Origin of the sequence: Paenibacillus sp. E222 (assembly GCF_013401555.1) — a bacterium.
Taxonomy (GTDB): Bacteria; Bacillota; Bacilli; order Paenibacillales; family Paenibacillaceae; genus Paenibacillus.
Window position 1 is genome coordinate 5,016,897 of the sequence record NZ_CP058552.1, and the last position, 57,671, is coordinate 5,074,567.

A 57,671-nucleotide genomic window follows, 5' to 3' on the forward strand; every position below is an offset into this window, starting at 1 on the left:
TGCACAGGGCCTTAGCCAGACTAGGTTCTTCTGTAAACGAAACCTCAATTTCTTGTTTCACCAGACGCACCGTTAGAAGAGAATCCTCCAATACTTCAATCTGCTCTGGATATCTTAATCGGAACAGAACCTCCTCAATCAACGAAGAACGATATGATTTGATCAAAGGAGCAAGATCCGATTCAACCATCCAGCGGAAGCGGGACTTCATCCCATGGGAATGTGTATTTTGAATTTGACCTGCCTGATGAACATGCATTTTATCCAGACCAGACTCAGGTGCCAACTCTGCTGTTGACGCTTCTTCACCCTGATTTAATGTATCCTCAGTCTGATGTTCCCGTTGATAATACAAAATCGAAATCAGTACATGTTTGCAAATATTGTCTGCCGGACAGGAGCATTCCCAATGATCCAGCGTATTTTCAAGCATACAATGTGTACCATCAGTCAACTGACAATTCACAGAGGCTTCATTCCAAGTGTATTGCACAGTCACGCCATGATCCAACTCTTTCAGAGACCTTTTGTACAATCCCTTGTTAGCATATCGAATCAAATAATCCTCCGTACACAGCGTCGAAAATATCCGGAATTTCTGTTCAAATCCACTCACGTGATCAACGTCCTGACGCTCTTAAAATATCATAGATCGTCTCACTGAACACACGACCTGCAATTTCACCCAAAGCAATGGACTTGTGATCGCTATAATAATAGTATTTCTGACTGCCAGGTTTGAAGAAGTGCAGAGATTCCAGCGTGATATCTTCCAATCCTTCATAATATGAAATGCTGGTACCACTGAAGCGCAGTTCTGCGACAAGATCTCCATACTCTTTGTAAAATTCATGATACCAGCCGCCATCCTGTGCTGGACCTTTGATCCATCCGTATTTCTCCAGTGCTTTGGGGAATGCAGTGGGAGAGAAATCAGACTCCGGCAAGCGATCATATTCAACCTTGTTTTTGTCTTCATCCTCAGGCACATGAATTTGACGATTCAGCTGCTCAAACGGCTGCTTGATCTCATAATCCTCCAGCTGCGTTTTCCATCCTTCGAGCGTAGATTGGTCCAGTTCGAGTGGATGAATCAATCCCACTAGAGATTCCGAAGGCAGCTCGTATTCATCCTCATCGACGGTATTAAACGTTCCATCCTCCATATAACGGAACGTGGTGACCAACTGACCATCTTCATATATGCCCCATATCAGACCTACAGCAAATTTCTGCATGATTACATTCTGTACAAACAATGCTGTCCACTCATCAGCAGACCACAGCCGTTGTTTGGACAAGGACTCTTCCAGACGTTGCGCCTGGATGTTAACCATCGTTTTGAGATCCTTCTTCAATTGTGTGAAACGCGCCTTAGATTGTGCTGCAAGTTCAGCATCATCTTTCTGCGTTGGAGCAGGCAGACTCTTCACAGATTTACCCGTTTCTTCATTTACAACAACGACTTGCAGATCTCCATTCACTTTAATCAGGAATGAACGCTCCCCGTAGCTCAGCTGCATCGTCCCATTTTTATCAAAACCAAGTGTGGTGACGAGTCGATCTTCCAGTTGTTCCGAGGTAAGTCCCCTATTATCCGCTGCCAGCTGCAACGCTTCTTCAGCCGCACCCTTAACCTGGCGGTTCTTCACACTGCGTTTAATCTTGTCAATCGCCATGAGAGCAGAAGGTTCCTTAAGATAGGCCAATACTTTTACAGCATCTGCGGCAATGGCGCCTCGGCTGTTTTCTGTCCATTCCTTAATTTGGGGAGCCAAGATATTCACAATTTGAGTATCCCCAAAGAGTGCCGAGAGGTACATCACCCACTTTTCTTTCGCAGAAGCACCCACCTGAATCCACAACTGCAGCAGCTCGCTAGCAAACCGTGCGAGCGATTCCTCGCTTACATACTCACGGAGTTCATTCAGTCTTTCGTTCGGCGCAGATGTATGATCTATTGATTGGACCAAGATATATTGCTTGATTCGATCATCTAATGGTTGATTGTCCTCTGAACGTATCAGAGAAGGAAGATCGTTCAAGGAAAACCAACTTAGTCTGGTCAGCTTTTTGGCATCTGCCTGATCTGCAAGTGCCGCATGAGCATACTCTGGACTTTGATCCGCGGTATCCAGCAGAATTTGAATCAGGTTCTTCCATTCGGCAGACTTCTCACCCTTCAGAAGCTCAAGGTATATCTCCTTGCTATGATCCAAACTGCGGATGGCGCTCAGAGCCATTTCTTTCACACCCGTTTTTTTCTCCGAACGATATATTGTCGTGTATAAGTCCGGGTCAGGAATCCGATTGAATTCAGATAATGCTACGCCATTTGCCTTTTTGGATGAATCCTGCAACCCGGCACGAATCGCTTCAGCTACCTGTTTAGTCGATAGCTCTTGACGTTGTTCAAAGGTGATTTCCAGGATTAAGATACGTGTGTCCGTGGGCAGTTTCTTGTACTGTCCCAGAGCAAAGTCCAGATTTTGCTGAATGATCCGGCGATATTCATCCTGAGGCATCGATTTGTACTTATAATCGGTCATACCGTTGAGAGAGATCAGGCTGGACAGCAATTTTTCTTGTTTCACCTCTGGATCTTGGCCGTAAAGTGCAAGCAGCTTCTCACCGCTAAACGCGTAAGATTGATACATATCAGAAACGATATCCAGAGTCCACTCGGGATGCGTGGTCAGAATCACGAACCGACGCATCGCCTCCGAATCCAAAGGCAGGAAACTAATGCTGATCAAGTTATGAACGCGCCTTTTGTCACGATTCAGATTATTAAACAGTCCACGACTATGCGGATCTTCCCAGTAGTCCTCAAGGGAACTCTCCCCGTTTAAATATCGTGCAATCGCAATTCCCTGTCTGCCTCCATCTAATGGATGTCGAAGAGAGCTGAATACGGCTTGCTCAACCGTTTCATCCACATCTGGAACTGCGATTCCATGGTCCTCCAGCACTTTTTGAATACACAATTTGAGGAATGGTGGTTTTAATATGTGGTATGCACGAATTGCTTGTTGCGGATCATTCACAATCGTTGATTGCAGAAATTGCCATGGTATGGTGTACGATTCGAGTTCATTACGCAACATTTCAATGAGCTGATATGGCTCGTCCAGGGGCACCAGCCCTGACAGCAACTCATTGGCATTTTTCGTTCTTGTATCCATACTTAACAAATAGCGCCGAACTTCAAGTGGATAGATCTCATGTAATTGGTTTATGGCTTCGAGCAAAATAAGACCGGTCTCACTTTGGTCTTCAAGGAGACGGTGTTTGCCACCACTGATGTTAACCAAATACAACAAAGCATTGCTCAAAAGGATCATCGTTTTGTCGAACTCACTGTATGACAGCTGCTCCTTTTTGGAGAGAGAAGAATTCGAATAGTTCTCAGCTATAACCTGATTATGCTTCTCTCGCAGGAATTCATCATTTAATTCATATGCAGATCTGTTATGTTTCGTTTGGAAATTGCAAACTACCAGTGGCTCAATCAATGTATGCAATTCGTGCCGCAGCTTACTGGTATCATGGGTCATCACGTGTTGAAACAATGCAGGCAGAGATTGAGTGAACTGTTGCACCTGGGCAAGATGAGAAGGGCTATCATTGAGATCTGAATAGAGTCGAAGGAGTATCATTCCATTGATTACATCCCGGGAATTCCCCTTCAGTCTGCTCTTTAATTCATCCAGAATTTCCTTCTCTCCAGCATAACGATTGATTTTCTCCAAACGGGACAGCAACCCGCCCATCCGATCATTGGTTTTGCTCTTTCCACTCAGTCCATAAGCTTCCGAGTCGTTTCCAAGGCAGAGCGTAAAACCATCGGTTCTCCACGAATTCCTTCTGGAATAATTGGATTCCATATGAATTACAATGGCTCCCGCTCGAAAAAAGATATCTCCGTCATCCTTTTTGGCAATTTTCATGAGTACTTCTATCGTCTGGTACGCATAATGGCTGGAACCACCCAACATATCCGGAAACTTATCCGTCGTTCCCATCACATAATCAATGATTTCCGAACTTCGGTCCGTTTTCAACGAATATTCATTGGAACACACCTCTGCAAACTTCTCCACCAAAGCTTCTACTGCGCGGTCTGCGGTTAACATTACACATTCCTCCTCGAATATCAGTGTATAAATGATCTTGTATATAACCAATTACGTAATAATTTCGCCAATCCAGTCTGCCAACTCATTGGGGGTAATCGCAGCTACATGTGCACCCATATTGGATAACGTCTGCGCAGCATGTTTGTTGTACACGGTATCTCCGTTAAAATCGAGTGCCGTCAGCACAAGCAATTTGCAGCCCGTATCCAGAATATCCTTACATGCCTTATACATGTGCTGGATCGGGTAACCCTCCTCCAAATCGCTAACGAGAATGTATATCGTTTTCCCAGGATTTTCGATTAACGTCTCACCATAACGGAGTGCCTTGGTAATATGCGTTCCCCCGCCAAGCTGCACGTTCATAAGCACATCTACCGGATCTTCCAGCCTGTCACTCAAATCGACAACCTGTGTGTCAAAAATGAACAATTTCGTTCGCAGTGCATTCAGGCGATAGAAAATGCTGGCCATCACCGAACTGTATATCACTGAATCCATCATGCTTCCGCTCTCATCCACACCAATGATGATGTCCCACTTGTTATGAGACTGGATATTCCCGTCAAAATATAGACGATCAATTACAAATCTTCGATTGTTTTTGTCATAATTCTTCAAGTTCTTGGTAATCGTCTGCTTGAAATTCAGATTGCGCAAGGAACGCACCGAACTGGATGCATAACGGCTGCGTTTCCCCATAATGCTCGCTTTGGTCTGAGATTCCAGTTTGCGTCGCAGATCTTCAACCACGACTCGCACGATTTCCTTGGCACTCTTTAACACGTCGCCTTTCATTCGTCCTTTAAATTGCATAATGTTCTTGAGCAGGTTCATATTGGGTTCGAGGGATTCCAGCAGCTTTTTGTCCGTTAACAATTCCGTTAGGCCATACCGGTCAAGCGCCTGTTTCTCCAGAATTTCTACCGTTGATTTCGGGAATAATTCCCTGACCTTATGCAACCATTTGGGAACGGATAGATCCGAAGGGCCCCTTCCTCCCCCTTTTCTGTAACCCTGCTCTTCACCGTATTCGCGATTATACAGATATCCGAGAATCTCATCGACTTCGGTATATTTAAAATCATCAGGGGAATAGTCTTCAGCATTGGACAGTCCTTCTTCGGCGGATTCACCCAGAATAAGGCGCCAACGGTTTAAGGTTTCTGCCCGATTCAGCTCAGCATTGTCTTTCACCATTTCCTTGGTTGTATTGAGCTCATTCAGATTAGCTTCCATGCGTCAAACTCCTTCCGAAGGGCTTCATCCCATGTTTTCGTCTGGATCAGCAATCGTTCGTCAACGGAAGGCCATGACATCTCTTCGTTCTCTACCTGATGCAAGCTCGCAACCCGATCCGCAATCAGGCCTGTCTCCATGGGGGTAAAGTAGGTAAACGCCAAACGAAGCTCAGGAATCATGCGAATAAACTCTTCATAATCAAGCTGCTCGATCATATAGTTCAATTCTGATAAAAGCTGATCTTCATACAAAAAAGCGTCCCGTGCTACAGAGAACACGCCCTGTAGATAAAGTGCAGTCTGCCGGGATTGTTCCTGCGATCCCCGAATATATGCACGTGCCCGATCCACGATCTCTTCTCTATGTCTGTCGCCAAGTCCTGAAGAGATGGCAATACACACTCCCTCCAGCTGTGCCGGAAGCTGGCTGTCTGACAGAAGTTCATTCAGGTGTGCCCGAAAGGTATCATCCCGAAAATGATCTTCGGACGATTCTGCCAGCATGGCAAGCAGCTTCAGTCCCTGGACAATCGCTTCATGTTCATCCGGATTCGTTCTTGAGAGCTGCATCAGTTTGTCAACGGCATTGTTATAAGCTTCGGACACGAGATGAAGGAGCTGCGGTTCCTCAGACAACCCAAGAAGTCTGCGATGCTGCTGAATTCGATTCAAAATATGCAGACTTCCACACAACGACAGGAAATTCCCATCCTTCCGGAGCGCCGACTTCACTTGTTCATACAGCTTCATTGCGGTATCCTGTAGACCCATAAGCAAAGCCTGAAGCATGGATTTGGCAAGGTCACCGCTGTGATGATCCGGTATTCCCTGCATCTCTTCTTCCATCTTGCGCGTAGCGGCTTCCCGAATTGTGCCTCCATAGAGTGAATTCTCAATCAATCGAGCCTCAATTCTGGAGGAATAGGTATATACCCACGTCTCCCGAACAAGGTTCATATCACGCTGTGCAATCCAATCCGGGCCCGATTGTCGCTTCGCGAACTCCGGAACGAGATAGACCATACATTGAAATAATTGACTTTGCCGACGATGATCAGGTTTGGCGTATAAATCAAGTACCTTCTTATGTTGGCCTGTAGTACGGATTTGAAGTTTGGACTCTGTACAACGTTCTTTGAAATCCTCTACGATCGGAATACTGAATGGATTGGGAGCCACTTTTCCGATGACATCCCCGGTTAGCAATCTGTGCAGTTCTTGTATTGGTTTGTCTGAAGCTAACGAAAGTTCACCCTTAACGAAGGAAGAAAGTGTTGCATCCATTAGCTCATAGACACCGCCTTCTCTCTTCCCCCTCAGTCCTGCGAGGCCCTGAACCATACTGTACGCCTCAATAGCGTCGCTGGTTGATACATGTTCATGCCCTTCCCTCAGCTTGCGGGTTAGTCGGGATAACAAGTCCAAAGCGGTCAAATTATACACGGGATTCTTTTGCCGGAGCAGCTGGGTCCAGATCTGATCGTAATAATTCACGTAAGGCATGCCGCTTGCATACCCATTCAGCCGATCCGCTTCGGCAAACGTGTAGACCATGGGATACATCTGCTGATACACCGAATTCTGAGCCTTCACATGATTTTGCATCGTCATCTCTTCTGAGTCCGTCCCATGATCCTCGGGCATCAGCAGTCCATACGTATGAAATCCGCCAGTGATAACAAGCACACGTTCATGCTCCTTCCCAGCCTGTTTGATACGACTTCTCATATGAGCTTCTCTTGCCAAATCACCTGTACTGTGCAAGCGCTCCGCTGAATAACACATCCGGGATAAGGTACAGTACGTGAATACATCCTGTACAAATGCCTGTGTTGATTTCTCCAGACCACCAATCTCAAATACGTTCTCCCACAACTCATCGAAACTTCGACAGTTTGTTTTCTGACATAAACGGTTAATAAACTCAGACCCTGCGAGCAAAGTTTCATCTTGAATGGATATCTCCCGCTGTTCTGCCTTGTTGGGCTTGGAGAAATGATGATAATCCAGGTCGATAAAAGTTGCAGAGATGCTCAGCCGAGCTGCTTCTTTCAGCGCTACATATTCAGGAGAGTAACGAAGCATCGGATAATAACAGGCCGCTCTCTCCTCTTCACTCTCATAGGTGTAGTAAAGACTAACAGGAGGTAGGGTCGCCTCGTCAGCCAGAACTTGTAGTAAGGGATTGCCGCTCTCGGGGCCCTCGATTAGAATAATGTCCGGCTTGTATTCTTCAATCAATCGCAGCAAATGATAGGAACAGGCTGGACTATGATGGCGTATGGGGAAATAAACCGTTCCGTTGTTCAGGTTATACACCCGGGACTCAAATAGCGTCTGTAACTGGGCAACATCCAAATCCGCTTTTCCTGTTAACCGATCCATTTCTTTTCCTCGTAATAATCCTTCCAAATCCCTTCTTCTCTCGAACGCTCCTTCACGACCTTGGAGAAGTAAGTTTTGAGAATGGACAGATCCTTGTCGCTTTCTTTCGCTATCGTCCCTAGCATGTTTTGCACCAGCCGATCCAATGCGATTCCCTTGTCTTCGTAATAATAGGAAGTCATTGCACTCTGTACATATACAGATACAGCTTCAGCCGTACTCATGGACGCTTGGGGCGTATCCAGCTTGTAACCTTCCCGCGTCATTCCCGTGCGAAGCTCCATAAATGTCGTGGCCAGCAATTCAACCACATCCGAATTGATCTCGGTGTCTATCCCGCTATGTAATAACAGGCTGCGAGCCTGGGATTCAATAATTTTGGCTTCCATTTTCACACTGCTGATCGGTTTGATCGTCTCAAAATTGAAACGGCGCTTCAGCGCACCACTCATTTCATTGACTCCCTTATCACGAATGTTCGCCGTAGCAATAACGTTAAACCCCGGTTTGGCAAACAGCACACCGCCATCCAGTTCAGGAATACTCATCACCTTGTCACTGAGAATACTGATCAGGCTATCCTGTGCTTCAGCAGGACAACGTGTAATTTCCTCAAAACGGGTAAGAATTCCCTTTTTCATTCCGTTATACAACGGTGAGGGTACAAGTGCGGCTTCGGACGGGCCTTTATCCAGCAGCATGGCATAATTCCAGGAATATTTAATCATGTCCTCGGTTGTACCTGCCGTACCCTGAATTGTGTTCAGGCTGGTACCAGAAATGGCAGCGGTCAGCAGTTCACTGAGCATGGTCTTGGCTGTCCCGGGTTCACCCACAAGCATTAAACCCCGATTGCCTGCCAGTGTCACGACTGCACGTTCAATGAGAACATCGTTGCCATAAAATTTCCGTGTAATGGGAACCTCACCTCCATTCAACATCGCAGGCTTTTCTCTGCCAATAATAAAATCTCTGACATAGGCCGGGGACAGCAGCCAGTTTGGAGGACGTTTTCCCGTATCTTCCTCTCGTAACGCCCTTAATTCTGTCTCATATAGTGTCTCGGCGGGTGGCTTAAGCATCTCCATCGTCAAGGTTTCTCCTCTCGCAAACAGATCGTATGTTCTTATTACGTTTTATCTTATCACAGCAGCCTTTGAACGAACGCAGAAATCGTCAAAAATGGTTGAAACGTCCTTCTTATCAGCATTCTTCATAAGTCCGTGGACATGGTTCATAGCACAATTGTGAATTACTCATATCGTTACATCATGGCGGTTGTATACAAAACGAATTTGAATCCACGTTGTTGTTGTAGATAACTTAAATTTATAGGCCATACGTCCCTAAAGTTCATTAAACACCACGTAATATGGTTCAAGCAGATTAAGTCCAATCTCACAAAAAAACACAGCCCAGTAGTCTGTGTCTTTACTTCATTTCTATTGATTTTATTCCTTATTCCATGTGTTATTCTATCAGAAATATGTAGGCTTTCCATACCATATTGGCTAGTCAAAAACAAGGTTTCAATCGCTCCAATATTGAATATATAGATGGTGCAGGCTTTTCGTATGAAGCCACCGAAATTAACATATGATCCCTTAGATAAGATGCGTAACATTACGAGCTTTTGATGAGAGGAGATTAACCAATTGAATACAAATGAAACTTCACAGCCGGAGTTCTTCACCCGAGAATTTACACAGAACCCTTACCCTGTATACGAAAAGCTGAGACAGAATGATCCCATTTACAGAGTGATGTTCCCTCAAGGTGAGTTTGGTTGGATTATTAGTCGATATGAGGATGCAGTCGAAGTATTAAAAGACAATCGTTTCAGTAAAGATGTAATCAAACGTTACGGACCCGATCAACAAAATATATTCGTGCATAACATGCTTTTTTCCGATCCACCCGATCATCGCCGGTTGCGTGGACTCGTACAGAAGGCTTTTACTCCCAGATTGATTGAGGGCATGAGAAGTCATATTCAAGATATTGCCGACGATCTTCTGGATAATCTCAATTCCCAAGACAAGATGAATCTGATTGATGAGTTTGCTTTTCCATTACCGATCATTGTCATCAGCGAGATCCTGGGTGTACCTCTTGAAGATCAGGACAAATTCCGTCTTTGGTCCAATTCAATCATTGATGCAACAAGTTCGGAGCATGCCGAAGTGTTCGAGAAGCATGCCAAGGAATTCATTGATTACCTGAATAATTGGTTTGCCAAAGTACGTGAGCAGCCGGGTGACGATCTGATCAGCCAGCTCGTTGTGGCAGAAGAATCAGGAGAACAACTCACTGAAAAGGAACTGCTTGGTGTTGTCGCTTTGCTGATCATCGCCGGACACGAAACAACCGTTAATCTGATCGGTAATGGTGTTCTTGCGCTTTTGGAGCATCCGGAACAACGCGACCTGTTGATCAAGCAACCTGAGTTAATCCATAATGCTGTTGAAGAAATGCTGCGTTATAACGGACCGGTTGAATTCAGCACGTCCCGCTGGGCATCCGAGGACATTGAATTTCATGGACATCACATCGCTGAAGGTGAAATCGTTATTGTAGCGCTGGATTCAGCCAATCGGGATGAAGAGAAATTTAAGGATGCGGATGTTTTTGACATTACTCGCGAGAAGAGCGCACATTTGGCTTTTGGCAAAGGCATTCACCTCTGTCTGGGAGCCCCTCTTGCGCGACTGGAAGGCGAAATTGCTATTAATACGCTGCTTCGCCGCTTTCCCAATATGCAGCTTCAGACAGACGTTAATGAACTTGAATGGAGACCTGGCATGATTGTTCGTGGGGTTAAGGAAATTCCGGTACAGCTTAAATAAATATGTATTTGAAGAAAGGAAAGTGAGGCACCTGACTGTATGGAAATAAACACCATTGTTTTAGTCGTTTTTTTGTTTCTTATTCTTATCTTATTGGTTCGCGTCATCAGCTTGCAGACCCAGTTGAATGAATTGAAAAGGGATGTTGAACGTCTGGAGAATGGTTCAGGCCTTAACGCACACTCCCCTCTCAGTTATAACGCTTCTTCAGTGAATGTGTCTCCACTTACACCTACACCGACACACGCTGATCTGACTGAACTTGATAAAGAGTTGCAGGCACTTGCACAACAGGGCAAAAAAATAATCGCAATCAAAAAGGCTCGTGAAGCCAGAAACCTGTCATTGAAAGATGCCAAAGAATACGTTGAATATCTTGAACGCTTATAATTAGTATGTAGATAGACGACTTCCCAACTCCTTGCAAAGGTTTTTTGCTTTCAGTTGATTCATGTTCGACTGAAAACAACGATCTTCGCAGGGAGTTTACTTTTTTCAAAAGACATGATAAAGTTATTTCAATATTTGTAGAAATAAGAAATAAAGACGAAAGGACCGATTTTGATGCAAACCAATCCGATTGATAATGAACAGGCCGTCAAAATTCATAAAGCGCTGGGCGAACAAACGCGATATAAAATCATTCAGATTCTTTCGGGTGAAAGCAACCTATGTCCGGCTGATTTGGAGAATCGGCTTGTAACCGTGGCGCTTTCCACTTTATCTCATCACCTGAAGCAGCTTTCCGATTGTGGTTTGTTAACCTCACAAAAGAAAGGTACGTATATTTACTACAGCCTCAATACAGATACTGTACAGAGATTTGCTCCTTATCTGTTGGATAAATAAAATTTTTGTTTATTATTTCTATAATACTAGAAATATAAAATCATTATATTGGTATTTCTACTTGGTCTGCTGTGCCTCACCGTAGTCGTATAAATCTCCTTTTGCCATAAAACCCGGGTGCATGGATAGATTAAGTGCTCAGCCTTGCCTCAGTGGTGCATTAGTTATCTCATAATCCTGTTCTCTCGTCCTTATTTCTATATTTCTAAAAATATAATAATTATAAACAGAAAGAGGTTATATACTCATGTCTAACACATGGAAAATCTATGTCCTGGCCTTGGTCAGCTTTCTTGTAGGGACCTCCGAATATATCATTGCAGGCATTCTGGATCGGATCTCGGACACCATGAATATATCGTTGATTGCTGCGGGACAGCTGATCACAATCTTTTCACTCGTTTATGCACTTGGTACGCCCATCATTATCGCCTTAACATCCCGTATGGATCGACGAAAGCTGCTGCTCTACTTTCTGGGACTTTTTGTCGCAGGTAACGTCTTGGCCTACCTTTTACCTGGCTATGGGCTCTTTATCGCTGCACGTATCCTTATGGCGCTGGGAGCCGGAGTCGTCGTTGTAACAGCCTTGACAGTCGCTGCCAAAATAGCGCCTGCAGGCAAACAGGCCAGCTCTATCGCAACGGTCATTACAGGGTTTACCGCATCCCTAATCGTGGGGGTTCCACTGGGAAGAATGGTTGCTGCAGCTTGGGATTGGAAACTGATTTTTGCAGGTATCGCGATTTTGGGTGTGCTTGCCATGATTGTTATTGCCTCTACGATTCCGCCATCTGAAGGCGAAGCACCCGTTCCTTTGAAAAAACAATTATCGCTCCTCAAACAACCTCGTATTGGATTCGCGCTGCTTGTCAGCTTTTTCTGGTTAGGAGGCTATTCCATTGCGTATACTTACATTTCACCTTACCTGGTAACTGTTGCAGGCATGAACGAAACGGTGTTAAGTTCCGCTTTGCTGGCTTTTGGTATCGCAAGTCTGATTGGTTCCAAATCAGGAGGATTCAGCGCAGACCGTATGGGAGTAAAGCGAACACTCATCCTGGGAATGGCCTTGCATGTCGTAAGTCTGTTGATGCTGAACATCACGGCTCATTCGGGTGTGATCGTCTTTATTGTGTTGATTCTATGGTCCTTCTCCGCCTGGTCTTCCGGCCCGACACAGCAATATAATCTGGTTACAATGGCTCCGGAATCGTCCGGAATTATGTTGAGTCTGAACAGTTCGGTTATGCAACTGGCTATGGCTGCCGGTGCAGGCATTGGGGGAATTGCTGTCAGCGCAGTTTCATTGTCATCCATCACCTGGATTGGAGCTGCAGGGGTGGTTATTGCAATGATCATCATTATTCTTGCTTACCGTCCGGGAATTGCCACTACAGCTCAGGCTGAATCTTCCAATGTGGCATGATGGAATTTAAGCTTAAGCTCAAGAATAAAAATGATAACCGCAAAAAGAGAGGCACTGTAACATTAACAGTCGCCTCTCTTTCTTATGATGTCTGATAAATGCCTTATTGTGCGGTTACAGCACCATCAATAGGATAAACAGCGCCATTAATATAAGGTGCTTCGTCTCCCAGCAGGAAGGATACCAGATTGGCAATCTCTTCAGGCTTACCGAGACGTCCGGACGGAATGCTGTCAAGGGTTGCTTTGAATACTTCAGGATTATCCTTACCAAACTGAACCACCATTGGAGTTTCAATCGTACCTGGGGCAATGGCATTTACACGAATGTTTTCTTTGCCATACTCAATGGCCGCTGTTCGTGTTAATCCAACTACGCCATGCTTCGTCGCTGCATAGGGTGCAACCGCTTGAACACCCACAATACCTGCGGTAGATGCCGTATTGACGATGGAACCACCGCCTGTTTTGAGCATTTCGGTAATCACATACTTCAATCCGTAAAATACACTTCTCAGGTTAATATCAATGATTTGGTCAAACTGCTCGATAGTATGCTCAATTAATTTGATACCCGGACCAGCGATCCCGGCATTATTGAAAAACATGTCGATTCGACCGAATTCCTCGATCGTTTTGTTAACATAATTCTCTACCTCGTTCGCCTTGCTTACATCTGTTTGTACAAAAATGGCTTTACCGCCCAGCTTCTCAATCTGTTTTACAGTTTCCTGACCCGTCTCTGCCACGAGATCAACGACCACAACAGATGCACCCTTCTCAGCCAGCTTCAGTGCGGTTGCTCGGCCCAATCCACTTCCTGCTCCAGTGATAATAGCTATTTTTCCTTCGTGACTCATTTTGATCTCCTCCATGTGTGTTCGTCATCTGTCATCGGATCGATTAATTCAATATGAAGCGGTCTTGCATCGGAATGCAACATATGTAGGGTAGAAAGCTTTGAATCCTGCCTGACTTTACCTATTTTAATGGAGTTACGGCTTAAAAACAAATCATATAATATGACTACATACTATAATATTCATCACATACTACACATCTCAAGAAGGGGAATTTCTTAATAAAAGCGTGTAACATTCCCCTTCTTTTTGGTGAGACGTACAGTTTAATTTCATACATTACATAGTCAGATCGACATTTCAACATAGCACGATAATGCTAAGGCGAACGTCATCCTTATCTCAGCAAATTGGTTTTAGCCAGTTCAATCAGCTCATCGCCACGCCCATTCAGCACCGCCTTCATCATCCATAAGGTGAAGCCTTCGGCCTGTTTTATATTAATCTTCGGAGGCAGGGACAGCTCCTGACGGTTCACCACAACATCAATCAGAACAGGGCCATCATGCTGCAATGCTCGCTCTACAGCCCCTTCCAGATCAGCCGGATCTTCAACCCGTATCCCCTCCAGGCCCATCGCTTGAGCTACCATCGCAAAGTTGGGATTTACAAGCTCGGTACCGGATTCAAGCAATCCGGCAGCTTTCATCTCCAGTTCAACAAAACTGAGTGCACCATTGTTAAAGACGACAACTTTAATCGGCAGATTATGCTGTTTAAGCGTCAGAAGATCACCCATCAGCATGGCAATGCCGCCATCACCGGACAAAGAAATCACCTGTCTTCCCGGATCAGACACCTGCGCTCCAATTGCCTGTGGAAGAGCATTCGCCATGGTGCCATGACTGAATGAACCTAACAATCGGCGATTGCGGCTCATTTCAATATAGCGGGCCGCCCATACTGTAGGTGTACCAACATCGCAGGTGAAGATTGCATTTTCCGCCGCAGCATCGCTGATGACCTTGGTTAAATACTGCGGATGAATTGGCGTCTTCCCGGGTTTTCCTACGGCAAGCTCATCCAATTCTTTGCGAACTTTCTCGTAACGTTCCACACTTTTATGCAAATGTTTGTCACTATGCTCTTCCGTCAAATAAGGTAACAATGTTTCAATCGTAGCCTTCACATCTCCGCACACGCCATAATCGAGCTTTGTGCGGCGACCAAGATGTGAAGACTGAATATCCACTTGGAGTACAACCGCATCTTCCGGGAAGAATTGACGATACGGAAAATCGGTTCCCAGCATCAGGAGCACATCACAGTCCATCATGGCATGATATCCGGAGGAATACCCGATCAATCCGGTGAGGCCTACCGAATACGGGTTATCGTATTCCAGATATTCCTTGCCTCGCAAAGCAATAACCATTGGGGATTTCAAGCGATCACAGAGCTGCATCAGCGGTTCACGAGCACCGGCGCAGCCTGCGCCACACAGCAACGTAATTTTTTTGCCTTGATTCAGGAATTCCGCCAGTTTCCGCAGTTCAGGTTCGGAAGGATGGACAACAGGGTGTGTGGGATGATATACATGCTCTGGCACAGGCAGGTCAGCCGCTTCCAGAGCCGCTACATCACCTGGTAATATAATAACGGAAACTCCTGAACGAGCCACTGCGGTCTGCATAGCCATCGTAAAGGAACGCGGCATCTGTTTGGCTGTTGTAATCACCTCACAATAATGACTGCATTCCTGAAACAAATACTCTGGGTGAGTCGCTTGGAAATACTCGCTCCCGATCTCATCACTCGGAATATGAGCAGCGATGGCTAGTACCGGTACACGGTTCCGATGACAGTCGTACAGACCGTTAATCAAGTGCATGTTTCCCGGTCCGCTGCTGCCTGCACATACAGCGATACTTCCGCTCACTTGGGCATCTGCCCCGGCCGCAAAAGCAGCCACTTCCTCATGGCGGACATGAATCCATTCAATTTTCCCCGAACGACGGATGGAATCGAGTACCGCATTTAAGGAGTCTCCAACGATACCATAGATACGTTTGATGCCTGCGTTCAATAGTGCTTCGACCAGAACGTCTGCAATTGTTTTTTTCATGACAGGTCGGTCTCCTTTATTCGCTTATTTTGAGTTATGTTTCCACCGCGTTAAACTACCTATTCTTTTACCCCAATCTTTTGAAATTAGAAACAAAATCATATGTATTTATGGATATATAAAAAATCCGCTTGTCATGGACTGACAAACGGATCATGGGCTGTTATGGTTTTAAAAGTGGTTCATTGCATGTTTAGTAATTCATTCACATCCATAAATCAATATTAAATGGCAGGCATCACATTGCCACCACTGACCGGGATATAAGCCCCTGTAATAAAAGAGGACAGGTCGGATGCCAAAAATGCTACCGCATTGGCAATTTCCTGATCTTCTCCCCTGCGTTTCAACGGCACAGTTTGAATATAACCCTCATCATGTCCCGGCTCACTGCTCCGGTCGCGTTCACTGATTGTCCATCCAGGAGCAACCTGGTTGACGGTAATCTGATATTCGCCTACCTCTTTCGCCAGCACACGGTACAAACCGTCCATGCCGCGTTTTCCAGCTGTATATGCAGATTGGGTGGCAAAATTTTGCATCGCACATTCCGTATTGATACCAATGAATCGACCCGCTCTGGCTTCTTTCATATAAGGGATGAATGCTTTGGCGAGATACACACTCTGCATCACACATGATTCGAACTGGCTTATATAATCATCTGGTGATTGTTCCAGCACCGTTGTCCAGGCATATTGGATGACCGCATTGGCAACCACGATATTCACATCGCCGAGGCTGGACTGAATTTCATCCCGCATCCGAAATGCCGTATCCTGCTTCGTGATGTCGCCCTGAACAATGACCGTTTTCCGACCGATGGCTTCAATCTCAGCCTGAAGCTCTCTCGCCTTCGTTTCATTATTTATGTAATGCAGCGCGAGGTCAGCACCACAGTCTGCCAACGTACAAGCGATGACCCTTCCCAATTGACCGGTTGCACCAGTTACCAGCGCCGTTTTACCTGAAAGATCCAATTTCATGTGATAAATCGCTCCTTTGAGTCACACATGTGTAATCACGAAATTTTAGCGATGAAGAAAGAAGGATTTCAAAAATAGTTTAACTCATATTAAACAAACTGGAATCTAACTGGAAAACGCTTTCGAAGTTCATGTTATCTTCTGTTTGGTTTCAATGAGATTCATCATTTTATTACTTCCCGTGCGGAATGAGATCGATTTCCTGGAAGCGACTAACTTCTTTTTCCCACCGTTCTTCCACATATTTGCGGTGAACCGGGTGATCATTATAGGCATCATAGGCAGCCTGATTGGCAAATACCATCGAAAAACTGTAATCAAACTCGTTCTTTTCGCTCACCTGACGCAGGACCTGGAATTGCTCTACACCCGGAATATTCGCCAGTGCATCCGCGCTTTCTTTCAAAAATGCCTCTGCTTCAGGTGTATCTTTACCTGCGTAAAGTGTAAACGTTACCATATGGTTGATGCTGCTCATCTCTATTTCCTCCTCCAATATGACTGACTCTGTTTCCTAGTGTACATCCGAAAGTATTGTAAGCGCAATAATTGGTTGAATTAATTTTAGAGCAGTTGAATATGTAGGGGGATTAGAATTACTTTTAACTTTGGATTGCATGGGTCTACCTAACGGCATACAAACAAAAAAACCTCAGGACTAATCCCGAGGTTTTCTTGTAATGGTTGGACAACCTATTTGATGTTGTATTTACGGTTAAATTTATCAACACGACCACCGATGTCCACGTTTCTTTGTTTACCAGTGAAGAATGGGTGGGATGCGGAGCTAGTGTCCACACGGATTACTGGGTAAGAGTTACCATCTTCCCATTCCATTGTTTCGTTCGAAAATTTAGTCGAAGAACTCAGGAATTTGTAATCAGCACTTGCATCGAAGAAAATTACTGTTTGTGTCTTTGGATGGATATCAGCTTTTGGCATAATCTATTTACACTCCTTTAATATGGGTACTTCTTAGAATAGAACTAAATTTTATTATACTCTTTTTTTGGACGAAGTACCAGTCGGAATTGAAGAAACGATAAATATTTTACAATTCACTGTGATTTGCACAGGTTTCAGAGTTCAAGTTAAGCCCTTCTCCAGCACATTTAGCATGTATTCCAACGCTTCAAGTTCATCTCTTCCCCGTGTCTGCAATCTCACCACACTGCCATGTCGAATAGGAAGTAAAGCCATACCGAGCAGGCTTTTGACATCTACACGATGCTCATGATTCGCATCCATAAATGACAATGAAATATCCGAGGCAAAACGCGACGCTTGCGAAGATACAGACATCAGATCATCCCGGTGGAAATCAGAGTGAATCATAAATTCATGTGTTCTCACAACCTTCAGTTCCTTTCGCTAGATGCTATTTAACCAATGTGGTGTGTATCATTTTATATATTAAAATCTTCAAGCATTATACCACGTTATGGAAGCTTGTTTAATCCTTTTATGGCGAAAAATACAAAAAAAGAAACCCTCAATCTCAGGGCTCCTTTAAAGTAGATTCATTTGCCGTTCGGATACACCATTACCTTCAGACTGCCGCTCTTGTTGTGCAATGCCCGTTCCATGGCCTGCTGCGTCTCCTCAAGCGAATAACGGTCAGTAATCAGGGACATTACATCATGCTGGCCTGAACTCAGAAATTCAATTCCCGCAGGATACGTATTGGCGTAACGGAAGATTCCGTATATATCCACCTCGTTGTCCGCAATAAAAGGAACATTCAGTGCAATTTCGTCCTGTGCGGGCAGTCCTACAATAGCAAGCTTGCCTCCTCGCCGGAGCGAATATAATGCAGACTGAAGCGCCTTCGGATTCCCCGCAGTTTCCCATGCTGTATCTACACCAACGCCGTTCGTTAACTCACGGATCACCGCCTGTGCATCCTCGTTCCGTACATTAATGGTATGGGTGGCGCCCATACGACGAGCAGCTTCCAACCGTACTTCCTCCAGATCGGTGACGATGATGCGTTCTACGCCAAACGATTTGGCAGCTGCAACGGCCATCAGTCCAACAGGTCCCATGCCCATAATGGCAAGTGTGGTGCCCGGAGCCAGTTTACTGCGTCTTGCAGCATGAATGCCAACCGAGAAAGGTTCGTTCATGGCTGCTTCTTCAAAAGACAGATGATCCGGGATCGGGAAAACCATATCCTCCCGAATGGTCATGTATTGTACAAATGCTCCATCCACCGGAGGCGTGGCCAGAAATTGCACATCGGGACACAGATTATAACGACCTTCTTTGCATGCCGTGCATCGTCCGCAGGTTACCCCGGGCTCAATGGCGACCCGATCTCCTTCTTTCAGCCGTGATACTTTTGAGCCTACAGCTGCTACGATACCTGCACATTCATGTCCAAGTATAATCGGTTTCTCAACGACAAATCGGCCAATTCTGCCATGTTCAAAATAATGCACATCCGATCCGCAGACGCCAACGGCCATTACCTGAATGAGCACTTCGTCTTCAGCCGGCTGTGGTACAGCCTGTTCTTCAATGATGATGTGCCCCGGCTCTGTCATGACAGCAGCCTTCATGGTCTTGGGTACTTGATGATGTCCCATATGTTCCCTCCTTCTCGTGTATGCCAACGTTGTTCTTTCCTACGAAGAAGATCCGACTCTTGTATCCAGATTAATATATCGTTCTTCCTTGTTCATCGGCAATACCGCTTTTGCGATAGAAGTACGTGTTGATCATGTCTCGCCATTCCTTGGCATGCTCCGCCTGCCCTGCCTGTAACGCAGACACTTTATCAAATACAGTCGCATCAATTTTGCCTTCCAGCTGTCTCCAGGTCTGTGCTAATGCTTCCGCCTGCTCTGCTCCATCAAAATGTGTATCATAAATGTGCTGAATGACCGTTTTGCCAGAATGCAGAACATGTGTATACGGGACATGGTGGAAAAATAACAGCAGCTCGTCCGGACAGGAGTCTACGGATTCATATCTCTCGGCGTTTTCCCGATGGTATTGGGATGTATATCCCGTTCCACTGCTCACGGTCCGGTCCACCCCAATGCCATCACAATCGGCAAAATGGTACGTCCCCCACTTGGAATATTCATAGCCATCCACATTAGGACCATAATGGTGCTCCGGATTAACCATCCAGCCTACGCCGAGCGGTGCCGTATAACTTTCATAGATATCGAGCGAATTCAAAAGCATGCCAGAGATTAGACGAACGATCTCTTCGTCATGTCCGAATGTAAGTCTGACCCACTCCTCCGCGATCTCTTCCGATGACAGCTCCGGATTCCAGGCAAGTCTGCCATATCCGTATAGATTCGCCTGAGCGAGCGGATGTCCTGTCCAGCAAGCATCCGCACCGATATTGGATACTGCGGCAAAGCCGCTATAGGGCCTGTTGTACAGAGAACCGTCAGCAATGCGTTTTATTTCAGAACCCGGCCCCTTGGCAAACGTATCAAAATCCAATACTTCTTTCCACTGTGGGATCAGATAGCACAGATGCCGCTGCTGGCCCGTATACTCCTGCGTAATCTGGAACTCCAATACCTGATTTGTGTTCTCCATTGCACCAAACAGCGGGGATACGGCCTCGCGAACCTGAAAGTCCATCGGCCCATTCTTGATCTGTAAAATGACGTTATCCGCAAATCGGCCATCCAGCGGCTTGAAGTGGTCATAGGCCGCCCGTGCGCGATCCGTGGAGCGGTCACGCCAGTCTTGTTTGCAGTTATAGACGAAGCAGCGCCAAATCACCAGGCCACCAAATGGGCGAAGTGCCTCGGCCAGCATGTTCGCTCCATCAGCATGATCACGGTTATATGTGAAGGGTCCAGGCCGATTTTCGGAATCAGCTTTGATCAGATAGCCGCCAAAATCCGGGATTGCCGCATATACCTTGGCTGTCTGAATGTTCCACCATTCACGGACCTGTTCATCCAGCGGATCTGCCGTAAGCAATCCACCAATCTCTATCGGGCTTGCGTAGTTGGCGCTCAGGAACAACCGGATGCCGTACGCTCTGAATTGGGCAGCAACCTTCGCGACATCACCCAAGAAACGTTCCGTCAGGAACAGGCTCTCACGCTGATGCACGTTTACGTTATTGATTGAAATAGCGTTAATACCTGTAGAAGCAAGCAATCTGGCATAATCTCGAATACGCCCAAGATCACGTGTAAATTCCCCATTGGCATAGAAAATGGATTTTCCAGCATAACCACGCTCGATGCTGCCGTCTACATTATCCCACTGATTGATCATGCGTAATGCATTAACAGGCTGCTCTGAAATGTAACTTAATCTTCCCGCAGCAGGATCTACATCGTTAGAGTTTTCTTGCTCCAGAACAAGCTCCCTTAACAGATGAAAAGTACCATATAGAACACCTTGAGGGGTTTCAGAACCAATAAACAGCTTCCCCTGCGCCTTGTCTTCGCGGATAATAAAACCTTCTCCTTGCACGGTAGAGCGCTCCGTGTCGCTGAAGGCCTGAGCCACGGCTTCTGAGCCCGTCCATGTGCCAAGCCAGATCCCTTGTGCCTCCCGGTGGGCTGATTCCGACTCACTCACTTGATTGGCAGTTTCCTGACTAACTTTCGGTTTGATGCCAAACAGCTTATCGAGTCCCTGAGTCAGTTCGGCTATTGCTGTTGATATGATTTCCTCATGTTCCACCACAGTCACGGTATGGCTCCATGCAGGGACTGCCTTTTGGGCGGCCCCTTTCACTGCGGATTGACTTTGAAGATATCCAAGCCACGCATCATATTGCGGGCCTGAGATATTGGATTGAACGGTTGTGTTGCTCATTGTACAGCCTCCTTGCTGGCATAGATCTGCTCCAGGCGCTTACCTTTGCCTTCGAGCAGCCATAGAATCGATGTTACTCCGCGCGGGTAATACTTGCTTCCGACCGCCACACCTGCCAGGATCTGGTCACTCCAGCACCAGTAGGATTCCTCTGGATGCAGCAGCCAGTTTACATGAGCAGCGTCAGATGCCTTGCCTGTTTCATCCCATTCCATGCCCAGCAGTTCTCGTGCGATGAACTGGGAAAGATATATTTTGCTGAGCCATGAGTTATTGCTCGTAGAGGACAGCTTCCAGCCTCCATCTTCGAACAGGCATGTACCAGGGACAAGAACCGTTTTAAAGTGGGTTCGAAGCGCTTGCAGGTAAGGACCGAAACGACCATTAACATCCAGCACGCCTTCACAGCCGGTGAAGTATGGGAACACCAAGCCTTCAATAGCCGGAATGATACGGGAATCATTATTTTCGGCGATCACTGCCGGAATGTAGCCACCATTGGTTAACTGGGCTGCGATACTGGCTGCACAGCGATCTGCCTGACGTCCTGCGTGATGAGACAAATCAGCCAGCTTCTCTGCAGCGAACAGCTTCTCCAGTGCTACATAGACGGCCCAGCATTTGCCTGCCAGATAGATGTTGTTGCGGGATTGTCCAAGTGACACATCCAGGCTGTCGTAAGTGGTAATCTCGGCTCCGCCTTTGGTACGACTGCTATCCAGCCCCATCAGGCCGTTGCGTTGGTTTTCATCCGGATGATCCCGGTTCAACATGCTTTCGAAGCAATCCCGAATGACGGGCAGCATCTCTTTAACAAATTCCCGGTCCTGCGTCTGTTCAATATATACCGTTGCACAGCAGAGCCAGTTAACCAGTTCCTCGTGACTCATTTGCGAGAAGCAGTCATCAATACCCACCAGTTCATATGCCGAGTGTCCCGGACGTGAGAATACATTGGCTACGCCGATATCATGGGTGAACGTAATGCCGCCCGGATATTCCTTCTCTTCGCCAGGGAACCGCACTTGATCCGTATAACTGTAGCGTTTCACAAACCACTCCAACTCGTTACGCACGGTCCAGGGATTTAAGGCAAGTTCAAAATACAACTGATCTGCGGTCAGATCGAGTGTATTCATCATCCGGTATTCACCTTCATTGACGATCCAGAACGGCTCGCCGTCCGCATCCAGCAGTTGTGTACTTGCATAATAGCTATGAATGGAATGGGCAAGCATAAACGATTGATCTTCACTCAAAGCAGCTGTACCGAGACGTTGCTCAACTTCCTTACAGGAAGCAGTCAGCTCGTTGAAACGGTCAAGCGCATATTTCCCCGCTTCCAGGATATCTGCAAAATAACGTGTATACCAATAGGTTGTGTCTATACCCGAAGTAACGATCCCACCGCGATAAAAACAGACGGCAAATCGGTATGTACGCTTCTCTCCGGCGGGAACGTCCATCAACAGGGTAGCTGTTTCGCCCAGGCCGAACGCGAGATTCTCACGATGCTTCTCCTGCAATATCTTCTCCAGTGTAAATCCTCGAGCAGGCCATAGACCCTCATCCGCAGATAAAATGGCGGTTAGGCGACCTTGTCCAACTCCGGTTAATGACCCACCCTCAGGTCCTCCGATGATACGCATGGCTGAGTAAGGATCATTACCCTGGTATCCAAAATATGCTTTACGCTGCTGCTGTCCTTGCGTGTTATCAATCGTCATCTCCACCAGCACCGCAGGCACAAGCGCATCCATTAGTGCTTCACGATCGCCACTCAGCGGTTCGGGTACAGGACGCACAGGTGAGTAAATACGGAAAGTCAGATCACCCGCCGTCCATGTATCTGTTCCTGAAGTAAACTCGCGCGTAATCTCTTCATCGCGGAACGCTGAAATTAACGGGCGTGTTCCCTGTGCTGCAACTGCCGTTGGCGTGCTCAATTCACTTTCCGTCGAGGCCGAAGACACCTGATCTGAATCCGAATTGTCCCCTTTCTCCACATCATATCGAACGCTGGCATCTTCAACGGCTTCAAAAAATGGTAAAGCTTCGTAGTAGTCACTGTCGCGAGATTGTAAACCGATATATATATTCTGATCTGCTGGCTTGCCAAGCTCCAGGCCTAGTCCGCCTTTGGCTCCTTTGTAACCAAGCGTAAAGCTGGCAAAAGCCCCGATCGGTGAGTGATGGGCATTATAAAAGATGGATTTGGAAGTGCTCATGAACGATGACCCCTCTCAAAATGGTTTGCATGCGTTTTCATTAGCCCCATCCTACCATGGGCATTCCACCATAGACCATGGTCAAATCAATCGGATATTTACCCAAATCAAGCTAGTAGACTATAATATAAATAAAGCGGTTACATCTGTTTCTATACTTTTTATCAAGGGGGTCTTCCATGTCTTCCACCTATTTGCCTCCCGCTTTGGGAGAGAGTGTACATGAGGTGTTTTACCCGGATGTACAAACAACGGTGAATTTGTTCGCTATACATTTACGAAGTGTGGGGTCGGATTGGGATTATCCAGCCCACGAACATCCACAATATGAGCTGAATTATGTAACGGAAGGCGAGCAATACATGACCGTGGACGGCAAGCTGTATATTCAAAAGGCTGGCGAATTACTCCTGATTCCTCCAGGGAGCATTCATTCCAGCCTGAGCCATAACGGCAAGGGGTTTACGTATTTTTGCATGCATTTTGATATCGATGATCAGTTATTTCTCTCGTTGCTTGCACGAATCAAGCAGGTTTTGTTCGATGCAGATAGTCCGGTTACGCGCCAGATCGAGCCTGTACTTCGTAAATTAATGTCTTCAGCGGATAACCGGGCGGCGAGTACGATGGTACAGCGCATGCAGCTGCAATCGGCGGTATTTGAGTTGTTCGGCCATTTATGGGAGGCTGTCTCTCAGGAAGCCGCACAATTGTTCACGGATGGATATGAGAAGATCGAACTGGCCCATCAAATTCGTAATCGGCTGCAAGGACTGGTGAGTCAGCAATTTAAGCAGGGACGTGAGTCTACCAGCCATTATGGCATTGATGATATTGCAGCAGAGCTGGGCATCAGTTCCTCACATTGTAACCGTGTATTTCGGCAGGTATATGGTCAGTCTCCGCGTGTATATTTATCTGAAATGGTTCTGCATGAAGCCAAAGTTCTGCTGGGCAACCCTAAGTTGTCGGTTCAGAACATCGCTGCCATGCTAGGTTACAAGGATATTGCCCATTTCAGTCGTCAATTCAAGCGCTGGTCAGGGACATCACCCACACGCTATAGACTGGAACAGCCTGCTCCCGAATGAACTTCCTCCTTTGAACATCATTCCAGTATGATATTTAACTTGCTTACGATTAAACGTCAGTTATTTTATTTTAATAGACGTTTAATCGTCTTCAGCTTGTTATCGTATGGCGGATATAAAATAGATAAGTTCAATCTGGTGCTCTTTTTGAGCACACTTTTCATATGAGAGAAGGTCTCCAGGCTATACCGCCCGTGATACGAGCCAAGGCCGGAATGTCCTACCCCTCCAAACGGCAGACGTGGGTTGGCTACATGGGTAATCGTATCGTTAATGCATCCTCCCCCAAAAGAAACCTCTCGCATCACTTTATCTTGTAATTGTGTATCCGATGTAAAGAGATAGAGCGCCAGCGGTTTCGGCCGTTTCACAATACCTGCAATCGCCTCATCTATATGGGAATAACTGATAATCGGCAGGATCGGACCAAAAATTTCGTCTTCCATTGTTGCTGCTTCCCACGACTCAGCATCAATAAACGTCGGTTCAATAAAGCGGTCTTTCTCATCGGATTGACCACCAAAGATGACATGATCCTGATCGCGCTCAATAAGCGTCGTGAGACGCTTGAAATGGGCCTTGTTGACGATTCGCCCATAGTCTCGATTGTGCTGGATATCTGTGCCAAAGAACGACTCCACTGCTGCTTTCATTTCGGTGATCAACGATTCTTTCACCTGTTCATGCACAAGCAAATAATCCGGAGCGATGCAGGTCTGGCCCGTATTGAGCAGCTTTCCCCATATAATACGCTGTGCAGCCACTTTAAGATCTGCATGCTTATCCACGATGACCGGACTTTTACCACCAAGCTCCAGCGTCACCGGAACGAGATTTTTGGCAGCGGCCTCCATGACGATTTTGCCAACCGGTACACTTCCTGTAAAAAAGATATAGTCAAAAGGCGCATGAATAAGCGCCGTGGTTGTATCTTTGGCTCCTTCGACCACTCGAACGTATGCTGGTTCGAATACCGAGCTAATCATCTCGCGTATAACAGCCGAGACGGCTGGTGTGTTCTCTGACGCTTTGAGGACTGCCGTATTGCCTGCTGCCAACGCGCCAACCAGGGGTTCAATTAACAGCTGGAATGGATAGTTAAAAGGTCCAATAATCAATACCGCACCATAGGGTTCAGGAATGATATAACTTTTGGACCCGATCAGCGCGAATTGGGTTTTGACTTTGACCGGCTTGACCCATTTCTTCACTTGCCGAATGGTGTGCGTGATACTATCCAGCATGAATCCAATCTCTGTAGTATACGATTCGAACTCACTTTTGCCCAAATCCTGATAGAGCGCCTCGGTGAGACTGGACTCATACTTCTGAATCGCCTGTTTCAACCGGGTTAGTTGTGTAATGCGATACTCTGCCGAACGAGTAGCCCCTGAGCGAAAAAACTGCCGTTGCTGCTGTAAAATTTCTTCGACTGCATGTTCGCTTAATTCCTGCATAACATTCATATACGACAACTCCTCTTCGAGTTAATGATGATTGGTTTAAACATACGAACATATAGACCACATGCCTAGGCATGTTTAACAACTCTTGCTTATAAACACTCTTCTTCCAATGCCCCAACCAATTCCTTCAATAGTTCCACCGAGGACCTTAATGAAGCGGAATAATATCGCTGTGTGCCCTTCTGCTCTACAGAGATGAGCCCTTTTTCAAGCAATAACTTGAGATGATGAGATATAGCAGGCCGTGACAGGTTGAACTGCTCTGTAATTTCATTCACTGTCATGCTGCCCTTCTCGCTAAGAGCAAGCAAAATCGCCTGACGATGATTGTCGCTAAGTACCTGGAATAAGGGGATGCAGGTTTGAAAAATAGAAATCGCTTTTTGTCCCATGGTTTCACCTCTATATGTTCTACAGATATCACAATTGTCATGTCTGTTGGTTTAAACATTTGAACCTAATGACTATAGTTTACTCCACCACCCTGCTAACAGCAAGCCGTATTCAATAAAATGTAGATTAACTTATGTAAAGCGCTTCCACACTACCATACAAGTATGGTAGTATATCCTTGAAGGAGTTGAGATTATGGAATTTCCCCCTAGGTCTTCGTCCAAAGCCGAATTATTATCATCCTTAATAAACCCGTCTTCTCGGAACAAACAGGCATTCTCTTCACGTGAGGCGGTCTATACGACGTTGAAGCAGTTGATTCTGAGTTTGAAGCTGCCTCCCGGTACCGCCATCTCGGAGAAAGAAATCTCGCTTGAGTTCAATGTAAGTCGGACCCCTGTTCGAGAAAGCTTTGTCCGTCTCGCTCAGGAAGGTCTGCTGGAAGTCTATCCGCAGCGAGGTACCTATGTATCTCTGATTCAGGTTGATCTCGTGGAGGAAGCACGTTTCATGCGTGAGCACCTTGAGCGTGCTGTCATACGGCTTGCGTGTGTGCAATTTCCAGATGAACACATGAAGATATTGGAGCAGAACCTTGCACAGCAGCAGGAATGCATACTCGAACCGGACGATGAGCGAATGTTCAGATTGGATGAGGAATTCCATAGTACTCTCTTTGCAGGCTGTAACAAAAAAAACACCTGGTCCGTGATCCAGCATATGAACGTGCATCTGAACCGGAGTCGAATGCTCCGTCTGTCTTCGGATCATCATTGGGATCACTTGCTCGAACAGCATCGTTCCATGGTTCAGGCGATACAACAGCACGATGCCCAAACGGCGGAGCACATGATGCAGGAACATCTGCATCAGACCGTTACGGATCTGGCTGTCCTGCGGGATACATACCCTTCCTATTTTCAATGATGATGGATCTACCTGTTCTTTAAACTAATCTTGATGAGGTGAATGTGATGAGAATGGTTTTTCGCTGGTTTGGAGAAGGCAATGATACCGTAACACTTGACCATATCCGGCAGATTCCCGGTGTCGAAGGCATTGTATGGGCGCTGCATGATGTACCAGCAGGTGAGGAATGGCCCATGGACAAAATTCTGGCAGTCAAAGCTGCTGCAGATCAGGCCGGGTTACATCTGGATGTCGTTGAGAGTGTTAACATTCATGAAGACATCAAGCTCGGTCTGCCTACACGTGATCAATATATTGAGAATTACAAAAAAACGATGGAAAAACTCGCCCAGGTAGGGGTTAAAGTGATTTGTTACAACTTCATGCCGATCTTTGATTGGCTGCGTACGGATTTGCATAAGGAGATGGAAGATGGCTCTACCGCCCTCTTCTATGAGAGTAGTAAAATTGCCGACATTGAACCGCTGGAATTGGTTCGACGCATTACCGAAAATTCTGCATTGACGATGCCTGGCTGGGAACCGGAGCGATTGCAGTATTTAACAGGTCTGTTCGAAGCCTATAAGGATGTAACAGAGGAAGATATGTGGGAGCACGCCCGTTATTTCCTGCAGGAGATCATTCCTACTGCTGAACGATTAGGTATTCGAATGGCCATTCATCCGGATGATCCGCCTTGGCCGATCTTTGGTCTGCCGAAGATTATTACGAGTCAAGACAATGTTCGCAGATATCTGAACTTGTATGATAGCCCTTACAATAGTGTAACGCTGTGCAGCGGTTCTCTTGGAGCCAATCCGAACAATGATATTATCGGTATGATCCACGAGTTCAAGGACCGTATTCCTTTTGCCCATATCCGTAATGTCAAAATCTACGATAACGGAGACTTTATCGAGACATCCCACCGTAGTCAGGATGGAAATGTCGATATTGCCGGTGTTGTGGAAGCCTATCACGATATTGGATTTGAAGGTTATGCACGACCGGACCATGGACGTCATCTCTGGGGAGAACAATGCAGACCCGGATATGGACTGTATGATCGTGCTCTGGGAATTATGTATCTGTGGGGCGTCTGGGACTCCCTGCAAAGGAGGTCAAAAGCATGAGTGACTTTGCCAAAGAAAGATCAACTCGTCTGGAAGGCAGAACAGCTGTAATTACTGGCGGGGCAGGTGTTCTATGTCGTTCCATGGCTGAAGAGCTCGCGCGCCATGGTGCAAGTGTAGCCATTCTGAACCGTACCGTATCCAAAGGTGAAGAAGTCGTTGCGGCAATCGAGGCTGCGGGTGGAAAAGCGATCGCTGTAGCTTGTGATGTGACCCAGGCCGATAGTGTAATAGCGGCAGCAGCTGTTGTTCAGGAGAAGCTAGGACCTTGCGACATCCTTATTAATGGAGCGGGTGGCAACCATGCCAGCGCCAATACCACGAATGAAATTTTCAGACAGGAAGATTTGGAGCAGCCGGATATCACTACTTTTTTTGATGTAAGTGTCGAGGGATTCCGTCAGGTGATGGATCTGAATTTTGTCGGGTCCCTCATCCCTACCCAAATCTTCGCAAGACAAATGATTGAACGTGATGTTCCAGCTACCGTTATTAATATTTCATCCATGAGTGCCCCTTCGCCCATGACCAAAGTTCCTGCGTACAGTGCAGCCAAAGCGGCGATTAACAATTTCACGCAATGGCTTGCTGTACATCTGGCTGAATCGGGAATTCGGGTAAACGCCATTGCACCAGGGTTCTTCCTGACTGAACAAAATCGTAATCTGCTGCTTAAGCCGGATGGCTCGCCGACCGAACGTTCAAGCAAAATCATTGCGCACACGCCAATGCGCCGCTTCGGCAAACCGGAAGATCTGCTGGGCACGCTGATGTGGCTGGCAGATGAACGACAGTCCGGTTTTGTTACAGGTACTGTCATTCCTGTGGATGGCGGGTTTATGGCTTACTCGGGCGTATAACCGCAATATTATTTACTTTTACTAGGACTGACCGAATTAAATACACGTTCAAATGATCTTCCGAAGCCTGGAGCTCTTAACCAGGTTTCGGTTTTTTTGCGTTCAAGAATAAGATTATCCAGCCTAGGAAAAGCTTGATATAGCCCACAATTATGCTGTGTGGAAATGAAGCTTGGCTCTCCAAGCATTCACATTTTCAATTTGTAAGACGAAACGAAGGAAGGTGATACATACATGATGGAAGAAACATGGGTTGTTGCTGTGCGAGCGATTATCGCCTTTCTGACCCTGATCATCTATACTCGGGTGCTGGGCAAACAACAAATGGGCAACTTGACGTATTTTGATTACATTAACGGTATTACGATTGGTTCCATTGCAGGTACATTTGCGACCGATCTATCTTCCAAGGCGTGGATTCATTTTGTGGCCTTGACCATTTTTACCACTATCACGATTATCTTTCAGTATATTACGCTGAAAAATCGTACCATCTCCAAATTGATGGACTCCGACCCTACACTGGTCATCCAGAACGGTAAAATCCTTGAACAGAACCTGCATAAAATGCGGGTGAAATTCGACGAATTGACCATGATGCTGCGGCAAAAGGATGTATTTGACATCACTACGCTGGATTATGCCATTCTTGAACCGGACGGCAGTCTCTCTGTTGTGTTGAAACCCGAGAATCAACCGGTAACCGCGAAGGACATGCATATGCATCCTGCCAAGAGCAAGCTGATGACCGAGATTATCATTGATGGCGTGCTGATTAAGCAAAATCTGGAGGAACGAAATAAAGATACGAATTGGCTCAGCGAGCAGCTCAAGAAGCAAAAAGTGACGATACAGGATATTGCTTTTGCTGCTATTTTGCCTAACGATAAATTGTATATTGATCTATTTAAGGATAAGATCACCGAAAAAATCGATATGGGCGATTATGAGGGGCCTTTCTAAATTTACATGAAGGAGGCGATTGAATGAAAACGCGTTTCTGGTTGCTGTATGTGCTTCCGATCTGCCTCATTCTTGTGTTCGTTGCGATTATGGCAAGCGGAGCCCTTCTCAAAAAGCCCTTTGGTGCTGATGATCGATTGCTTGAATCTGTACAAACATTGCAGAAACAGGTTGAGGGCAAAAAATGGACTGAAGCCAAATCCCAAATCGATTATGCGATGAAAGCCTGGGACAAGATCGTCAATCGCATACAATTCAGTGTGGAGCGTGAGACGATTTACGATATTCTGGGTACCCTTGCCCGGATGAAGGGCGGTATTGCCGCGGAGGATGATAAGGCGATCATGGAAGAAATTTATTACTTTTATGTGTTATGGGAAAATCTTGGAGATTGACCCGAGACACGCAAAAAGGCACTCTCCTTTAAAAAAAAGGAAGTGCCTTTTCTGTTTTCTAAACATTCCGCCCGCGTAATCCACGAGATTTTGACGTGCGGGCCGTGCTTTCTTTTCGAAAAAAGAGCGTAAGTGCTCCCTTCGCACACCACAGTGCAAACAGTGCAAATAACGTTCCCCAGAACAGCGCTGGGAGGAATGTCTGTTGTGCCAGATTGGCTGCATCCCCTGCCCGGGACGGCTGTGTCCAGGACATGAGCCCCACATACATGGCACTAACCACGGACTCTTCCAATGTGAGGAAGGCCAGTAATAAATAATAGAATTTCGCAATTTTGGCACCAAAGATCATAATCACAACATTCAGCGCACTGAAGCCTGTAAGCCAGAGCATGCCGAATTCTCCTCTTACATAGAAGAGAAGCGACACAAGAGCTACACCCGTCATGATGCCAAGTCCCCACATGTGCCGTCCTTTCCGGTAAAGATAGAATAGCAGCCAGGCAAAGAGAGACGCCGTGACATACCCCGCTAAGGAAACCAATATAGATCTGCCTGGTGTCAGCATGGATGAATATGTAACGCCGCTGTGATCAGCGTATAATTCAATGCGCAATACTTTGCCGGATAACAACAGTGTTACCAGTGCATGGCCAAATTCGTGAATCATCGTATCCAGGTTACGGAACAATGAAGAAAACGGGATAAAGCGAGTCAGCAGCGCTGAACCTACCAGAAACAGTATGGTTTTGAGCCATTTATTCAATCGAGTCCTACCTCCCTTGCCTCCGAGTAAAAAATACATATCACTGTACTACGTGTCTGCACTATTATCGTTTCGATTCGTGAAATGTGCGGCGCAATATTGCATCCACCAGCAGAAACTCCGGTTATGACCTATGAAAAAAGAAGACAGATCATATCGACCCGTTCCTGTCTCCAGTGTAGCAAGCAATCTGCTCCGCATCTTCGACAGCGCAAAGTTCACAAAGCGATCAGCTGCCTCGTTTTGTACAAGTGTAACATAGGCATATAGGGAATGATCTATCGGTTCATCTAGTGGGCTTACACCAGCGCAAGAAAACTCGGTACGTACGCCCGCTCTGTGAAGCAAAGTCAAGGCAGCGACCAGCTCGGCATCCACTTCGACATCGTTCCAAATCTCCGTTCTTTTCGCTTCCACGGTCTGTTTCTCGCGTTCCGTCCACTGCATTAACTCCAGCTTGCGTCTTCTCCATAGATGGGCAGGCTGCTGGCTTAACAGCACTTCCTGTTCTTCATGTATATCCATAAGGCGTTTCCTCCCGTTCCCCTCATGATCTCCGTCACGTTGAACAACGCAGAGAGCACATCCCTGTGCTCTCTGCGTGGCCAAAGGCAAAGGAATGGCTGTGCCATTCCTCAGCATGTTGTATTATTGTACCTTTTTCGATGACAGGCATCAAATGGGTTTTCTTTTTACGTAAATTCAACTTGTTAAAGAAACACAAATGCTATTCATTCAGCGCCAGCTTCAGTGCCTCCAAATTCTCCCGCATTACGCCGATGTAATCCTTTCCTGCTGCGATCTCCTCTTCTGTTAACCCTTCAATGGGGTTCAACACAGCCGTTTTGGCGCCTACTTCACTGGCGATAGTCTCTGACACTTTGGATGAAACCAATGTTTCGAAGAAAATCGTCTTGACCTGGTGCTCCTTGGCAAAATCAATAACGGACGCCATTTGCGCTGCGGAAGGCTCTTGTTCAGGAGACAGACCGGCAATCGGTACTTGCTGCAGACCGTATTCCTGTGCAAGATAGCCGAATGCAGCATGCTGTGTGATGAAATCTTTACGTTTGCTGTCTGCTACTGCTGCTTTGAAATCCTGATCCAGTGCCTCCAGTTTGGCAATGTAGGCATCGGCATTTTGCTTGAATTGCTCCGCATGTTCAGGCGCAGCCTGTGCGAGTCCTGCCTCGATATTCCGAACTTCCGTCACAGCAAGTGCAGGTGACAGCCAAACGTGTGGATCAAGGCCACCGTGATCATGATCATGTGTATGTCCCTCTTCTGCCTCAGCGTCATGATCGTGATCATGCTCCTCCGTTGTGGCTTCATCCGCATGGTCATGCGTGTCCGTTGTATCGGCATGTTCGTGATCATGCTCATCTTCTTCCGATCCTTCCAGCAGATCGATGCCATGACTCGCTTCCACTTGAATGAGTTTGGCATTGCTCAGACTATCTGTAACTTGATCGATCCAGAATTCCATTCCCGCCCCATTATAGACAAGCACATCCGCTTTTTCGATGCTCGCAATATCCTGTGGTGTCGGCTCCCAATCATGCGGCTCCATGCCCGCTGGAACGAGTGTATGAACATTAGCCAGATCGCCCGCTACATTTTTGGTGAATTCGTACATTGGATAAAAGCTGACTTCAACGTTCAGTTTCGCTTCTTCAGTCTCTGCTGGTACCGGCGTGTTGGCCGAGCTGATACCGGAATCGGAAGCGGACTGATTTTGTCCACAACCGGCTACGATAAGTGTAAGACTAAATAATAAGGCAAGAGCTGATTTTTTATTGAATTTCATGTGGCGTATTCTCCCTTGAATGTATGAATAGAGTCGCACGTTGTTGTTTTCTCTCTTTACGATGACGTTTACGGTTATATCGTCCAATCAGCTTTTGTGCTGATATTCCAATCAATAGAAAGACCAACAGGATGAGAGCAATCGTTCCTCCCGGTGGTGTGTTGAGATGGTAAGAGGTTGTCAGTCCGCTAAAAATACCGATTAATCCGGTGACGACAGCAATAAGGATTGCTGCTGCAAAGCTGCGTGACAATCTCAGTGCCAGAGCAGCGGGCAGTACAATTAAAGCAGACACAAGCAATACGCCAACAATCGGCATGGCTGAAGCAACAGTCATTCCTGTCAGGACAGCAAAGGCAAAGGATAAACCTTTAACCTGAATGCCTCCAATAGAAGCTGTCTCTTCATCAAACGTCAAATTGTACAGTGGCCTTCTGAGTACAATGAAAAAAATCAGTCCGATGACGCACACAGCTGCCATAATCCACAACTGCATATCACTAACGGCAACGATGGAACCGAACAGGTAAGAGCTGAAAGTCTTGGACAAATTGGTTTTCAGACTCATGAGCACCACAGCAAGGGCCAGCCCCGACGTCATAATGATCGCTACAGGTACTTCGCTATATGTCAGGTAATTTCGCCGGAGTTGTTCCACCAGCAATGCGCCGATAATCGCAATCGCAAACCCACAGATCACTGGGTCCAGGTTCATCACAGAACCTACAGCAACTCCTGCCAATGAAACATGGGATAATGTATCCGCCATCAGCACCTGCCGTCGCAGCATCAGATAAACTCCTAAAATTGGAGCAATGACTCCGATCAGTCCGCCTGCCCAGAAAGCACGCTGCATGAATTCGTACTCAAACACTGCCACTCCTCACTTTCTTGCCGTTCCAGGGTAATCGTCCGATCCAATCGATTGCCCATCTCTTCCAATCCGTGGGTGACCATAATAATGGTTAGTCCATGGACGTCTGCATAATGGCGCATCAGATCATAGAACCCTTCACGGCTGCGCCGGTCCATGCCTGTAGTCGGCTCATCCAGTACAAGCACCTGCGGCTGGCCTGCCAAGGCTCTGGCAATGCAGATTCGCTGCTTTTGTCCACCAGACAGTTCGCCAACCCTGGCGTTGCGGTATTCCCACATGCCGACTTCCCGCAAGCTTCGTTCCACAATGGCTTCCTGCTCGGATGTAAATCTGCGGAACAAGCCGAGTTTGCGGTAACATCCGGATCGCACCAGTTCGATCACCGTACTGGGAAATCCACTGTTGAACGATGCTACCTGTTGGGGTACATATCCGATGTTCAGCTTACTGCCACGTACGGACTGTGCATTCATATGTACCGTGCCGCTCCAGGGCTGTAACAGCCCCAGCAGCAATTTCAGCATGGTTGTCTTCGCAGAACCATTCGGTCCTGTAATGCCGACAAACTCCCCCACATGAATATCCAGCGACAGTTGGTCAATGACGGGCTCTTTGCCGTATCCGAATACCACATCACGCATGGAAGATAGAATCATGGTTTTTCCTCTTTTCGTAAATATTACGATGTAAAAATGATAAAAAAATTTTATCTTGTTTCCCGGTGAATGGTCATCTTCTTCAATCGTGGTGAATACTTCTTCAATTCGATCCGTTCCGGATGGTTACGTTTGTTCTTGGTAGTTGTATAGTTGCGATCTCCGCACTCGGTGCAGGCTAAAGTTACAATGACTCTCATGGATAGGGCCTCCTTTGATTTATTTAATCGTAATTATTACTATTTGATGAGTTTAGCCCATGCTTTTACGTTTGTCAACTCCATGCAGGAAATGGATCTTTCAGTTCTCGCCAGTTCATTAGCATCTCTTCGTCGGTAAGGAGCGTCTCATCTAACGTCCGTTCGATCTCCAGTCGGTCCATATCTATCCCGATGAACACCAGCTTCGTAACCCGATCGCCCCACTGCTCATCCCAATCCGGAATAGGCGGAAGTGTATCACCAAAATGCATTTGTCGCTCTTCGTCACTCATTGCGCCTACCCACAACCCGGCTGGTCCCAACTGCTTGGATGTTCCCGCATGACTGAACGACACCGCCATATGGTTACGTGTAGCCAGCCACATTAAGCCTTTGGAACGTACAATGCTATCAGGCCATTTCGCAATCCAGCGCAGCAAACGTTCCGGATGAAACGGACGTTTCCGATGGTACACAAAGGAGTGAATACCATACTCCTCTGTCTCGGGTGTGTGTTCTTCCTTCATTAATTCGCGGATCCAGCCCGCAGACTGGCTTGCTTTTTCAAAATCAAACCGTCCGGTATTCAATATCTCCCGCGGGTCAATCTGTCCATGTGTAGTGCGAATAAGTCGGGCTTCCGGCTGCATCGCGTGCAGTGCTTTTTCAAGTTTGAGCAGCTCCTCTTCCGATACCAGATCACACTTGTTCAATATCAGCACATCACAGAACTCAACCTGATCCGTCAGTAGATGAACGATCCCCCGTACATCGTCCTCTCCTGCTTCCTGGCCCCGATCCTTCAACGTTTCTTTGGAGTAGAAGTCGCGCCAGAACTGGGCAGCATCCACTACTGTCACCATCGTATCGAGCCGCGTAAATTTCGTTAAATCAATTCCCAGCTCTTCATCAATATACGTAAATGTCTGGGCAACGGGGACTGGCTCTCCAATACCTGTCGATTCAATCAATATATAATCAAACGAACCATCCAGCGCAAGCCGCTCCACCTCTTTCAGCAAATCCTCACGCAGCGTGCAGCAGATGCAGCCATTGGACATCTCCACCAGCTTCTCATCAATACGTGACAATCCACCACCATCCCGGATCAAGCCAGCGTCAATATTAACTTCGCTCAGGTCATTTACAATGACAGCCACTCGCATGCCCTCCCGATTATGGAGCACATGGTTAAGCAATGTCGTTTTGCCTGCACCCAGGTATCCACTTAATACAGTCACTGGAACTCGGGGTTGTATCTGTTGTTCTGTCATTTCCATTACTCCCTTCCATTTATCCTTTTTAAACTAAAAAATCGGAATGCTTATGTAGCTTTCACTTGACCGTTAGACTGAAAATAACCATTCTTTAATAGTAATTATTACGATTAACAAAACAAACTATACCTGAACCTCGTTTCTTTTGTCAACCTAACAAGTTTTGGTCCAGATATGTAAATCGTAAAAATGTTGATTAATTATAGGGAACGAGTATGATGCGGACGGTACAAGCATATATTTTACCAAAGTCCCGGTTCTGGAGGTTTATCCTATGAAAATGGCAGCCCATCTTAAGCTCCTGTCATTCCTGATTCCCTGTGCATTTCTTGTTCCCGTGTTGATCACGATGGCTCCCAATTTGAAAGAGGCGTGGAACAGTGAAGCCTTACAAAATATGAAAACCGTATTTATCAGCATTTTTCTCGAAGCCGCTCCATTTCTGCTCATAGGGGTGCTGTTATCTTCGCTAATGCAGTGGTTTGTTTCTGAGGAAATGATTCGGAAACTAACGCCCAAGAACCCCGTCGGAGGTGTGCTGGTAGCCGGTCTGCTGGGAATCATTTTCCCGATCTGCGAATGTGGCATGATCCCGGTCGTGCGACGGCTGATGCATAAAGGCATGCCGCCCTATATCGCGGTGACCTTTATTCTTAGCGGCCCTGTTGTAAATCCAATTGTCTTTACCGCGACCCTGCTCGCTTTTCCTTCCCATCCCGAAATTACGATCGCCCGTATGGGACTGGCCTTTGCTGTAGCAGCTGCCATCGGTGGTCTGGTGTATATGTTCGTCCGTCAGAATCCTTTGCGTAAACCGAAGGCTACAGTGACGGAGGTCAAGACACATCCCGGATTTAAAATGGCACAGCCTCATTCCCATTCTGCCGATCATGATCACGCGCATGATAAAAACTGGCGCAGCTTTTTCATCCATGCGGGTGACGAATTTGTCGATATGAGCAAATATTTGGTGATTGGTGCGCTAATAACAGCCTGCATTCAAACCTTTATCAGCCGCAGTGATCTCATTTCTCTGGGTAACGGTCCTGTCGCCTCCTATGCCTTCATGATGGGCTTTGCGTATGTATTGTCTCTCTGTTCAACATCCGATGCGTTCGTAGCCTCAGCCTTCTCTCACACGTTTGCGTTAGGGCCGCTATTATCCTTTCTTGTTCTCGGTCCAATGCTTGATTTCAAAAGCACATTGATGCTGCTCTCCACCTTCCGCACCCGGTTTGTTATTGGCTTGAGCCTGGCCATTATTGCTTTAGTTTTCACAGGGTCATGGTTGATTAACCTTTTAGCATGAGCATTTATGAATGTATTTAATGATCAAAGAGGTGATTACATGAACCATCCGGGTTATACAGTGACCAAATCTCCGGTTACCAAATCTCACCCTATCCAATGGCATAACCTGATTCGTGCGCTGTGGATCGGCGGGCTCGCTGTATACATCATTCATTTGAATACAACGGATTCTCTTCATTATTACCTGGCTCCGACGATGCAGCGACTGCTTCTCTGCTGCCCTGTTCCCTTTTTGTTTATTGCCGCCATCATGGGCTGGCACGGACTATTCGGTAATAACCAGCTCCATTGCGACTGTGAGCATCCACCTCCTTCAGGATGGGTACGCAGCTCGCTGATGTATGGATTGATTGCCATTCCTTTAGTACTGGGTTTTCTTATGCCCGACCAGGCACTAGGCAGTTCCATGGCCAGTCAGAAAGGCATGTCTCTATCCTATGGACATCCGGAGATTCGTCGAAAAGAACCCTTACCTGATACAGCTGAACTGGACATTAAAGATCTATCCAAAAAAACTGCACCTGTCGGATCATCTGTGCCTGCCACGAAAGTACAATTTGTCCCCCCGGATGAGTACAGTCGTGAATTTGCCGAACTCGCAGAGAAGTTATATGCGGAATCGGTCATTAAGGTATATCCTGAAATTTTCTCCGAGACATTGGGGTCTATCGATATGTTCCAACGACAATTTGCAGGCAAGGCCATCAGCCTTACCGGGTTTGTGTATCGAGACAAAAGCATGGATCACAAATCTCATTTTGCATTAGGGCGATTTCTTGTGATGTGCTGCCCGGCAGACGCGGCGCCCTTTGGCGTGATGATTCATGTCCCAGATGCAAACAGCTATCCTACAGACAGTTGGGTACAAATTGATGGCACCATTGGATCGGCTCAAGTGAATGGTGAGGATACCATTGAAATTCAGGCGTCGAAAATAACTCCAGTCGATCAGCCAGCCACTCCTTACATTTATACCAGCGCAGATTCGGTGAAGGCGTATGATAAGATACAGAATAAATAAGAAAAGACCCGAAGCTATGGAATGCATGGCTTCGGGTCTTTAAATTCAGGCATAAGGTTAATCTTGTTTGCCTGATATATTATTCAGTTACGATATCATGCACCAATACAGGTGCATCCGCATGATCTGCAATGGTAATGTTTTCTTTGATCTTCGCGATTACGTCTGCCACGTCTTCACGATTCGCATGGATCGTTACGAGGGATTCGCCAGCTTTAACCGGGTCACCCACTTTTTTGTTGAGCATCAAGCCTACAGCCAGATCGATTTCGGATTCTTTCGTTGCACGGCCTGCGCCGAGCAGCATTGCAGCAGTACCGATTTCGTCAGCAACGATACCAGCTACATATCCGTCTTTATCCGCTGGTACTTCAACCAGATATTTCGCTTGTGGCAAGCGATCCGGGTGATCTACAACTGAAGCGTCTCCGCCTTGATTTGCCAGGAAGTCCTTGAATTTATCCAGTGCTTTACCGTTCTGGATCACTTCTTTCAATTTCTCCTCAGCATGCTCCAGGGAGTCTGCTTTGCCAGCAAGGAATACCATTTGACGTCCAAGCGCCAGACAGAGTTCTTCCAGATCCTTCGGTCCTTTACCTTGCAGCGTAAGAATGGCTTCTTTCACTTCAAGCGCGTTACCGATAGCGAGACCCAGTGGTTGGGACATATCGGAAATAACAGCCATTGTTTTACGTCCAACATTGTTACCGATGCTTACCATGGCATGTGCCAGTTCTTTTGCATCTTCTGTTGTCTTCATGAATGCACCAGCACCCGTTTTGACATCCAATACGATCGCATCTGCACCTGCTGCAATTTTCTTACTCATGATGGAGCTGGCGATCAGTGGGATGGAGTTGACGGTAGCTGTAACGTCACGCAATGCATAGAGCTTTTTGTCTGCCGGCGTGAGGTTGCCACTTTGACCAATAACGGCAACTTTATGTTCGTTAACGAGACGGATGAACTCTTCTTTCTCCAACTCAACGTGGAAACCTGCAACAGATTCCAGTTTGTCTGTTGTACCACCAGTATGACCCAATCCACGTCCGGACATTTTGGCAACAGGAACATCCAGAGCAGCAACGAGCGGTGCCAGTACCAGCGTTGTAGTATCACCAACGCCTCCTGTGGAGTGCTTGTCTACCTTGATGCCTTCGATTGCGGACAGATCAATGGTCTCGCCCGAGTTCACCATCGACATCGTCAAATCTGCGCGTTCCTTATCGGTCATATCCTTGAAGAATACGGCCATGGCCCAAGCACTGACTTGATAATCCGGAATTTCGCCTTGTGTATATCCTTGAACAACAAAATCAATCTCAGCTGTTGTCAGTTCTTTTCCGTCGCGTTTCTTAGCAATAATGTCTACCATTCTCATGATGATCTCTCCTTCGTTGTGGGTGATTTGTATAGAACACTTTGTGCAGCATTCGTTCCGGCCCCGGATCGTTCTTTCGATCGCTGTTGTCTCCAAATTTCTTTGAATCACCTTTAGTAAGGTTGAAATTCAGAGACAAAGGCGAACGCTTCGCTTCTTCAGAATCGATTCCGGGTCCTTCACTACGTGCTTCAAACAAAAGTTTCGATCGAAATCAATGGATTATTGAATATAATATGCAACAATATCATGTTGTCATCTTATAGAACACTTTGTTGTTAACCCGTTCCGCCCCCGGATCGTTCTTTTGATCGCTGTTGTCTCCAAATATTCTTTGAATCACCTTTAGTAAGGTTGAAATTCGGAGACAAAGGCGTACGCTTCGCTTCTTCAGAATCGATTCCGGGTCCTTCACTACGTGTTTCAAACAAAAGTTTCGATCAAAATCAATTGACTTTTGAATATAGAATGCAACAATTACAGCGTAATTGCTGTTTCCAGTGCTACGACCATCATGTCGTTGAACGTTTTTTGGCGCTCTTCGGCGGAAGTCTCTTCGCCTGTCAGCAAGTGGTCACTTACAGTCAGGATCGTGAGTGCGTTTACGCCAAATTTGGCTGCGAGTGTGTACAGTGCGGTTGTTTCCATCTCCACGCCCAGTACGCCGTGCTGCATCAATTTTTCAGTCACCGAACGGTCGTCACGATAGAAAGAATCGGAGCTGAATACGTTACCGACGTGAATTTTCATGCCTTTGGCAGTTGCGCGGTCATAGGCTTCTTTCAGCAGGGAGAAAGTCGCAATCGGGGAGAAATCATATCCACCAAATACGAGCTTGTTCATGCTGGAATCGGTACATGAAGCTTGAGCAAGGATAACATCACGAACACGAACGTGTTCTTGCATACCTCCGCAAGTTCCTACACGAATCAGGTTTTTCACACCGTATTCGCTGATCAGTTCATTTGCATAGATGCTGAAAGATGGAATCCCCATGCCCGAGCCTTGAACCGAGATACGGTGTCCTTGATATGTACCCGTAAATCCGAGCATTCCGCGAACTTCGTTGTAACAAACAACATCTTCAAGGTACGTATCTGCAATAAATTTTGCACGCAATGGATCTCCTGGCAAAAGGATTGTTTCTGCGATCTCTCCGGGTTTAGCTCCAATATGTGTACTCATAATTAAATCTCCTCCAGTTATCCATATGATTGAATGTAGGGCAGGAACCGGAGCAGCCGCAGCTGCCCCAGAGGTTATCCTGTCCGAAGTTATGTTTCAAGAAAATAACAGCTTTCCCCATGTTCAGTTGAAGATAAAAATGTTGACTATTTCAAATCCTTCAGGAAGCTTGTACCATATTCCGGCAGTTTCACGCCGAAGTTCTCAGCTACTGTTGCACCCACATCCGCAAACGTGCTGCGCAGTTCAAGCTTTTTACCCTCGCTGAAGCGTGGGGAGTACACAAGCAGTGGCACATACTCACGTGTATGGTCCGTGCCACGGTAGGTTGGGTCATTACCATGGTCAGCTGTGATGAGCAGCAGATCGTCGTCCGTCATTTTGCTGAAGATTTCCGGCAGACGAGCATCATACTCTTCAAGCGCCTGAGCGTAGCCTTGTGGATCACGACGGTGACCGAACAGGGCATCGAAGTCAACCAGGTTCAGGAAGCTGAGTCCAGTGAACTCCTCATCCATCGTTTCGGACAGCTTGTCCATGCCGTCCATGTTGGAGACGGTACGTACAGACTTGGTTACCCCTTCGCCATCGTAGATATCTGCGATTTTACCCAAAGCAATCACATCAAATCCACCATCTTTAAGTTCATTCATCACGGTACGGCCAAAAGGTTTGAGCGCGTAGTCATGACGGTTAGCTGTACGCTTGAAGTTACCCACTTCCCCTACAAACGGACGGGCAATAATACGGCCCAGCATGTAAGGATCGTCGAGAGTAATCTCGCGGCAAAACTCACAGATTTCATACAGTTCTTTCAGTGGAACAACATCCTCATGGGCTGCAATTTGCAGAACCGAATCTGCGGATGTGTATATAATCAGGGCTCCTGTTTTCACATGCTCTTCGCCCAATTCATCAATGATTTCCGTGCCGCTGGCCGGTTTGTTCCCGATCACTTTACGGCCTGTTTTTTCCTCAATGCGTTGAATCAACTCATCCGGGAACCCGTCTGCGAACACACGGAATGGCGTATCAATGTACAGGCCCATCAGTTCCCAGTGACCCGTCATGGTGTCTTTGCCTCTGGATGCTTCCTGCATCTTGGTGTAAAAGGCTTTTGGCGCGTCCGCTACAGGGACACCTTCAACTTCTTTAATATTGGACAGTCCAAGACTGGCCATATGCGGCATGTTCAGACCTCCGCGTTCACGTGCAATGTGACCAAAGGTGTCGACGTCGAAATCATCGAATTCCGCTGCATCCGGCGCTTCACCAATTCCCACTGAATCCATAACGATCAGATGTACTCTTTTGAATGTTGACATAACTTAAGCACTCCTTCCAATAATCCGGCTTTACAAGAACAGTCCGGCGATGATCGCAGACAGCACGCTGACAAGCGATGCACCGTAAAGCAGTTTCAGACCGAAGCGGGCCACCACATTACCTTGTTTCTCATGAAGTCCCTTCACCGCACCGGCAATAATACCGATCGAGGAGAAGTTGGCGAACGATACGAGGAAGACAGATACGATCCCTGTTGTTCTGGCAGACAATGTAGTCTGTTTGGTCAGATCAAGCATGGCAACGAATTCGTTGGATACCATTTTGGTAGCCATAATACTTCCCGCTTGAATCGCTTCTTTCCATGGAACACCCATAATGAAGGCAAATGGTGCAAACACATAACCAAGCAGTTCCTGGAACGAAATGCCGAGCACTGCACTGAAGATCCCGTTAACGAGTGCGATCAAAGCAACAAAACCGATTAACATTGCAGCTACGACGATCGCAACTTTGAAACCATCCATAATGTACTCGCCCAGCATTTCGAAGAAGGATTGTTTTTCCTCTTCCTGTACTTCCAATATATCTTCTTCCGGGGAAACCTCATAAGGATTCACGATGGAAGCAATGATAAAACCGCCAAACAGGTTCAGCACAAGCGCCGTAACCACATATTTCGGATCAATCATGGACATATAGGCACCGACAATCGACATCGATACCGTGGACATCGCCGAGGCACACAAGGTGTACAGCCGATGTTTAGGCAGCAACCCAATTTGTTTTTTTACAGAAATGAACACTTCAGATTGCCCCAATACAGCCGAAGCAACCGCGTTATATGATTCCAGTTTGCCCATTCCGTTGACTTTGCTTAATACCAGACCAATATATTTTATAACAAAAGGCAAGATTCGGATATACTGCAATATCCCAATGAGCGCTGAGATGACGACGATCGGCATCAATACACTGAGGAAGAACGGGGCGCCCCCACTGTCTGCACCAACGGTAGTCAAGCCACCGAATACAAATGAGATACCGTCATTCGCATAGCCAAGCAAACTTTCAAATACGGTCGCGAAACCGCCAATCAAAAATGTACCTACTTCTGTGTTCAACAAAGCGTATCCCAATATAAGTTGAAGAACAATCATGATGATTAGTGGACGATATCGGATCTTCTTCTTACCGTTGCTGACCAGATAGGCTAGTCCAAATACAACAAGTATACCAAGAAGGGCAATTAGGAATTTCATTCTATCTCTCCTTTGAAGGTAGTTAAGCCGGATGTTCATTCAGCTCAAAGGTTTCCCATTTATGTGATGAATTAACCTTTCAGAAAACGGTTGAAGCGCTTACAATAAATTCGGTTTTTATGATCCTGTTTTAATTAAAATATAGAAAATTGGGATCAGCTTTAAAACTTGTTCTCCACATCCATCGAGAGATATGAAGAACAAGTTAAACCCTTTTAAAGCATCCAACCATTCCATCTAGCGAAATTTATCGAGCGAAGTTACTCACGAATTAATAATTAGATGTAGATTGTTCGCCTTGCATGATTTTCACACCAGAGCTGGCACCAATCCGAGTTGCTCCTGCATCGATCATTTTTTGCATATCTTCCAGACTACGCACGCCTCCGGAAGCTTTAACACCTACATCCGGACCTACGGTACGGCGCATCAAAGCGATATCTTCTGGTGTTGCTCCACCCGTAGAGAAACCAGTTGATGTTTTGACAAAATCAGCTCCAGCTTTTACTGCTGCCTGACATGCACGTACTTTCTCTTCATCCGTCAACAGACAAGCTTCAATAATGACTTTCACCAAAGCTTTACCCGCTGCTGCTTCAACAACTGCACGAATATCCTGTTCAACAATGTCATCTTTACCGTCTTTCAGAGCACTAATGTTGATGACCATATCCACCTCAGTAGCACCTTTAGCGATGGCGTCTTTGGTTTCGAATGCTTTGGTCTCGGAAGTGGAAGCTCCCAGAGGGAAACCAATCACGGTACAAATATCTACGCCAGTACCTTGAAGCTGTTCAGCAGCATAAGCAACCCAACCCGGGTTAACACATACAGAAGCAAATTGATATTGTTTAGCTTCTTCGGTCAATTTGGCCATTTCACTTTGTGTTGCATCTGCACGAAGCAAGGTATGATCGATCATTTTGGCTAATTGTGGTGTAGTCAATTAAATCTCCCCTTATCTGAACTAGTTATTTTCTATATTCCTACCCTAACATGAACATATGTAAAAATCAATATGAACTTTTGTTCAATCTTGAGATTTAAACACATTCCATAGAAACTTCATTAAACATGTGACTTCGCTCACTGGGATGAATCGTATAATATAGCTTCTGCCTAAGAAAGCAAAACATCCGCCCATGTCGCGTGGCAGATGTTGTCATCCATTGAATTATAATCGGAGCAAAGCCTGGGCTGTGTATTGGTCTGTTACCAAAATGTTGGCGTAATGACCTTTGAGCGCAGCATGAATCGCTTCTATTTTACGTTTGCCCCCGGCCACGAGAATCGATTTTTCCTTATTTCGCAGCTCGGCCAGATCAATTCCGACGGTTCTGTTGTTAATTTCTTCACTGATCAATCGGCCCTCGGCATCAAAAAAACGTGAACAAATGTCACCCGCACCTGAATGCATCAGCAATTGCTGTTCTTCTTCATTAAAGTACCCCAGTCTGAACAAAAGTGCATCTTCCTTCACTGTACCTACGGTAAACATGGCAATATTCGCCTGTCGTCCAAGCTCCACAATCCTGCCAATATGTCGGTCTGCTTCTACCATTTTTTTGACTTCAATGTTGTCGAAGATCACGGGCAAAGGCAAATATCGGGGAACCGTATGGAAAGCTTCCGCAAATAAATGAACAATTTCTGCTGCATACGTATTCACATGGGAATGGCTTACGCCTCCCTTAAGTTGAACCACTTCTACGCCTTTGACCTGCTTGGGACGAAGCTGACGGGCTACGGCGTTCATCGTTGTCCCCCAGGTTACGCCAATAATGTCCGCATCCTGCACCGTATCCTGTAAGTAATCTGCTGCTCTTTTGCTAATATGCTTCAAAATTTCTTCATCACTCTTCAACGGGGCAAAACATACAAGCGCAGTATCCAAATTATATTTGGCCTTGAGCTCCCCTGAGATAATGTCGATATCCTCCAGCGGATCCATGATTTCAATGCGAACGTAACCGCGATCTTTCGCATATTGAAGTAACCGAGATACCGTTGGACGTGACACGCCCAGCCTGACCGCAATATCCTGCTGGCTGTAATCCGACTGATAATACAATTTCGCTGCTTCAATGCTTAATCGTTGCTTCTCCAGATCCATTCCCATATGCGCTCATCTCACTCATTCCTATTATCGTTCGAATTCACCGTACACCATTGTATTATACATGATTGAGTACCAGGTCACTATCCAGGTATAAAACGTTACAAACGATGCATACTACATCGGTCGCTTATTAATGTCGGCCCTTTTTGACAAAAAAACATCATAGAGAGGAAGAACCGTTATGTCTACATTATTGTATATTACTGCCCATCCTCATGATCATGAAACATCCTTCAGCATGGCTGCAGGCAAAGCGTTTGTGGATGCATATCGTGAAAGCCATCCCTCAGATGAGGTTATTCATCTGGATTTGTATCGCTCAGATATTCCTCATATTGATGCAGATGTGTTCAGTGGTTGGGGTAAGCTTCAATCCGGCAGCGAATTGACTTCTGGAGAACAGGCCAAGGTCCAACGATTGAATGAAATATCCGATCAATTTGCCGCGGCTGACAAATATGTTTTTGTAACTCCGATGTGGAACTTCTCTTTTCCTCCAATTATGAAAGCTTACATCGACTCCATCTGCGTGGCTGGTAAAACGTTCCGTTATACGGAACAGGGCCCGGTCGGACTGCTGTCCAACAAAAAAGCGTTGCATATTCAGGCCCGTGGCGGCATTTATTCCGAAGGACCTGCTGCCCAAATGGAATCCGGACATCGGTATTTGAGCATTATTATGTCTTTCCTGGGTGTTCCGAAGCTTGAAGGCATATTTGTGGAAGGACATAACCAGTACAAGGAACGGGCAGACGAGATCAAACGGCAAGCCATAGAAGAGGCACGTACACTCGCCAAACAGTTTTAATCTTCATTACAAAAATACAGCAACAACACAAAACCCGCATGACAACCCCTGAATTATTAATTCCATAGGGCGGCATGCGGGTTTTATTTTTTTATGTTAAACAATAGAGCTTTATTGATGTCCAGCGCTGGCACGGCTCATCGTTTCAAGTTTACGAGTAATGGCATGGCGGTCTACTTTCAGTCCCCAAATGGCTTCAATAATCTGTTCTTTTTCTTCGGGACCATCGGCATTTTTCAGTTGCAGTAACAGATCGTGCATCTGTTCGTTAATATCTTCAAATTGACTCCAAAGATCCTGTCTGACCTCGGTTGAATCCAGATGACGATTAGCATCCACTTCTTCTTGCAGTGCTTGCAGAATGGCCTCTTTCCACTCCTCATCACCCAGCTGTTTCGCTATGTTCAGGAGATCCAGATAATCGTCAACAAGAAGTGAGTTCAATTCAGCATGTGTTTTCATCGTTTATTGCATCCCCTTTGCATCTATTTACCCAGTATTATACTCGGTATTTCGGGATATGCAAGACTTGTCGAAAAAAGTTAGTTATTTTATCAGGGACTATTGGATGATTATGGGCCAAAATGAGTGCTTTATTAACAAACTTTTGATCTATGTTTCATTTTGTTAAAAATTAAGCTTGCTATGTTCCTGTACCCTTTCTACAAGCAACCGACACAGAATAAAGCCGATTACCACATACACACCAATCATGCCCACAATGCCAATCCAACCCAGATGGCTGTAAAGTAGTCCCCCTCCAGTTCCGCTGACACTTGATCCCACGTAGTAGAAAAACAAATACAAGGCATTAGCCTGGGATTTATGCTGATCCGCCACGAGTCCAACCCAGCTGCTTGCGATGGAATGTCCGCCAAAGAAACCAAAGGCAAACAGGGCAAGTCCAATGATTTTGACCCACAGCTCATGGTGAATGGTACATACTGCACCGGCCAGTATAATACCCAGCGCGATTCCAAGGACATTGGATCTTCCATACCGATCTGCAAGCCTACCCATCCAGGTGCTGCTCAACGTACCCATAAGGTACACAACAAAAAGGCTGCCGACAACGGATTGGCTTAAATCGTAAGGTTCTCCTGTCAATTCAAATCCGATGTAGTTGAACAACGTCACGAAGCCCCCCATCAGAAGAAAGCCCAGTCCATATAGGCATAGTAGCCTTGGATTCCGACACTGTGACCACAAAAGCGGAATGATTTTTTTGAATCCAGGAGTCGCTTTGACAAAATGGCGGGATGGCGGGATAACAAGCCAGAAGATAACGGCCGCACATAGGCCAAGAATACCGATAAAACCAATTGCAGCACGCCAACTGAGCCAGTCAGTGATCACGCCGCTGATAAAACGACCAGCCATACCTCCAATCGAATTTCCGCTGATATAGAGGCCCATAGCATATCCTAGACTGCCAGGCTCAATCTCTTCGGAAAGATATGTCATAGCTGTCGCGGGCAGTCCGGCAAGTGCAATTCCCTGGAGAATGCGAAGCAGAAGCAGCTCGGTATATCCAGGGCTAAACGCGCTAATTATAGCAATAATAGATGAGACTATTAACGCTGCTGTCATAATAAAGCGTCTTCCCAATGAATCGGACAAGGAACCGATGAACAACATGGTCAGCGCCATGGCAATTGTTGTAACTGAGAGGGTAAGACTGGAATGTGCTGGCGAGATCGCAAATGCCTCGCTAATCTCAGGCATCAGGGGCTGGAGGGTGTATAGTAACGCAAAAGTCACAAAACCTCCGGCAAACAGCGCAAGGCTAATGTTACGAAACGTCTTAGTTCCCTGCTGAATCATGATACTCCAACTTTCTCGACAGGAATGCTCCATAATCGGCTGCTGACTGATCGCTTGGCTGAAGCCTTCCATTAATCATTATTTGATAAACAGTTTTCGCTCCATATGGGTCAAAAACTCATATCCATCCGCAGTTACAACAACCGTATCCTCGATCTGGAAGCCACCAGCGCCGAGCTCATAATAAGGTACCTCCACACACAGTACCATGCCGGGCTCCAGTATACGCTGGTCACCAGGAGAGAGGGTCATATCGTCGTACAGTTCCAAGCCAATGGCATGACCAACATGCTGACGTCGGTAATGCGGAATTCCCTCACGCTGCACGCGAGACACAGCCGCATGAAATACGTCGGAAGCCTTGACGCCAGGGCGCACGGTTTCAAGTGCCGTCTCCCATCCGCTTTTCACTGCATTAAAATGCTTTTTCATCCAGGGAGTAGGCTCTCCTGCCACAACAGTACGTCCTGTATCTCCCCAGTATCCTTCCAGCTGCAAGCACAGATCAAAGCGGATCTGATCCCCTGACTCGATGGTATGAAAATAATTTTCGATGAGCGGCAGCGCACTGCGCGGACCCGCCCCTACCGCAGTCATTGCAGGTGTCCCGCCTGCTCTCATCACAGACAGCCGATAATGGTCGGCAAGCTGCTTCTCATGAACACCGGCTGCGATCAGATCAATCAGCTCTTGCTCAATTCTCTCATTTACTTGGGCAGCCTGTCGGAGCTGCTCAATCTCGAAAGGTGTCTTAACCAAGCGGATTTGACGAAATAGCTTGTACGCGTGAACAACCGCTCCTTGAGGAGCATCCTCCTTGACCCGTGCCAAAAGTTCAGGAGCAATTCGCATCTCATCGATTCCAATCGGTTGATTCTCGATGTCGAGCTGTTTCAGTGCAGCCTTAAGCGCTTCTATAGGCCCCGGATGAATGACTGTCGTTTGTAGCAGAGAGTAGAACAGATCAATATCATCCGTAGAAGGTTTGCCTTCGATCGTACCTTCCACGAAGAAGTCACTGTAGGCAAATATATCTACTCCCGTGATACCGAATTGAGCCACAACGCCCAAACGATTCGTCGGAATGACGATGCATGGCCGAGCGGATCGATCGGCAGGCAGAATGGCGTAAATCTGCATTGTCCAATTGCTTGCGCGTAGCTGGGAGCCAATGACATAGTGAATATTTTCCGGAGTTGTTGCGATCAGGGCACTAAGCCCCTGGGCTTTCATCACGTCTTCCGCCCGGTCCCGGTTTAGACCCGAGCTATGGGATATATGATGTGAATTGTTCATAATCCAGACCTCCTTTTGTTTTTCCTGCCCCCAAACAAACTATCAAGTCCGGGTACTGAGCGCAATACCAGCTTGATGATCATGAACAAGGCCAGTGCAAAAGCGATAAGTACGACAGATACAACCGCGATCGTTGGGTCCTGCCACTTCTCCATGTACAGGAACAGTTGTATTGGCAAGGTGTAGCTGTCCTGACGAAGCAGCAGTAATGCAGCCTCTACCTGGTCAAAAGTGAAGACAAATGCAATTGACCCTGAAAGGAGCATAGATAGCCTAAGCTGTGGCAATGTGATTGTAAAAAAGATACGCAGTGGACCTGCTCCAAGGTCTGCAGCCGCCTCTCGGTGTGCGGGCTGCAGGTTGGCCAATGCACTGCCTACAAGCGTTAGCACGAATGGAAGCACGATGACCGCTTCACCCAAAATAAGAGCTAACAATCCACCTGCAATATGCATTTTGGAGAACAAAATTAGGTACGCAATACCGAGCGTGATTTTTGGCATAACCATTGGGGATACAAAAAAGGCTCTCAAGATGCCAGCACCCGGGAAAGGGTAATGCACGATAGCCAGCGCCACAAGTGTTCCGGTAATCAGCGCCAGCAGTACCGCTCCTGTGGAGGCGATCAAACTGTTCTTAAATGCAACCAGAAATTGAGTCTGCTCTCCCAGATTCGCATACCACTTCAGGGTAAGACCTTCCGGCGGGAATGTACTGGCCGATCCGGAACCTACCGATGTCAATAGGATCATAAGCAATGGTAATAGTAGGTAAACCGCCACGGCCCCTGCAAATATATAGAGCAGCAGCTTGGTGAACCTGTTCGATTTAACCATAAGCCTGCCCTCCCTTCCGGGAACGACGGAACATCATCATTTCCGCTCCTTTATTGACCAAAAGTGAAACGATGATGGAAGAAACGAGCAAGAATATACTTGCTACCGCAGCCATCGGCCAGTTGGTATCCAGTGTTCGCTGGTAAATAAATACCGGGAGTGTCATGACTCTGCCTCCACCAATCAGTTGAGGCGTTGTAAAGGCCGTGAGGCATAGCGTGAATACAATTTGGACCCCGCTAGCAATACCTCTCGCTGATAAAGGCAGGGTAATCGTCAGGAATGTCCGCCAGCTTCCTGCTCCCAGATCCTGAGCAGCCGCTTTCAGCGAAGCGTCACTTTGTGACAATACATTCAGGATCGGAAAGACCATGAATGGCAGAAAAATATGAACAAGTGCGACTATTACACCAGTCTCGTTATTTATCATACTGAAGCCTTCATCCGTGATTCCAAGTCGTATGAATATCCAGTTCATGAAGCCCTGTTTGGATAGCAACAGCTGCCAACCATAAGATCGAACAACCGCGCTGACCAGCAGCGGAAGAAACGTAAGCAGCAGCAGCAATTGCTTCATGCCCGGTTTCTTCAGGCTGGCAATACAATAGGCTAGCGGGTATGCAAGCAGCAGGCTCCATAGTGTAACTTTGAAGGCAACGCGAAATGTGGTGCCTATCAGCTTCCAATAGTAAGGATCGGACAGAAAAGCCCGATAGGCATCCCACTCCCAGCCCCGGATGAGCTTGCCATTTTCATAGATATCAAAACTGTACCTGCCAAAAATAAGCAGACCACCTAGATACACGATGCCCATCAGGACGAGAGCAGGCAGCAGAAGCAGCAACTGGGTAATCCACCGACGGTTTTTGGATGAATACAGATTCACGATCCGATCCGCAATCCGATTCATATCCCTTCCTCCTGTACCCGATCATGCAGCAACGGTTCGGATAACAAGAGCGCGTCCTCCGGATCAAAGCCAATCCGAATCGGCTCCCCCGGGCTATAACGAGAGGCTCCCCGCTGGTGCAGTACACTGGCCTGAACCAGAAACCCCTCAGCAATCTGGATCGTGTAACGGATATTTGCCCCGCCGTATACTGCTTCTATGACACGACCATCCAGCTTGTTCAGGCAAGAGTTTGCATCCTCTCCAAGACGAATATATTCGTTGCGAATGGACAACGAGTGCTGGGCACCTACTAGGGCAACCGGGGTGCCCTCACTTGTCTTCACCAGCAGCGAATACCCGAAGCATTCAACCTGGATTCCATTCTCCTCCTGTCCAAGCACCGTTGTAGCCAGAAGGTTGGTATCGCCGATGAACTTGGCCACGAAGCTGTCTGCCGGTCTTTCATAGATTTCATCAGGTGTAGCATATTGCAGCAGCTTGCCAGCGCGCATGACACCGATCCGGTCTGACATATTCATGGCTTCATTCTGATCATGCGTTACAAAGATGAACGTACCGCCGAACTCTCGTTGTATGCGTTTCAGTTCGCGCTGCATATCCAGACGCAGCTGCATGTCCAGTGCGGAAAGTGGCTCATCGAGCAGCAAAACTTCGGGTCTGTTGATTAATGCGCGAGCAATGGCTACGCGTTGAGCCTGCCCCCCGGACAACTGGGAAACAGCTCGTCTGCCATAATCCCCGAGTTGTACCAGCTCTAACATTTCGTGTACCTGTCTCCTGATATCGGCTTTCGGTAACTTCTTCACCTTTAGCCCATAAGCGATGTTGTTGAATACGTCCATATGCGGGAATAGCGCAAGCTGTTGAAAAATCATGTTGCTGTTACGACCATAGGCCGGAATGCCGGTTACATCACGACCTCCCAGCAAAATGCTCCCCTGATCCGGTTGCTCAAGTCCGCCAAGCATCCGCAGAAGTGTTGTTTTGCCGCAGCCACTCGGACCTAACAGGGAAACGAATTCTCCCTTCTTCACCTGCAGTGATACATGGTTAACCGCGGCTCGCTCTCCGTAGGTCTTTGAGACTCCTCTTGTTTCAATGGAAACGGGTTCTTGTTCACTACTCATTTTTGTTTCCCTCCCGTCCATAACGGGTTCGAAATAGAACCCGTTATCGTGGTTTGTCTGAGACCATCATTTATTGAAGTTTGGTTTTGACGAGTCGGTCCCATAGTTCCTTCCAGGAAGAGCTGTTCTGAGCAAGAACATCCCAGTCCGGATTGATCCCGTTACTCTGTGTTTCCACGGAGAAGGAAAGATCGTCCTTGTACTTATCCGGAACGGCAGCAGTTGTGCTGGTTACCGGTGTACCTGTTGCTTCAGCGTATTGTGACAGCGCGTCTGCGCTCAGCAGCTCATTAATAATTTCGTTGGCTACACGTGTCTGCTCAGGTGTTGACCCCTTCACAACCTGAAGTGTGTACGGGAAAGAAATGGCTCCTTCGCTCGGATACGCTACAGCGAGTGGAGAACCGCCATCAATCCATGTCTGTGCAACCTGTGCACTGAAAGGAGCAATCAGAGCATCGCCCGACTCCAGGAGAGCCTTCAACTGGTCATTGGATGTAACCAATGTGCCGATCTGGTCACTGTGATCTGCCCAGAATTGGAATGCTGGCTCAGGATTCTCATACGATGCGCCAAGCTCCTGTCCTTTGACTGCAAGAAGTGGAGAAATATAGGAATAGAACATGTAGTCCCAGAGTGCGGTTTTGCCTTTGAATTCCTCGTTATCCCACAGATCGTTCCAACTTGTTGGTGGTGTTTTTACAAGGTCTTTGTTATAGACGAGAGCGAAGCTCGAAACTCCCCACACGACACCCTTATTGTCAGGCTTGTGGAACTGATCCGGGATATCCTTGATATTGGTCACGATGCTTGTATCCAGTGGCTCCCACATATCATCGTTCAAGCCTTTTGCCGTCGCATCTGCGTTAAAGTAACCAAAGTTGACAACCGGATTGTTGGGATCTGCCTGCTTGCCAGCGACCATTTTCGGATACATGACTGCGTTGGATGATTCCTCAAAGGTAACCTCGACGTTTGGATGCTCTTTGACGTAATTTGCAACCACTTCTTTTGGAACGACATCCTGATTGGAGCCAGCCCAGATAAACATGGTCAGTTTAACCTTGTCTCCGCTTCCTCCGTCGGACTCTCCTGCTGTATTGCTGGAGCTGCTTGCTCCACCGCATGCTGAAAGCACCAGTGTACCGGCCAGTGTCAGTGAGGCGAGGCTGAGAAAGCGTTTCTTGTTTGATTTAAACATGCAAAATTCCCCCCATCGATTTAGTTGGTTTTATGGATGTGACAAAATTAGATCGTTTTCCTTCATGTAACTGATCACTGCAAACCTATTTTCTGACGCAACCCTTCCATAATGCCGGATATCTCATGTGGTGCTACGGAAACGGCCGCTGTTTGCTTCTCTTCCACGACTCCCATAGTTTGACGCTTCAGGTAGTCTCTGAGTGCCAGCGGAACATTCAGCAGTGCCTGATTCAGCGATACCTGCATCTCGTCAGTCCATATGGCCTCGAACTGTTTCCTTGTCCAGCCATAATCGAATTCTTCCTGCTGTCGTTCCCACTTAGCCCGCAACTGTCTGGTCTCACTCTCGTTCAGGTTCCGGCCTTCTATGACTACACCATACAGTTCAAGAGCCTTTTCGGTAGATACCAGCCCTCTTCTAACATCCTCCAGAACCAGCAATGGATCCCGATCAAATGGATCACCATAACCACCTCCACCCTGTGAAAGAAACGTCACCGTCTCTCCGGGTTGGAGCAGCAACTCATCAATTCTTCCCAGATGATGTTCACTTGCACGTCCAGCGTTGAGAATCGCTTCCCCATGGGTACCTACACCTCCGCCAAGCCTACCCCACGGATGAAACTCCATACGCTCCATATTTCTGGCGGTCATTACGGTATCTGGTGTAAGAATTTTGACACACAGGTCGATTCCGCTTCCACCACGGAAGGTTCCAGCACCAGCAGAATCCGCACGAAGGCCATAATGCTCTATGAGCACAGGCATCTCGGATTCTACTGTTTCCGCAGGAATATTTCGAAGATGACCCACTGCAAAATCCATGCCATCAATGCCGTCTTTCATCGGTCTTGCTCCTGAACCGCCACATATCGGCTGGATCACACCAACCTTTTTCTTGCCATCTGATGCATCTGTCATCGCCATCATTACGATGCATGCCTGTCCGGCTCCTGCAGCGGGGACCTTGCTGGCCTGGGCTTTGCCAAGAGCACCTGTGATGACATCCATTAGCCGAATAAAGGTAGCTGCTCGTGCGCCAACCGCTGCCATCGGCTCCGGGTTGAGAACTGAAGCCGGTGGTGCGTAATTTCGAACCATGCGAATCATGCCCGAATTCCATGGAATCGTTGGATCGAGCGTACGGAAATAACGAATGAGTGCGGGAACCAACATGTAATGCCCCTGTTGATTGTGGGTAGGAATATTGAACGAAGCTCTGACCTGAGGGTCGGTTCCGCTAAAGTCCAGATGAATATCACTGCCCGCAATTGTCATTTTGCAGCGCAATCGGATGGGATAACCGCCAGGGCCTTTCTCAAGATAGTCCCAGAACTCATACGAACCATCCGGGATCTCCTGTACGATGGCGCGTGCCTTCAACTCAGCGTATTCCAGCAAATGCTCAATACCCTGCTGAATTCGCTCTACACCGTAGCGGCCGATAAGCTCTTCTAGTCGCTGCTCCCCCCGATTCAAGGCTGCCATCAGTGCCTTGAGATCACCGAGGTTTTGCTCCGGAATGCGGCTATTGTCCAGAAACATACGAAGTATTTGCTCATTAAGCACGCCTGCTTCATACAGCTTGACTGGAGCAATTCGAATGCCTTCCATATGAATATCGTAGGCGCTAGGAGATACGCTCCCCGGTACCTTACCACCTACATCGGAGGAATGAACGAAGCACATGCCGTATGCGACGATTTTCCCTTTGTGAAAATAGGGCTTGATCAGATGAACATCCGGTAGATGTGTCACCATGCCTTTGGTGGAATAAGGATCATTGCAGATGACCAGATCCCCTTCCTTCCAGTCTGTAATGCTGTTTATGGTCGCCGCTGCGGGGATGCCAAGGGACAGATTGTAACCCGTCTCCAATGGCGACCCAAACGTTTCCCCGGATGGTGACAAGAGGTAGGTTCCAAAATCGCCCGTTTCTTTAACAAAAGCGGTGAATCCCGTGCGCAGCACGACATTGGCCATTTCCTCCACCGCAGCTTGAATCCGGTTGTTGAAAATTTCAAGAAAAACCTTGTCGCCAATCATTGCTCCATCTCCCCAATCACATTCCCGTAACCATCCCGATATACCGTAAAGCCAGGCGGGATGAAAATGGTTGTATCATATTCCTCCACAATTATGGGCCCGTGAATGGGCATATCCAGTGGGATCTGTCCCCTCTTTAGAACTTTTGCTGTTCGCTGTTCTTGGTCAAAAGTGATAATCCGTTCTTCTGCTTCACTCTCATCGAAAGGCAACTCTGCCGGAGATGCTGTGCTTTGGGTGGGCAGAATGCCAACAATGGTCGCTCTCAGACTGACGAACATCACATCAGCTTCCGGCTGGCTGATGCCAAACACATTTTGGTAGTACATATCGAAATTGTTCCTTGCTTTCTCAGGATCGGCGATTTCTTCGGATGTGAGCGCAACCTCCAAATCAAAGGCCTGACCTTCATAACGCATGTCAGCGCTATATAAGCAATAGATATGTTCCAGTTTCACTCCGCCGCGTGCTTCCTCCTCAACCCAACTACGCCCCTGATCCTCCAGTCTGGTGTATAGATTCGATAACTCGCCAGGCTCAAGCGTCTGACTGCTTTTGTGCAAGGTATGAACGAAATCATTGCGAAGGTTGGCAACCGTACAGCCCATGGCACAAAGTGTTCCTGGAGATGGTGGGATCAGCACTCGGCGAATGCCCACTTCACGCGCCATGAGAAAAGCATGCATCGGCCCAGCTCCACCATAGGCGAGCAGCGTAAAGTCACGGGGATCAACACCCTTGCGTGCCATGAGCGGCGAGAACTGGGCATACATATTGGCGGTGGCCACATCAAGAATGGCCTGTGCAGTTTGCGTGGGACTTAGTCCAAGTCGTTCGCCAAGATTGCCAAGAGCACGTTCTGCAAGCTCGGGGTAGAGACGCATCTGTCCGCCAAGGAATCGATCAGCCTGCAAAATGCCCATTTGCAAATAAGCGTCCGTTGTTGTTGGCTCTTCTCCCCCACGATGATAGGAGGCTGGACCCGGATTGGCTCCTGCGCTTTGTGGTCCTACCTTGAGTACACCTACGGAATCGAGCCAGGCAATGGAGCCCCCACCCGCTCCAATCGCGGTTACATCCACAGCGGGAATGATGACTGGAAAATCCCCAACCTTATTCTCGGTAGAATAGGCAGGCTCTTTATCGATGAGGGCAACATCAACGCTTGTCCCGCCCATGTCGAACGTGATGACTTGATGAATGCCGGCCTGCTCGGCAATATGGGTTGCGGCGATTACGCCGGAAGCAGGTCCGGACAGAAGAGTACGTACAGGCTCTTTGGCCGCTCTGGCCGCCGTCATGATTCCACCATTGGACATCGTGGACAGCAAATTGGCTTTCAGACCGTAAGCGCCAATTCCTTCTTGCAGACGAAGAAAGTATGATCCCATACGTTCCCCGACATATGCATTCATGGCCGTGGCGA

General features: G+C 47.0%; 51 protein-coding genes (2 of these 51 cut by a window edge). 13 read left to right on the forward strand and 38 right to left on the reverse strand.

Annotated features, from left to right (window positions below):
- The 5 genes in view from HW560_RS22380 to HW560_RS22400 are tightly spaced (at most 51 nt apart) and all read right to left on the reverse strand, a layout consistent with a single transcriptional unit that may run on beyond the window.
- Window positions 1-616, reverse strand: partial view of a hypothetical protein gene (locus tag HW560_RS22380; protein WP_179264793.1) — the 5' portion only. 1,166 nt of this gene lie to the left of the window's left edge; only the first 616 of its 1,782 coding nucleotides appear in the window; its start codon is at window positions 614-616; the stop codon falls past the left edge of the window.
- 4 nt (window positions 617-620) lie between these two features.
- Window positions 621-4,136, reverse strand: coding sequence for a DUF4132 domain-containing protein (locus HW560_RS22385; RefSeq protein WP_179264794.1), 3,516 nt, complete (start codon window positions 4,134-4,136; stop codon window positions 621-623).
- 51 nt (window positions 4,137-4,187) lie between these two features.
- Complete coding sequence (locus tag HW560_RS22390) at window positions 4,188-5,339, reverse strand: VWA domain-containing protein (protein WP_256222210.1); 1,152 nt, start codon at window positions 5,337-5,339, stop codon at window positions 4,188-4,190.
- A 23-nt stretch (window positions 5,340-5,362) separates the two neighbouring features.
- Entirely contained in the window at window positions 5,363-7,765 is a 2,403-nt protein-coding gene (locus HW560_RS22395; RefSeq protein ID WP_179264795.1) for a DUF5682 family protein, read from the reverse strand.
- Entirely contained in the window at window positions 7,753-8,853 is a 1,101-nt protein-coding gene (locus HW560_RS22400) for an ATP-binding protein (protein WP_179264796.1), read from the reverse strand. Before HW560_RS22400 ends, HW560_RS22395 begins: the two co-directional genes overlap by 13 nt.
- A 567-nt stretch (window positions 8,854-9,420) precedes the next feature.
- Between HW560_RS22400 and HW560_RS22405 the strand changes: the two genes are divergently transcribed.
- The 4 genes from HW560_RS22405 (at window position 9,421) to HW560_RS22420 (ending at window position 12,889) form a co-directional block, all read left to right on the forward strand.
- Complete coding sequence (locus HW560_RS22405; RefSeq protein WP_179264797.1) at window positions 9,421-10,611, forward strand: cytochrome P450 family protein; 1,191 nt, start codon at window positions 9,421-9,423, stop codon at window positions 10,609-10,611.
- Window positions 10,612-10,650: 39 nt separating this feature from the next.
- Window positions 10,651-11,001, forward strand: coding sequence for a hypothetical protein (locus tag HW560_RS22410; protein ID WP_179264798.1), 351 nt, complete (start codon window positions 10,651-10,653; stop codon window positions 10,999-11,001).
- 174 nt (window positions 11,002-11,175) lie between these two features.
- Window positions 11,176-11,460: an ArsR/SmtB family transcription factor gene (locus HW560_RS22415; RefSeq protein ID WP_179264799.1), complete on the forward strand. Its 285-nt coding sequence runs from the start codon at window positions 11,176-11,178 to the stop codon at window positions 11,458-11,460.
- A gap of 247 nt (window positions 11,461-11,707) precedes the next feature.
- Window positions 11,708-12,889, forward strand: coding sequence for an MFS transporter (locus HW560_RS22420; protein ID WP_179264800.1), 1,182 nt, complete (start codon window positions 11,708-11,710; stop codon window positions 12,887-12,889).
- Between the two features lie 103 nt (window positions 12,890-12,992).
- Here the strand turns inward: HW560_RS22420 and HW560_RS22425 are convergent, their stop codons facing one another.
- The 9 genes from HW560_RS22425 to HW560_RS22465 all read right to left on the reverse strand — a co-directional run bounded on the left by HW560_RS22425 (window position 12,993) and on the right by HW560_RS22465 (window position 23,836).
- Complete coding sequence (locus HW560_RS22425; protein WP_179264801.1) at window positions 12,993-13,748, reverse strand: SDR family NAD(P)-dependent oxidoreductase; 756 nt, start codon at window positions 13,746-13,748, stop codon at window positions 12,993-12,995.
- A 337-nt stretch (window positions 13,749-14,085) separates the two neighbouring features.
- Window positions 14,086-15,813, reverse strand: coding sequence for a ubiquinone-dependent pyruvate dehydrogenase (gene poxB / locus HW560_RS22430; protein ID WP_090898340.1), 1,728 nt, complete (start codon window positions 15,811-15,813; stop codon window positions 14,086-14,088).
- Between the two features lie 224 nt (window positions 15,814-16,037).
- Window positions 16,038-16,799, reverse strand: a complete 762-nt coding sequence (locus HW560_RS22435; protein WP_090898337.1) for an SDR family NAD(P)-dependent oxidoreductase — start codon at window positions 16,797-16,799, stop codon at window positions 16,038-16,040.
- Window positions 16,800-16,971: 172 nt separating this feature from the next.
- Window positions 16,972-17,277: a Dabb family protein gene (locus HW560_RS22440; protein ID WP_090898334.1), complete on the reverse strand. Its 306-nt coding sequence runs from the start codon at window positions 17,275-17,277 to the stop codon at window positions 16,972-16,974.
- A gap of 215 nt (window positions 17,278-17,492) precedes the next feature.
- Window positions 17,493-17,741: a type B 50S ribosomal protein L31 gene (locus HW560_RS22445; RefSeq protein WP_063563876.1), complete on the reverse strand. Its 249-nt coding sequence runs from the start codon at window positions 17,739-17,741 to the stop codon at window positions 17,493-17,495.
- A gap of 144 nt (window positions 17,742-17,885) precedes the next feature.
- Complete coding sequence (locus HW560_RS22450; RefSeq protein WP_063563877.1) at window positions 17,886-18,152, reverse strand: HPr family phosphocarrier protein; 267 nt, start codon at window positions 18,150-18,152, stop codon at window positions 17,886-17,888.
- A gap of 167 nt (window positions 18,153-18,319) precedes the next feature.
- On the reverse strand, window positions 18,320-19,387 hold the full coding sequence (locus tag HW560_RS22455) for an NAD(P)-dependent alcohol dehydrogenase (protein ID WP_090898331.1): 1,068 nt from the start codon (window positions 19,385-19,387) through the stop codon (window positions 18,320-18,322).
- Between the two features lie 70 nt (window positions 19,388-19,457).
- Complete coding sequence (locus HW560_RS22460) at window positions 19,458-21,608, reverse strand: alpha-glucuronidase family glycosyl hydrolase (RefSeq protein ID WP_179264802.1); 2,151 nt, start codon at window positions 21,606-21,608, stop codon at window positions 19,458-19,460.
- A complete protein-coding gene (locus HW560_RS22465; RefSeq protein ID WP_179264803.1) occupies window positions 21,605-23,836 on the reverse strand; it encodes a glycoside hydrolase family 52 protein in 2,232 nt (743 codons plus the stop codon). Before HW560_RS22465 ends, HW560_RS22460 begins: the two co-directional genes overlap by 4 nt.
- A 179-nt stretch (window positions 23,837-24,015) precedes the next feature.
- On the opposite strand from HW560_RS22465, the gene HW560_RS22470 reads away from it, so the two are divergent.
- Complete coding sequence (locus HW560_RS22470; protein ID WP_090898322.1) at window positions 24,016-24,927, forward strand: helix-turn-helix domain-containing protein; 912 nt, start codon at window positions 24,016-24,018, stop codon at window positions 24,925-24,927.
- Between the two features lie 65 nt (window positions 24,928-24,992).
- Here HW560_RS22470 and HW560_RS22475 read toward each other — a convergent pair whose 3' ends face one another.
- A complete protein-coding gene (locus tag HW560_RS22475; protein WP_090902338.1) occupies window positions 24,993-26,384 on the reverse strand; it encodes an aldehyde dehydrogenase in 1,392 nt (463 codons plus the stop codon).
- Window positions 26,385-26,482: 98 nt separating this feature from the next.
- Complete coding sequence (locus HW560_RS22480; protein ID WP_076288684.1) at window positions 26,483-26,785, reverse strand: ArsR/SmtB family transcription factor; 303 nt, start codon at window positions 26,783-26,785, stop codon at window positions 26,483-26,485.
- Between the two features lie 196 nt (window positions 26,786-26,981).
- On the opposite strand from HW560_RS22480, the gene HW560_RS22485 reads away from it, so the two are divergent.
- The 5 genes from HW560_RS22485 to HW560_RS22505 all read left to right on the forward strand — a co-directional run bounded on the left by HW560_RS22485 (window position 26,982) and on the right by HW560_RS22505 (window position 31,046).
- A complete protein-coding gene (locus HW560_RS22485; RefSeq protein WP_090898318.1) occupies window positions 26,982-27,713 on the forward strand; it encodes a GntR family transcriptional regulator in 732 nt (243 codons plus the stop codon).
- 47 nt (window positions 27,714-27,760) lie between these two features.
- On the forward strand, window positions 27,761-28,828 hold the full coding sequence (gene uxuA / locus HW560_RS22490; RefSeq protein ID WP_090898315.1) for a mannonate dehydratase: 1,068 nt from the start codon (window positions 27,761-27,763) through the stop codon (window positions 28,826-28,828).
- Entirely contained in the window at window positions 28,825-29,688 is an 864-nt protein-coding gene (locus tag HW560_RS22495; RefSeq protein WP_090898312.1) for an SDR family oxidoreductase, read from the forward strand. The genes uxuA and HW560_RS22495 overlap by 4 nt, the downstream gene beginning before the upstream one ends.
- Before the next feature lie 234 nt (window positions 29,689-29,922).
- On the forward strand, window positions 29,923-30,651 hold the full coding sequence (locus tag HW560_RS22500; protein ID WP_090898309.1) for a DUF421 domain-containing protein: 729 nt from the start codon (window positions 29,923-29,925) through the stop codon (window positions 30,649-30,651).
- Window positions 30,652-30,674: 23 nt separating this feature from the next.
- The gene (locus HW560_RS22505; RefSeq protein WP_090898306.1) at window positions 30,675-31,046 is read left to right on the forward strand and encodes a DUF4363 family protein; all 372 of its coding nucleotides are present in this window, start codon (window positions 30,675-30,677) and stop codon (window positions 31,044-31,046) included.
- Window positions 31,047-31,104: 58 nt separating this feature from the next.
- On the opposite strand, the gene HW560_RS22510 is transcribed toward HW560_RS22505, so the two are convergent.
- From HW560_RS22510 to HW560_RS22540, 7 genes are all read right to left on the reverse strand, one after another.
- Complete coding sequence (locus HW560_RS22510; RefSeq protein WP_110000202.1) at window positions 31,105-31,812, reverse strand: M50 family metallopeptidase; 708 nt, start codon at window positions 31,810-31,812, stop codon at window positions 31,105-31,107.
- Between the two features lie 48 nt (window positions 31,813-31,860).
- The gene (locus HW560_RS22515; protein ID WP_090898301.1) at window positions 31,861-32,337 is read right to left on the reverse strand and encodes a hypothetical protein; all 477 of its coding nucleotides are present in this window, start codon (window positions 32,335-32,337) and stop codon (window positions 31,861-31,863) included.
- Window positions 32,338-32,539: 202 nt separating this feature from the next.
- Window positions 32,540-33,619, reverse strand: coding sequence for a metal ABC transporter substrate-binding protein (locus HW560_RS22520; protein WP_179264804.1), 1,080 nt, complete (start codon window positions 33,617-33,619; stop codon window positions 32,540-32,542).
- On the reverse strand, window positions 33,606-34,499 hold the full coding sequence (locus HW560_RS22525; protein ID WP_179264805.1) for a metal ABC transporter permease: 894 nt from the start codon (window positions 34,497-34,499) through the stop codon (window positions 33,606-33,608). Before HW560_RS22525 ends, HW560_RS22520 begins: the two co-directional genes overlap by 14 nt.
- On the reverse strand, window positions 34,445-35,152 hold the full coding sequence (locus HW560_RS22530) for a metal ABC transporter ATP-binding protein (RefSeq protein ID WP_090898292.1): 708 nt from the start codon (window positions 35,150-35,152) through the stop codon (window positions 34,445-34,447). The genes HW560_RS22525 and HW560_RS22530 overlap by 55 nt, the downstream gene beginning before the upstream one ends.
- Before the next feature lie 50 nt (window positions 35,153-35,202).
- Window positions 35,203-35,352, reverse strand: a complete 150-nt coding sequence (gene rpmG, locus HW560_RS22535; RefSeq protein ID WP_024631975.1) for a 50S ribosomal protein L33 — start codon at window positions 35,350-35,352, stop codon at window positions 35,203-35,205.
- A 74-nt stretch (window positions 35,353-35,426) separates the two neighbouring features.
- Window positions 35,427-36,626, reverse strand: coding sequence for a GTP-binding protein (locus tag HW560_RS22540; RefSeq protein ID WP_256222061.1), 1,200 nt, complete (start codon window positions 36,624-36,626; stop codon window positions 35,427-35,429).
- 277 nt (window positions 36,627-36,903) lie between these two features.
- Here HW560_RS22540 and HW560_RS22545 point away from each other — a divergent pair, with 277 nt between their 5' ends.
- Complete coding sequence (locus tag HW560_RS22545; RefSeq protein WP_090898285.1) at window positions 36,904-37,938, forward strand: permease; 1,035 nt, start codon at window positions 36,904-36,906, stop codon at window positions 37,936-37,938.
- 39 nt (window positions 37,939-37,977) lie between these two features.
- Window positions 37,978-38,961 (forward strand): TIGR03943 family putative permease subunit, encoded by a 984-nt coding sequence (locus tag HW560_RS22550; RefSeq protein WP_179264806.1) that lies wholly within the window; start codon window positions 37,978-37,980, stop codon window positions 38,959-38,961.
- A gap of 79 nt (window positions 38,962-39,040) precedes the next feature.
- Here HW560_RS22550 and HW560_RS22555 read toward each other — a convergent pair whose 3' ends face one another.
- From HW560_RS22555 to HW560_RS22580, 6 genes are all read right to left on the reverse strand, one after another.
- On the reverse strand, window positions 39,041-40,342 hold the full coding sequence (locus tag HW560_RS22555; RefSeq protein WP_090898278.1) for a pyrimidine-nucleoside phosphorylase: 1,302 nt from the start codon (window positions 40,340-40,342) through the stop codon (window positions 39,041-39,043).
- 477 nt (window positions 40,343-40,819) lie between these two features.
- A complete protein-coding gene (gene deoD, locus HW560_RS22560; RefSeq protein WP_090898275.1) occupies window positions 40,820-41,527 on the reverse strand; it encodes a purine-nucleoside phosphorylase in 708 nt (235 codons plus the stop codon).
- Window positions 41,528-41,673: 146 nt separating this feature from the next.
- Complete coding sequence (gene deoB, locus HW560_RS22565) at window positions 41,674-42,852, reverse strand: phosphopentomutase (RefSeq protein ID WP_090898272.1); 1,179 nt, start codon at window positions 42,850-42,852, stop codon at window positions 41,674-41,676.
- Between the two features lie 30 nt (window positions 42,853-42,882).
- Window positions 42,883-44,073 carry a NupC/NupG family nucleoside CNT transporter gene (locus tag HW560_RS22570; RefSeq protein ID WP_090898269.1) on the reverse strand — a complete coding sequence of 397 codons (1,191 nt, stop codon included), beginning with the start codon at window positions 44,071-44,073 and terminating at the stop codon, window positions 42,883-42,885.
- Between the two features lie 271 nt (window positions 44,074-44,344).
- The gene (deoC, locus tag HW560_RS22575; RefSeq protein ID WP_179265889.1) at window positions 44,345-44,995 is read right to left on the reverse strand and encodes a deoxyribose-phosphate aldolase; all 651 of its coding nucleotides are present in this window, start codon (window positions 44,993-44,995) and stop codon (window positions 44,345-44,347) included.
- Between the two features lie 252 nt (window positions 44,996-45,247).
- Entirely contained in the window at window positions 45,248-46,186 is a 939-nt protein-coding gene (locus HW560_RS22580; protein WP_110000327.1) for a DNA-binding transcriptional repressor DeoR, read from the reverse strand.
- Between the two features lie 187 nt (window positions 46,187-46,373).
- On the opposite strand from HW560_RS22580, the gene HW560_RS22585 reads away from it, so the two are divergent.
- Window positions 46,374-47,000, forward strand: a complete 627-nt coding sequence (locus HW560_RS22585) for an FMN-dependent NADH-azoreductase (RefSeq protein WP_179264807.1) — start codon at window positions 46,374-46,376, stop codon at window positions 46,998-47,000.
- 111 nt (window positions 47,001-47,111) lie between these two features.
- Here the strand turns inward: HW560_RS22585 and HW560_RS22590 are convergent, their stop codons facing one another.
- The 9 genes from HW560_RS22590 to HW560_RS22630 all read right to left on the reverse strand — a co-directional run.
- Window positions 47,112-47,462, reverse strand: a complete 351-nt coding sequence (locus HW560_RS22590) for a hypothetical protein (RefSeq protein ID WP_110000191.1) — start codon at window positions 47,460-47,462, stop codon at window positions 47,112-47,114.
- A 165-nt stretch (window positions 47,463-47,627) separates the two neighbouring features.
- On the reverse strand, window positions 47,628-48,824 hold the full coding sequence (locus HW560_RS22595; protein WP_179264808.1) for an MFS transporter: 1,197 nt from the start codon (window positions 48,822-48,824) through the stop codon (window positions 47,628-47,630).
- A gap of 78 nt (window positions 48,825-48,902) precedes the next feature.
- Window positions 48,903-50,120: a M24 family metallopeptidase gene (locus tag HW560_RS22600; RefSeq protein ID WP_179264809.1), complete on the reverse strand. Its 1,218-nt coding sequence runs from the start codon at window positions 50,118-50,120 to the stop codon at window positions 48,903-48,905.
- Complete coding sequence (locus HW560_RS22605) at window positions 50,117-50,956, reverse strand: ABC transporter permease (protein WP_179264810.1); 840 nt, start codon at window positions 50,954-50,956, stop codon at window positions 50,117-50,119. The genes HW560_RS22600 and HW560_RS22605 overlap by 4 nt, the downstream gene beginning before the upstream one ends.
- Window positions 50,949-51,866, reverse strand: a complete 918-nt coding sequence (locus HW560_RS22610) for an ABC transporter permease (protein WP_179264811.1) — start codon at window positions 51,864-51,866, stop codon at window positions 50,949-50,951. The genes HW560_RS22605 and HW560_RS22610 overlap by 8 nt, the downstream gene beginning before the upstream one ends.
- Window positions 51,863-52,996, reverse strand: a complete 1,134-nt coding sequence (locus HW560_RS22615) for an ABC transporter ATP-binding protein (RefSeq protein WP_179264812.1) — start codon at window positions 52,994-52,996, stop codon at window positions 51,863-51,865. The genes HW560_RS22610 and HW560_RS22615 overlap by 4 nt, the downstream gene beginning before the upstream one ends.
- A 70-nt stretch (window positions 52,997-53,066) precedes the next feature.
- Window positions 53,067-54,197 carry an ABC transporter substrate-binding protein gene (locus HW560_RS22620; protein ID WP_090898247.1) on the reverse strand — a complete coding sequence of 377 codons (1,131 nt, stop codon included), beginning with the start codon at window positions 54,195-54,197 and terminating at the stop codon, window positions 53,067-53,069.
- Window positions 54,198-54,271: 74 nt separating this feature from the next.
- The gene (locus tag HW560_RS22625; RefSeq protein ID WP_179264813.1) at window positions 54,272-56,245 is read right to left on the reverse strand and encodes a hydantoinase B/oxoprolinase family protein; all 1,974 of its coding nucleotides are present in this window, start codon (window positions 56,243-56,245) and stop codon (window positions 54,272-54,274) included.
- A protein-coding gene (locus HW560_RS22630) for a hydantoinase/oxoprolinase family protein (RefSeq protein WP_257032053.1) crosses the window boundary here: on the reverse strand, window positions 56,242-57,671 show its 3' portion. It continues 607 nt past the right edge of the window; only the last 1,430 of its 2,037 coding nucleotides appear in the window; the start codon falls outside the window, past its right edge; it ends in the stop codon at window positions 56,242-56,244. Before HW560_RS22630 ends, HW560_RS22625 begins: the two co-directional genes overlap by 4 nt.

Bases quoted from the DNA above. Each gene is read 5' to 3' on its own strand.
- HW560_RS22385 (WP_179264794.1), bottom strand. From the start codon at position 4,136: ATGTTAACCGCAGACCGCGCAGTAGAAGCTTTGGTGGAGAAGTTTGCA.
- HW560_RS22390 (WP_256222210.1), bottom strand. From the start codon at position 5,339: ATGGTGAAAGACAATGCTGAGCTGAATCGGGCAGAAACCTTAAACCGT.
- HW560_RS22395 (WP_179264795.1), bottom strand. From the start codon at position 7,765: ATGGATCGGTTAACAGGAAAAGCGGATTTGGATGTTGCCCAGTTACAG.
- HW560_RS22400 (WP_179264796.1), bottom strand. From the start codon at position 8,853: ATGGAGATGCTTAAGCCACCCGCCGAGACACTATATGAGACAGAATTA.
- HW560_RS22410 (WP_179264798.1), top strand. From the start codon at position 10,651: ATGGAAATAAACACCATTGTTTTAGTCGTTTTTTTGTTTCTTATTCTT.
- HW560_RS22415 (WP_179264799.1), top strand. From the start codon at position 11,176: ATGCAAACCAATCCGATTGATAATGAACAGGCCGTCAAAATTCATAAA.
- HW560_RS22420 (WP_179264800.1), top strand. From the start codon at position 11,708: ATGTCTAACACATGGAAAATCTATGTCCTGGCCTTGGTCAGCTTTCTT.
- HW560_RS22425 (WP_179264801.1), bottom strand. From the start codon at position 13,748: ATGAGTCACGAAGGAAAAATAGCTATTATCACTGGAGCAGGAAGTGGA.
- poxB (WP_090898340.1), bottom strand. From the start codon at position 15,813: ATGAAAAAAACAATTGCAGACGTTCTGGTCGAAGCACTATTGAACGCA.
- HW560_RS22435 (WP_090898337.1), bottom strand. From the start codon at position 16,799: ATGAAATTGGATCTTTCAGGTAAAACGGCGCTGGTAACTGGTGCAACC.
- HW560_RS22440 (WP_090898334.1), bottom strand. From the start codon at position 17,277: ATGAGCAGCATCAACCATATGGTAACGTTTACACTTTACGCAGGTAAA.
- HW560_RS22445 (WP_063563876.1), bottom strand. From the start codon at position 17,741: ATGCCAAAAGCTGATATCCATCCAAAGACACAAACAGTAATTTTCTTC.
- HW560_RS22455 (WP_090898331.1), bottom strand. From the start codon at position 19,387: ATGGGACATCATCAAGTACCCAAGACCATGAAGGCTGCTGTCATGACA.
- HW560_RS22460 (WP_179264802.1), bottom strand. From the start codon at position 21,608: ATGAGCAACACAACCGTTCAATCCAATATCTCAGGCCCGCAATATGAT.
- HW560_RS22465 (WP_179264803.1), bottom strand. From the start codon at position 23,836: ATGAGCACTTCCAAATCCATCTTTTATAATGCCCATCACTCACCGATC.
- HW560_RS22470 (WP_090898322.1), top strand. From the start codon at position 24,016: ATGTCTTCCACCTATTTGCCTCCCGCTTTGGGAGAGAGTGTACATGAG.
- HW560_RS22475 (WP_090902338.1), bottom strand. From the start codon at position 26,384: ATGCAGGAATTAAGCGAACATGCAGTCGAAGAAATTTTACAGCAGCAA.
- HW560_RS22480 (WP_076288684.1), bottom strand. From the start codon at position 26,785: ATGGGACAAAAAGCGATTTCTATTTTTCAAACCTGCATCCCCTTATTC.
- HW560_RS22485 (WP_090898318.1), top strand. From the start codon at position 26,982: ATGGAATTTCCCCCTAGGTCTTCGTCCAAAGCCGAATTATTATCATCC.
- uxuA (WP_090898315.1), top strand. From the start codon at position 27,761: ATGAGAATGGTTTTTCGCTGGTTTGGAGAAGGCAATGATACCGTAACA.
- HW560_RS22495 (WP_090898312.1), top strand. From the start codon at position 28,825: ATGAGTGACTTTGCCAAAGAAAGATCAACTCGTCTGGAAGGCAGAACA.
- HW560_RS22500 (WP_090898309.1), top strand. From the start codon at position 29,923: ATGATGGAAGAAACATGGGTTGTTGCTGTGCGAGCGATTATCGCCTTT.
- HW560_RS22505 (WP_090898306.1), top strand. From the start codon at position 30,675: ATGAAAACGCGTTTCTGGTTGCTGTATGTGCTTCCGATCTGCCTCATT.
- HW560_RS22515 (WP_090898301.1), bottom strand. From the start codon at position 32,337: ATGGATATACATGAAGAACAGGAAGTGCTGTTAAGCCAGCAGCCTGCC.
- HW560_RS22520 (WP_179264804.1), bottom strand. From the start codon at position 33,619: ATGAAATTCAATAAAAAATCAGCTCTTGCCTTATTATTTAGTCTTACA.
- HW560_RS22530 (WP_090898292.1), bottom strand. From the start codon at position 35,152: ATGATTCTATCTTCCATGCGTGATGTGGTATTCGGATACGGCAAAGAG.
- rpmG (WP_024631975.1), bottom strand. From the start codon at position 35,352: ATGAGAGTCATTGTAACTTTAGCCTGCACCGAGTGCGGAGATCGCAAC.
- HW560_RS22540 (WP_256222061.1), bottom strand. From the start codon at position 36,626: ATGACAGAACAACAGATACAACCCCGAGTTCCAGTGACTGTATTAAGT.
- HW560_RS22545 (WP_090898285.1), top strand. From the start codon at position 36,904: ATGAAAATGGCAGCCCATCTTAAGCTCCTGTCATTCCTGATTCCCTGT.
- HW560_RS22550 (WP_179264806.1), top strand. From the start codon at position 37,978: ATGAACCATCCGGGTTATACAGTGACCAAATCTCCGGTTACCAAATCT.
- HW560_RS22555 (WP_090898278.1), bottom strand. From the start codon at position 40,342: ATGAGAATGGTAGACATTATTGCTAAGAAACGCGACGGAAAAGAACTG.
- deoD (WP_090898275.1), bottom strand. From the start codon at position 41,527: ATGAGTACACATATTGGAGCTAAACCCGGAGAGATCGCAGAAACAATC.
- deoB (WP_090898272.1), bottom strand. From the start codon at position 42,852: ATGTCAACATTCAAAAGAGTACATCTGATCGTTATGGATTCAGTGGGA.
- HW560_RS22570 (WP_090898269.1), bottom strand. From the start codon at position 44,073: ATGAAATTCCTAATTGCCCTTCTTGGTATACTTGTTGTATTTGGACTA.
- deoC (WP_179265889.1), bottom strand. From the start codon at position 44,995: ATGATCGATCATACCTTGCTTCGTGCAGATGCAACACAAAGTGAAATG.
- HW560_RS22580 (WP_110000327.1), bottom strand. From the start codon at position 46,186: ATGGATCTGGAGAAGCAACGATTAAGCATTGAAGCAGCGAAATTGTAT.
- HW560_RS22585 (WP_179264807.1), top strand. From the start codon at position 46,374: ATGTCTACATTATTGTATATTACTGCCCATCCTCATGATCATGAAACA.
- HW560_RS22590 (WP_110000191.1), bottom strand. From the start codon at position 47,462: ATGAAAACACATGCTGAATTGAACTCACTTCTTGTTGACGATTATCTG.
- HW560_RS22595 (WP_179264808.1), bottom strand. From the start codon at position 48,824: ATGATTCAGCAGGGAACTAAGACGTTTCGTAACATTAGCCTTGCGCTG.
- HW560_RS22600 (WP_179264809.1), bottom strand. From the start codon at position 50,120: ATGAACAATTCACATCATATATCCCATAGCTCGGGTCTAAACCGGGAC.
- HW560_RS22605 (WP_179264810.1), bottom strand. From the start codon at position 50,956: ATGGTTAAATCGAACAGGTTCACCAAGCTGCTGCTCTATATATTTGCA.
- HW560_RS22610 (WP_179264811.1), bottom strand. From the start codon at position 51,866: ATGAATCGGATTGCGGATCGGATCGTGAATCTGTATTCATCCAAAAAC.
- HW560_RS22615 (WP_179264812.1), bottom strand. From the start codon at position 52,996: ATGAGTAGTGAACAAGAACCCGTTTCCATTGAAACAAGAGGAGTCTCA.
- HW560_RS22620 (WP_090898247.1), bottom strand. From the start codon at position 54,197: ATGTTTAAATCAAACAAGAAACGCTTTCTCAGCCTCGCCTCACTGACA.
- HW560_RS22625 (WP_179264813.1), bottom strand. From the start codon at position 56,245: ATGATTGGCGACAAGGTTTTTCTTGAAATTTTCAACAACCGGATTCAA.